The organism is Salicola sp. AFF1 (assembly GCF_056783195.1).
Map to the genome: position 1 here is coordinate 115,344 of NZ_JBXAYL010000008.1, position 57,455 is coordinate 172,798.

The 57,455-nt window shown below is 60.8% G+C and carries 53 protein-coding genes and 1 pseudogene (1 of these 54 only partly in view); 18 read left to right on the plus strand and 36 right to left on the minus strand.

The genetic code is table 11. The features are described 5' to 3' along the window. Positions 1–380, plus strand: the 3' portion of a protein-coding gene (locus AC1RQI_RS07445; protein WP_481904239.1) for a LysR family transcriptional regulator. 550 nt of this gene lie to the left of the window's left edge; only the last 380 of its 930 coding nucleotides appear in the window; the start codon falls outside the window, past its left edge; it ends in the stop codon at positions 378–380. Here the strand turns inward: AC1RQI_RS07445 and AC1RQI_RS07450 are convergent. The 3 genes from AC1RQI_RS07450 to AC1RQI_RS07460 are packed head-to-tail and all read right to left on the minus strand — an operon-like array spanning position 370 to position 2,527. Beyond that, positions 370–723, minus strand: a complete 354-nt coding sequence (locus AC1RQI_RS07450; RefSeq protein WP_481904240.1) for a hypothetical protein — start codon at positions 721–723, stop codon at positions 370–372. The genes AC1RQI_RS07445 and AC1RQI_RS07450 overlap by 11 nt on opposite strands. Further along, positions 723–1,487 carry an EAL domain-containing protein gene (locus AC1RQI_RS07455; protein ID WP_481904241.1) on the minus strand — a complete coding sequence of 255 codons (765 nt, stop codon included), beginning with the start codon at positions 1,485–1,487 and terminating at the stop codon, positions 723–725. Before AC1RQI_RS07455 ends, AC1RQI_RS07450 begins: the two co-directional genes overlap by 1 nt. Before the next feature lie 53 nt (positions 1,488–1,540). Next, positions 1,541–2,527, minus strand: coding sequence for a D-2-hydroxyacid dehydrogenase (locus tag AC1RQI_RS07460; RefSeq protein WP_481904242.1), 987 nt, complete (start codon positions 2,525–2,527; stop codon positions 1,541–1,543). Positions 2,528–2,715: 188 nt separating this feature from the next. On the opposite strand from AC1RQI_RS07460, the gene AC1RQI_RS07465 reads away from it, so the two are divergent. Next, complete coding sequence (locus AC1RQI_RS07465) at positions 2,716–3,945, plus strand: pyridoxal phosphate-dependent aminotransferase (RefSeq protein WP_416634088.1); 1,230 nt, start codon at positions 2,716–2,718, stop codon at positions 3,943–3,945. Between the two features lie 20 nt (positions 3,946–3,965). Then, entirely contained in the window at positions 3,966–4,550 is a 585-nt protein-coding gene (locus AC1RQI_RS07470; protein ID WP_481904243.1) for a YceB family lipoprotein, read from the plus strand. Between the two features lie 7 nt (positions 4,551–4,557). Here AC1RQI_RS07470 and AC1RQI_RS07475 read toward each other — a convergent pair whose 3' ends face one another. Then, positions 4,558–4,956 carry an acyl-CoA thioesterase gene (locus AC1RQI_RS07475; protein WP_416634086.1) on the minus strand — a complete coding sequence of 133 codons (399 nt, stop codon included), beginning with the start codon at positions 4,954–4,956 and terminating at the stop codon, positions 4,558–4,560. Between the two features lie 111 nt (positions 4,957–5,067). Here AC1RQI_RS07475 and AC1RQI_RS07480 point away from each other — a divergent pair, with 111 nt between their 5' ends. From AC1RQI_RS07480 to AC1RQI_RS07495, 4 genes are all read left to right on the plus strand, one after another. Further along, positions 5,068–5,565, plus strand: coding sequence for a TspO/MBR family protein (locus AC1RQI_RS07480; protein WP_481904244.1), 498 nt, complete (start codon positions 5,068–5,070; stop codon positions 5,563–5,565). 86 nt (positions 5,566–5,651) lie between these two features. Further along, positions 5,652–6,845 (plus strand): multidrug effflux MFS transporter, encoded by a 1,194-nt coding sequence (locus AC1RQI_RS07485; protein WP_481904245.1) that lies wholly within the window; start codon positions 5,652–5,654, stop codon positions 6,843–6,845. Further along, positions 6,842–7,291, plus strand: a complete 450-nt coding sequence (locus tag AC1RQI_RS07490) for a YaiI/YqxD family protein (protein ID WP_481904246.1) — start codon at positions 6,842–6,844, stop codon at positions 7,289–7,291. The genes AC1RQI_RS07485 and AC1RQI_RS07490 overlap by 4 nt, the downstream gene beginning before the upstream one ends. A 220-nt stretch (positions 7,292–7,511) precedes the next feature. Further along, the gene (locus tag AC1RQI_RS07495) at positions 7,512–8,927 is read left to right on the plus strand and encodes an aminotransferase-like domain-containing protein (protein WP_481904247.1); all 1,416 of its coding nucleotides are present in this window, start codon (positions 7,512–7,514) and stop codon (positions 8,925–8,927) included. 61 nt (positions 8,928–8,988) lie between these two features. Here AC1RQI_RS07495 and AC1RQI_RS07500 read toward each other — a convergent pair whose 3' ends face one another. After that, positions 8,989–10,527 (minus strand): fatty acyl-CoA reductase, encoded by a 1,539-nt coding sequence (locus AC1RQI_RS07500; RefSeq protein WP_481904248.1) that lies wholly within the window; start codon positions 10,525–10,527, stop codon positions 8,989–8,991. A gap of 115 nt (positions 10,528–10,642) precedes the next feature. Next, positions 10,643–11,887 (minus strand): AAA family ATPase, encoded by a 1,245-nt coding sequence (locus AC1RQI_RS07505; RefSeq protein ID WP_481904249.1) that lies wholly within the window; start codon positions 11,885–11,887, stop codon positions 10,643–10,645. 212 nt (positions 11,888–12,099) lie between these two features. On the opposite strand from AC1RQI_RS07505, the gene AC1RQI_RS07510 reads away from it, so the two are divergent. The 3 genes from AC1RQI_RS07510 to AC1RQI_RS07520 all read left to right on the plus strand — a co-directional run bounded on the left by AC1RQI_RS07510 (position 12,100) and on the right by AC1RQI_RS07520 (position 16,195). Beyond that, a complete protein-coding gene (locus tag AC1RQI_RS07510) occupies positions 12,100–14,250 on the plus strand; it encodes an EAL domain-containing response regulator (protein WP_481904250.1) in 2,151 nt (716 codons plus the stop codon). A 252-nt stretch (positions 14,251–14,502) separates the two neighbouring features. Continuing rightward, positions 14,503–15,156, plus strand: coding sequence for a class I SAM-dependent methyltransferase (locus tag AC1RQI_RS07515; RefSeq protein WP_416634077.1), 654 nt, complete (start codon positions 14,503–14,505; stop codon positions 15,154–15,156). Between the two features lie 31 nt (positions 15,157–15,187). Further along, entirely contained in the window at positions 15,188–16,195 is a 1,008-nt protein-coding gene (locus AC1RQI_RS07520) for a DUF2156 domain-containing protein (RefSeq protein ID WP_481904251.1), read from the plus strand. Here AC1RQI_RS07520 and murI read toward each other — a convergent pair. Together murI and nudC are read right to left on the minus strand one after the other, a co-directional pair. After that, positions 16,123–16,986: a glutamate racemase gene (murI, locus tag AC1RQI_RS07525; RefSeq protein ID WP_481904252.1), complete on the minus strand. Its 864-nt coding sequence runs from the start codon at positions 16,984–16,986 to the stop codon at positions 16,123–16,125. The two genes, AC1RQI_RS07520 and murI, sit on opposite strands and share 73 nt — an antisense overlap. Beyond that, on the minus strand, positions 16,986–17,777 hold the full coding sequence (gene nudC / locus AC1RQI_RS07530; RefSeq protein ID WP_481904253.1) for an NAD(+) diphosphatase: 792 nt from the start codon (positions 17,775–17,777) through the stop codon (positions 16,986–16,988). Before nudC ends, murI begins: the two co-directional genes overlap by 1 nt. Positions 17,778–17,892: 115 nt before the next feature. Between nudC and plsB the strand changes: the two genes are divergently transcribed. Next, a complete protein-coding gene (plsB, locus tag AC1RQI_RS07535) occupies positions 17,893–20,382 on the plus strand; it encodes a glycerol-3-phosphate 1-O-acyltransferase PlsB (protein WP_481904254.1) in 2,490 nt (829 codons plus the stop codon). On the opposite strand, the gene AC1RQI_RS07540 is transcribed toward plsB, so the two are convergent. The 6 genes from AC1RQI_RS07540 to ppc form a co-directional block, all read right to left on the minus strand. Further along, a complete protein-coding gene (locus AC1RQI_RS07540) occupies positions 20,379–21,164 on the minus strand; it encodes a class I SAM-dependent methyltransferase (protein WP_481904255.1) in 786 nt (261 codons plus the stop codon). The two genes, plsB and AC1RQI_RS07540, sit on opposite strands and share 4 nt — an antisense overlap. Then, positions 21,164–21,481 carry a hypothetical protein gene (locus AC1RQI_RS07545; RefSeq protein ID WP_416634071.1) on the minus strand — a complete coding sequence of 106 codons (318 nt, stop codon included), beginning with the start codon at positions 21,479–21,481 and terminating at the stop codon, positions 21,164–21,166. Before AC1RQI_RS07545 ends, AC1RQI_RS07540 begins: the two co-directional genes overlap by 1 nt. A 72-nt stretch (positions 21,482–21,553) precedes the next feature. Beyond that, positions 21,554–22,243, minus strand: a complete 690-nt coding sequence (gene tsaB / locus AC1RQI_RS07550; protein WP_481904256.1) for a tRNA (adenosine(37)-N6)-threonylcarbamoyltransferase complex dimerization subunit type 1 TsaB — start codon at positions 22,241–22,243, stop codon at positions 21,554–21,556. A 9-nt stretch (positions 22,244–22,252) separates the two neighbouring features. Next, positions 22,253–22,909 (minus strand): adenylate kinase, encoded by a 657-nt coding sequence (gene adk, locus AC1RQI_RS07555; RefSeq protein WP_481904257.1) that lies wholly within the window; start codon positions 22,907–22,909, stop codon positions 22,253–22,255. Positions 22,910–23,004: 95 nt separating this feature from the next. Beyond that, complete coding sequence (locus AC1RQI_RS07560; protein WP_481904258.1) at positions 23,005–23,919, minus strand: HDOD domain-containing protein; 915 nt, start codon at positions 23,917–23,919, stop codon at positions 23,005–23,007. 16 nt (positions 23,920–23,935) lie between these two features. Beyond that, on the minus strand, positions 23,936–26,572 hold the full coding sequence (gene ppc / locus AC1RQI_RS07565) for a phosphoenolpyruvate carboxylase (RefSeq protein ID WP_481904259.1): 2,637 nt from the start codon (positions 26,570–26,572) through the stop codon (positions 23,936–23,938). Between the two features lie 106 nt (positions 26,573–26,678). On the opposite strand from ppc, the gene AC1RQI_RS07570 reads away from it, so the two are divergent. Next, positions 26,679–26,891 carry a hypothetical protein gene (locus AC1RQI_RS07570; protein WP_481904260.1) on the plus strand — a complete coding sequence of 71 codons (213 nt, stop codon included), beginning with the start codon at positions 26,679–26,681 and terminating at the stop codon, positions 26,889–26,891. Positions 26,892–26,909: 18 nt separating this feature from the next. Here the strand turns inward: AC1RQI_RS07570 and AC1RQI_RS07575 are convergent, their stop codons facing one another. The 5 genes from AC1RQI_RS07575 to cysM form a co-directional block, all read right to left on the minus strand. After that, a complete protein-coding gene (locus AC1RQI_RS07575; RefSeq protein WP_416634064.1) occupies positions 26,910–27,251 on the minus strand; it encodes a type 1 pili tip component in 342 nt (113 codons plus the stop codon). A gap of 113 nt (positions 27,252–27,364) precedes the next feature. Next, complete coding sequence (gene mazG / locus AC1RQI_RS07580) at positions 27,365–28,213, minus strand: nucleoside triphosphate pyrophosphohydrolase (protein WP_481904261.1); 849 nt, start codon at positions 28,211–28,213, stop codon at positions 27,365–27,367. Positions 28,214–28,226: 13 nt separating this feature from the next. Further along, positions 28,227–30,467, minus strand: coding sequence for a GTP diphosphokinase (gene relA / locus AC1RQI_RS07585; protein ID WP_481904262.1), 2,241 nt, complete (start codon positions 30,465–30,467; stop codon positions 28,227–28,229). After that, positions 30,467–31,816 (minus strand): 23S rRNA (uracil(1939)-C(5))-methyltransferase RlmD, encoded by a 1,350-nt coding sequence (gene rlmD, locus AC1RQI_RS07590; protein ID WP_481904263.1) that lies wholly within the window; start codon positions 31,814–31,816, stop codon positions 30,467–30,469. Before rlmD ends, relA begins: the two co-directional genes overlap by 1 nt. A gap of 56 nt (positions 31,817–31,872) precedes the next feature. After that, positions 31,873–32,766 (minus strand): cysteine synthase CysM, encoded by an 894-nt coding sequence (gene cysM / locus AC1RQI_RS07595; RefSeq protein ID WP_481904264.1) that lies wholly within the window; start codon positions 32,764–32,766, stop codon positions 31,873–31,875. Positions 32,767–32,907: 141 nt separating this feature from the next. Between cysM and AC1RQI_RS07600 the strand changes: the two genes are divergently transcribed. Then, entirely contained in the window at positions 32,908–35,760 is a 2,853-nt protein-coding gene (locus AC1RQI_RS07600) for a response regulator (protein WP_481904265.1), read from the plus strand. Here the strand turns inward: AC1RQI_RS07600 and pdxJ are convergent. The 9 genes from pdxJ to AC1RQI_RS07645 form a co-directional block, all read right to left on the minus strand. Then, complete coding sequence (pdxJ, locus tag AC1RQI_RS07605) at positions 35,740–36,495, minus strand: pyridoxine 5'-phosphate synthase (protein ID WP_481904266.1); 756 nt, start codon at positions 36,493–36,495, stop codon at positions 35,740–35,742. The two genes, AC1RQI_RS07600 and pdxJ, sit on opposite strands and share 21 nt — an antisense overlap. Further along, positions 36,492–37,211 (minus strand): DNA repair protein RecO, encoded by a 720-nt coding sequence (gene recO / locus AC1RQI_RS07610; protein WP_481904267.1) that lies wholly within the window; start codon positions 37,209–37,211, stop codon positions 36,492–36,494. The genes pdxJ and recO overlap by 4 nt, the downstream gene beginning before the upstream one ends. A gap of 3 nt (positions 37,212–37,214) precedes the next feature. Beyond that, positions 37,215–38,123: a GTPase Era gene (gene era, locus AC1RQI_RS07615; RefSeq protein ID WP_416634056.1), complete on the minus strand. Its 909-nt coding sequence runs from the start codon at positions 38,121–38,123 to the stop codon at positions 37,215–37,217. Continuing rightward, the gene (gene rnc, locus AC1RQI_RS07620; RefSeq protein ID WP_481904268.1) at positions 38,113–38,814 is read right to left on the minus strand and encodes a ribonuclease III; all 702 of its coding nucleotides are present in this window, start codon (positions 38,812–38,814) and stop codon (positions 38,113–38,115) included. Before rnc ends, era begins: the two co-directional genes overlap by 11 nt. Next, positions 38,811–39,191 carry a DUF4845 domain-containing protein gene (locus tag AC1RQI_RS07625; protein WP_416634052.1) on the minus strand — a complete coding sequence of 127 codons (381 nt, stop codon included), beginning with the start codon at positions 39,189–39,191 and terminating at the stop codon, positions 38,811–38,813. Before AC1RQI_RS07625 ends, rnc begins: the two co-directional genes overlap by 4 nt. Positions 39,192–39,206: 15 nt before the next feature. Continuing rightward, positions 39,207–40,001: a signal peptidase I gene (lepB, locus tag AC1RQI_RS07630; RefSeq protein WP_481904282.1), complete on the minus strand. Its 795-nt coding sequence runs from the start codon at positions 39,999–40,001 to the stop codon at positions 39,207–39,209. A gap of 14 nt (positions 40,002–40,015) precedes the next feature. Then, the gene (gene lepA, locus AC1RQI_RS07635; protein ID WP_481904269.1) at positions 40,016–41,818 is read right to left on the minus strand and encodes a translation elongation factor 4; all 1,803 of its coding nucleotides are present in this window, start codon (positions 41,816–41,818) and stop codon (positions 40,016–40,018) included. A 149-nt stretch (positions 41,819–41,967) separates the two neighbouring features. Continuing rightward, entirely contained in the window at positions 41,968–43,380 is a 1,413-nt protein-coding gene (locus AC1RQI_RS07640; protein ID WP_481904270.1) for a DegQ family serine endoprotease, read from the minus strand. A gap of 96 nt (positions 43,381–43,476) precedes the next feature. Continuing rightward, entirely contained in the window at positions 43,477–43,974 is a 498-nt protein-coding gene (locus AC1RQI_RS07645; RefSeq protein WP_481904271.1) for a SoxR reducing system RseC family protein, read from the minus strand. 74 nt (positions 43,975–44,048) lie between these two features. Here AC1RQI_RS07645 and nadB point away from each other — a divergent pair, with 74 nt between their 5' ends. The 5 genes from nadB (at position 44,049) to AC1RQI_RS07670 (ending at position 48,268) form a co-directional block, all read left to right on the plus strand. Beyond that, the gene (gene nadB / locus AC1RQI_RS07650) at positions 44,049–45,653 is read left to right on the plus strand and encodes an L-aspartate oxidase (protein ID WP_481904272.1); all 1,605 of its coding nucleotides are present in this window, start codon (positions 44,049–44,051) and stop codon (positions 45,651–45,653) included. A 6-nt stretch (positions 45,654–45,659) separates the two neighbouring features. After that, on the plus strand, positions 45,660–45,932 hold the full coding sequence (locus AC1RQI_RS07655; protein ID WP_481904273.1) for an FAD assembly factor SdhE: 273 nt from the start codon (positions 45,660–45,662) through the stop codon (positions 45,930–45,932). Further along, positions 45,886–46,401, plus strand: a complete 516-nt coding sequence (locus tag AC1RQI_RS07660) for a hypothetical protein (protein WP_481904274.1) — start codon at positions 45,886–45,888, stop codon at positions 46,399–46,401. The genes AC1RQI_RS07655 and AC1RQI_RS07660 overlap by 47 nt, the downstream gene beginning before the upstream one ends. Next, positions 46,398–47,354 (plus strand): CAF17-like 4Fe-4S cluster assembly/insertion protein YgfZ, encoded by a 957-nt coding sequence (gene ygfZ, locus AC1RQI_RS07665; protein WP_481904275.1) that lies wholly within the window; start codon positions 46,398–46,400, stop codon positions 47,352–47,354. Before AC1RQI_RS07660 ends, ygfZ begins: the two co-directional genes overlap by 4 nt. A gap of 77 nt (positions 47,355–47,431) precedes the next feature. Then, complete coding sequence (locus AC1RQI_RS07670; protein WP_416634044.1) at positions 47,432–48,268, plus strand: HDOD domain-containing protein; 837 nt, start codon at positions 47,432–47,434, stop codon at positions 48,266–48,268. Position 48,269: 1 nt separating this feature from the next. Here the strand turns inward: AC1RQI_RS07670 and ung are convergent, their stop codons facing one another. The 8 genes and pseudogenes from ung to AC1RQI_RS07710 form a co-directional block, all read right to left on the minus strand. Continuing rightward, entirely contained in the window at positions 48,270–49,031 is a 762-nt protein-coding gene (gene ung, locus AC1RQI_RS07675; RefSeq protein ID WP_416634043.1) for a uracil-DNA glycosylase, read from the minus strand. A 2-nt stretch (positions 49,032–49,033) separates the two neighbouring features. Next, the gene (gene lysS / locus AC1RQI_RS07680) at positions 49,034–50,551 is read right to left on the minus strand and encodes a lysine--tRNA ligase (RefSeq protein WP_481904276.1); all 1,518 of its coding nucleotides are present in this window, start codon (positions 50,549–50,551) and stop codon (positions 49,034–49,036) included. Positions 50,552–50,950: 399 nt separating this feature from the next. Next, a pseudogene (locus AC1RQI_RS07685) lies at positions 50,951–51,256 on the minus strand (type II toxin-antitoxin system YafO family toxin); the annotation flags it as partial. 83 nt (positions 51,257–51,339) lie between these two features. Beyond that, complete coding sequence (yafN, locus tag AC1RQI_RS07690) at positions 51,340–51,645, minus strand: type I toxin-antitoxin system antitoxin YafN (RefSeq protein ID WP_481904277.1); 306 nt, start codon at positions 51,643–51,645, stop codon at positions 51,340–51,342. 127 nt (positions 51,646–51,772) lie between these two features. Next, the gene (locus AC1RQI_RS07695; RefSeq protein WP_481904278.1) at positions 51,773–52,489 is read right to left on the minus strand and encodes a M48 family metallopeptidase; all 717 of its coding nucleotides are present in this window, start codon (positions 52,487–52,489) and stop codon (positions 51,773–51,775) included. Then, positions 52,486–55,572, minus strand: a complete 3,087-nt coding sequence (locus AC1RQI_RS07700; protein ID WP_481904279.1) for a type I restriction endonuclease subunit R — start codon at positions 55,570–55,572, stop codon at positions 52,486–52,488. The genes AC1RQI_RS07695 and AC1RQI_RS07700 overlap by 4 nt, the downstream gene beginning before the upstream one ends. Positions 55,573–55,592: 20 nt before the next feature. Continuing rightward, positions 55,593–56,783, minus strand: coding sequence for a restriction endonuclease subunit S (locus AC1RQI_RS07705; RefSeq protein ID WP_481904280.1), 1,191 nt, complete (start codon positions 56,781–56,783; stop codon positions 55,593–55,595). Then, a complete protein-coding gene (locus AC1RQI_RS07710) occupies positions 56,776–57,378 on the minus strand; it encodes an N-6 DNA methylase (RefSeq protein ID WP_481904283.1) in 603 nt (200 codons plus the stop codon). Before AC1RQI_RS07710 ends, AC1RQI_RS07705 begins: the two co-directional genes overlap by 8 nt. Positions 57,379–57,455: the final 77 nt, after the last annotated feature.

Sequence of the window (57,455 nt, forward strand, 5' to 3'; positions counted from 1 at the left end):
AAACCATGACCCTGGAGCGCTACCTGGACGCCGGCCATGTCCTGGTGTCATCCCGGAGCGAGGGGCAGGGGCTTGAGGATTTCGCGCTGAGCGCGGGCGGGCACCGCCGGCGGATCGCGCTGCGCTGCCAGCATTATTTCGCCGCCTGCCGGGTGGCGGCCGAAACAGACCTTCTGGTAACCATGCCCGAGGCCTACGCGGGCATCATCAGCCAACACCTGGATGTTGTGCTGCTACCACCTCCCGAGGGCATGCCGGCAGTGGACGTACACCTTTACTGGCACCGTCAGTACGAACGCGAGCCAGCACTGGACTGGTTCCGGCAGCGTCTGCATGCCCTGCGGCACCAGCTTGACTCGGGAGCCACGTTTACTGGGTGACGAGCGCCAGGCCGCCGAACAGAATCCCCCCAGCCACGACCGTACTCAGAAGAACCACGGTGAACCCCCAGAGCAGGACCCGGGCTTCACTGACGGCCGGCACTGTCGCCCGGGCACTGCGATAGAAAGCCACCGTCCCCAGAATGGGACCTCCCAGGCCCATGAACAACAAACCGATCCCAAAACCAGCAAAAGTCCAGACGGCGATCAGACGCGCGCGCTCGAACACGCGTTCCTTCTCCCCCATGCGCTCCAGAAACAAACCCGCTCCGGCCCACATGAGTGCAAAGGTAAACCCCACCAGGGCCAGTCCGATAACGAAGATAATCACGCGATAGAACACTAGCTGTCACTCGGAATGTAGGGATCCGGCAAACGCTCGAAGCCCGGTTTGGCCAGCAGGAATCCCTGAAAATACCGGATCCCCACACTGCGGCACCAGTGATATTCGGCCTCCGTTTCAACACCTTCAGCGATGGTTTTGATGCCAAGGCGCTGGTTGGTAAGGATAATACCTTCAATTACAGCCTGCTTTCGAGGAGCCTGCTCTACATCCCGGATCAACGACATGTCCAGCTTCAGGTATTCGGGAGTGGTGTCGGTCAGCAGGTTCATCCGGGAATAGCCAGCCCCGTAATCATCCAGGCCGATGGCAAAGCCCATTTCCTCATAGGCATCAATGATACGGATCAGATGATCGGTGTCCGCCAGGCTCTCAACCTCTGTGAACTCGAAAACCAGCCGGCTTGTATCAAACTCATACTTCCGCGCCGCAGCCAGTGTGGTCTGGATGCAGGTTTCGGCCCGGTACACCGCGTTCGGCATGAAGTTGATGCACAGCCTGGACGCCATGCCAAGCCGCGAGGCAAGCGCCACCGCCTTGACCCGACAGGCCTGATCAAACCGGTACATGTTCTTGCGGGTAACGCGGGAAAGCACTTCGCCAGCGCCTTCGCCATTGATCCCCCGCACAAGCGCCTCGTTTGCCAGGATCATCCTGTTCCCGGCGTCCACAATAGGCTGGAATGCAAATGAGAAATCAAAGTCCAGACCCGCACCACAAGCGCAGTGATCGCAATGGGACTGATCAAAAAGTTCCTGTTCCATAAGCTGTCCAGATTCCGGGTTCGAAGCCTGCCATTAGCATGGCCCACGGATGACTACTGGTTGGGGACGTAGCCGCGTGCCTTATCCACCACATTAAAGAACGCACGCCCGGCCTGCCAGTTATCAAGGTTGTCAAAGAACTGGTCGGTCAGCGCTTTTTTCCATCCAATGAAGTCGCCCGCCATGTGCGCCGTCATAGTGACATTCTCCATGGCCCACAGAGGATGATCCGAAGGCAATGGCTCCTCCTCGAACACATCCAGCCCCGCGCCAGCAATTTCACCACCACGAAGCGCCTCCACCAGAGCCTCGGTATCCACGATGGGACCGCGCCCGATGTTGATCAAACGCGCTGTCGGTTTCATGGCCTGGAACGCCCGGGCATCAAAGAGCTTTTCCGTCGCCGGCGTCAACGGCGCCGCGATCACCACATAATCCGCCTGTCCCAGCTGCTCGGGCAGTGCCGCGTTGTCGTGAACCCGCTCAAAATCCGGGTCATCATCGCGGGCACGGCGTGCTACCCCGTGGGCCTCCATCCCCACGGCCGTCACCAACCGCGCGATCTGGCGCCCGATCGAGCCTGCCCCGACCACCAGAACGCGGGCGCCCTGGGCCCTTTCAGTATCCCGGTGCTGCCACTGATGAGCCATCTGCAAGCGGATTGAGCGCGGGAAGTCCTTGGCGAACATCAGGATGGTGCACAGCACGTATTCAGCAATACTGCGGTCAAAGATGCCTTGGGCATTCGTTACCGTCACCTCACTGTTCACCAGCTCCGGGAACATCAACGCATCAACACCGGCACTAGTGGCGTGGATCCATTCCAGGCTGTCCGCATGGGGCCAGGCCTCGCGTAACGCCTCGGTCCGGAAATCCGTCACCATCATGACGCGGGTACCAGGCAGGGTGTCGCGTAGCGTATCGGCATCCCAGGCAAAGCGCACTTCGGCCCGCTCGAACAACGGATCCAACCCGGGCGGACGCTGTTCATCCGGCGCTGTTAGGACAGTGATCACGGGACGTGTTTCGGTGCTGGCCATCATGCTCTCCTGCTTTTTGATGTCCTCTCAGGGTAGAGCCTGAGGCCGCGGAATGCCATGCTCAGGTGCGCCACAGAGGGATTTTTGCTAGGGATTTCCCCCTACCCAAGCTTGCTTTCCACCCCTATCTTGGCCATTGTGGACGATGACCGATTGTTTGAACTCATTGATGTATGGGAGAGCGGTTAATGGCTACGTCGGCAGGTAAAACTGTTCCCGCGAGCGCCCCCAAGCGTAAGCTGACCTATCGCAAGACCAAGGCTCGCTGGCATCCCTCAATGCAGGCGATCCCGGTGCCGGGGATCCGCCGCATGGTGAATATGGCCGCCGAGATGGACGATGTCATCCACCTGTCCATTGGCCAGCCGGACCTGCCAACGCCCAAGCACGTCACCGATGCCATGGTGGACTCACTCCACGCGGGCCAGACCGGCTATACCATGGATGCCGGGCTCCCGGAACTGCTGGTGGCCCTGCGCGATTATTACGGCAACCGTTACGGCCGCAAGCTTTCCACCGACAACATACTGGTAACCAGCGGCGCGACCGAGGCCATGTACCTGGCCCTTTCAGCAACAGCCGCGCCCGGACGCCAGTTCCTGGTTGTGGACCCGTCGTTCCTGCTGTACGCACCGCTGATCCGTATGAACGGGGGCGAGGTCAAGTTCATTCCCACGCGCCCGGAAAACGGCCACCAGCTGGATCCGGACGACATCATCAAGAACATCAGCATGCGCACCTTCGCGGTGGTACTGAACTCGCCCAACAACCCAACAGGGGCGGTGTATCCCAAGTCCACCATTGAGCGCATTGTGGAAGAATGTGCGTTCCGTGGCATCCAGGTGTTCAGCGACGAGGTCTACGACCACCTGATCCTGGACGACGAGGAATACTCCAGTGTACTCAGCTGTGGCACGGACCTGGACCACCTGATGTGCATATCCAGTTTCTCCAAGACCTACAGCATGGCCGGCTTGCGCGTGGGCTGGATCATTTCCAGTCAGGGCGCCATCAAGAAGCTGCGCCGCTACCACATGTTCACCACCTCGGTGGCGAGCACGCCTGCCCAGTTCGGTGGGGTAGCCGCTCTGGAGGGCGACCAGCAGAGTGTTCGCGACATGATTGAAATCTACCGCGAACGCCGTGACCTGATTACCGACCTGGTGAGCCAGACCCCCTACCTGACCGGTTACAAACCGGGTGGCGGCTTCTTCATTTTCCCGGATCTGCCAGACCACGTGGATGCCTCGGACCTGTGCCTGCGGATGCTCAAGGAAACCGGCGTCTGCACGGTCCCTGGTGACGCTTTTGGCGAACACTGCACCAATTCGATACGCTTCTCCTTTTCCGCTTCCAGTGAGCGTATTCAGGAAGCGTTCGAGCGCATCGTCCCGTGGATGAAGAAACAGAACCTCTAACCGATAACCGAAGGATTCCGATGAAACGGATTGCCAGAACCGCCCTTCTGGCACTGCTGCCGGTGTTCGCCGGCGGCTGTGCCAGCTTTACGCCGTACAGCGTGGATGAGTCCACCATCGAAAGCCACATCAGCGATCGGGTTGATACCTTTTCCCGGGACCTCAGTGATCGAGGGATCCCCGTGGTTCTGGAACTCACCAGCGCCGACGTCACCATTGGCCCCAAGAACCGGGATGTGGCGGTGGTGGATTTCGGGGCCCGTGCCGTGCTGCAGGCGCCACGCATCCCGATCAACCTGAATTTCAGTATTGAAGGAACACCGGTCTACGAGGCACAGGAAAAAGCGATCTATATCCGCGATCTGAAGGTGCTGTCCACCAATGTGGAAGCGGCCGGCAACGCGTTTGACCTGACCCCGGTCACCGGCACGCTTTCCGACATTGCTGCCCAGTTCCTCAATGAGCGGCCGGTGTACCAACTGGATGAGGAAGACTCGGGCGCCCGGCTGTTTGGCATGATGAACCTCAAGATTGAGGTCAAACCGGGCCGGCTTGCCCTCGTACCGGCGGGCTCAGGAAAAGGTGTTCAGCGCTCCATCCGGTAACCCAGGCTTAATCCCCTGCCACCAGGTTGGCCTCCAGTTGCGCCCTGATCGGGTCCGGTATCGGCGCTGACTGACCGGACGCATAATCGAAGTGAATCAGGACCGCTTCGCTACGGGCCACTTCCACCCCATCCTGGTGGGCCGTCTGGATGATCTGGACCGAAGACGTCCCGACGTGGCCGATACCGGTCTGGATCGCCACTGGCTCGCCCCAGTAACACTGGGCCTTGTAGTCGATCGCCACGCGGGCCACGATCAGGGGCCAGGACGCCAGCTCAAGGCTGGGATGAAAGATCCGGAAAATGGGCATACGCGCATGCTCGAACCAGGTGGGAAACGCGGTGTTGCTGATGTGACCGAGGCCATCGGTGTCACTGAAACGGGGCTCAATCTGATGGTGAAACATGCGGTACGCTCCTGACTGCATCTGTGACTGTGAGACCGGGTGAACTGATAGGCACGACGCTGCGTATCAGCACCAGCAATGCTGTGTAGCGACGACCCAGCCCGGAGAACCATGTCGAATCCATCCCTGACGCGCCAGTGCATCGGCCTTGTTGGCTGGTGCCTCCTGTTGCTTCTGGTCGCCGTCCTCGGGGCGGTCGCCTCGATCAATGCCGGCGCATTCTACCAGTCTCTGGCACAACCTGCTTGGGCGCCGCCGGCCGCCTTGTTCGGGCCCGCCTGGAGCACGCTCTATACCCTTATGGCGATGGCGGCCTGGCTGGTCTGGCGCCGCTGCGGCTTTGGCGGTGCCCCCATGGCGCTGGGACTGTTTATCATTCAACTACTGCCGAATGCCCTCTGGAGCTGGCTGTTCTTCGTCTGGCAGCTAGGCGCCCTGGCCTTTGCCACCATCCTCGTTCTCTGGACTCTGATCCTGGCGACCCTGATGCATTTCTGGCGGGTACACCGGGGCGCAGGCCTGCTGCTCCTGCCCTACCTGTTGTGGGTCAGCTTCGCCGTGGCGCTTAACCTCAGCGTCTGGCAGCTGAATCCTGAACTGCTCGGGTAAACTCCGTATTTTCACGTAATGAGCGTGCTAATCATCGCGCAGGCAACGATGGTAGTATAGGTACTTTTACGTTGGAGACGCCCTGCATGCCGCACCTGCAACTGGCCATTCTGTTGGGCATGACAGTTGCCCTGGGTCCCCTTGCGCTTGACGCCTATCTGCCCGCCTTTCCCCGGATTGCTGGCGACCTTGGCATTGCTAATGCGGACGTGGGACTGACCCTGAGTGCCTATGTGGCAACACTCGGTCTGGCCCAGTTGGTTGGCGGCCCGCTCTCCGACCGGTACGGGCGACAGCGGATCCTTTTTGCCGGACTCGCGGTGTTTGCCGGCTCCGCCCTGATGGTGGCCCAGGCCGGCTCCCTGGCGGAAATGCTTGCCTGGCGTGCCAGTCAGGGGATCGGGGGCGCGCTGTGCGCCGTCTCCGTGCCGGCGCTTGTCCGCGATCAGGCTCAGGGCAAGGACTCAGCGCGGCTGTTCGGCATGATCGGGCTGGTGATGTTCGTGGCACCGGCAGCGGCGCCCACCATCGGAACGCTCTTGCTGACCGTGAATGGCTGGCCCACCATCTTCATCATGCTGGCCTGCTATGCCGTGCTGCTGGCGCTGCTGCTGCACTTCGGGCTCTTCCGGCGGCTCACCCCACGGGAGCGGGATACCACGCCAGTGCGCACGCTGGCGACCAACTACCTGCTGGTTCTCAGACACCCCGCCACCATGCGTTTCATCGCACTGCAGGCACTGGCGTTCAGCGCCATGCTGGTGTTCATCACCAATGCCTCCTTCATCTACCAGGAATGGTTCGGACTCTCCAGCGGCCTGTTCTCGGCCCTGTTTGCGGCCAACATCGGCGCCATGGCCACATTCAACCTGGCCAACCGCTCTCTTCTGGGCCACTATGAGGCGGTGGTTCTGCTGAGGCTTTACGTCTTTATCCAGGCAGCCGCCATCACAGCCCTGGTGGCTTGCGCCCTTGCTGGCGCCCCCTACTGGGCAGTTGCGGCCTGCATCATACTGGCCACGGGTTGCATGGGAGGATTGATCCCCAACAACATGGCCAACGCACTGGAATTCTTCCCCAAACTGGGCGGCACCGCCTCGGCGCTGCTGGGCGCCTCCCAATTCACCATCGCTGGGCTGATCAGCGCTGGATCCGCAGCCTTGGCTGGTGGCTCACTGGTGGCGATTGTGCTGATCATGGCGGCCTGTTCAGCGGGTTCCGTGATGCTGGCCGCGGGCGCACCGTCAGCCGTGAAACACGCCAAGGAGGTAAGCGCATGACAATCTGGGTGGATGCCGATGCCTGCCCCGGCCCGATCCGGGACATTCTCTATCGGGCCGCAAGACGTACCGGCGTACGGGTGGTGCTCGTCGCCAACCGGCCAGTAGCCGCCCCGTCGCTGCCCAGCATCGAGCACATGCAGGTGCGCTCAGGGTTTGACGAAGCCGACAACGAGATTGTCCGCCAGATCGAGACCGGCGACCTGGTGATCACCGCAGATATCCCCCTGGCCGCCGAAGCCATGGAGAAAGGCGCGGAGGCGCTCAACCCCCGGGGCGAACGCTACACCAACGACAGCATCCGCAGTCGCCTGAACATGCGCGATTTCATGGATACGATGCGTGCCAGCGGCATCCAGAGTGGCGGCCCACCCCCGCTCGGGCAGAGGGAAAAACAGGCCTTTGGCAACCAGCTGGATCGATGGCTGCAACGCGCCCGAGGATGAGCGCCCGAGCTCGCGGACCGTTAGAATAAACCGCTACAGCGCCTGGCGACTAAGCCTTTTGCGCTCATGTCGCATTACAGCCCTCTCCCCATCACGAACCTATACGTCAGGAGCAACGGTACGCTCCCCTGAAAATCAGCACAGTTTCAGAATTAGCGACCTATATCGGCACAGTTTGAGTTTTGGTTAGACTGTACCTATCCAAAGGGGAGGTACTGTGATGACTCGTGATGGAACGCTCTACCAGCAGTTGGCCAACAAACTGGTTAGCCGCATTGAGCAAGCCATCTATGCACCGGGTGATCGCCTGCCGGGTGTGAGGGCATTAAGTGACCAGGAAGGCGTCAGCGTATCCACTGTTGTCTCCGCCTACCACTGGCTTGAAGACCAGGGTTATGCCGAAGCGCGGCCCCGTTCCGGCTACTACATTCGGGAGCGGCATGAGGAAAGGCTGCCGGAGCCCGGCCCCTCCCGACCGCAAAGCGCGCCCACCCCCATAACGGGGCAGGAAATGGTACTGCAACTGATGAAGGCCTCGCGTAACCCGGGCATTGTCCAGCTGGGAACCGCCGTTCCCGACACCAGCTTCCTGCCCCTGGCCGCCGTGGAACGGGCTGTTTCCCGGGTGGCACACCAACAACGGGCCGATGCTTTTGCCTATGAGGCGCCCCAGGGCGTGCCGGCACTGCGCCGTCAGATAGCGCGCCACATGGCCGGCTATGGCCACATGGCCAACCCGGACGACCTGATCGTGACCAACGGCTGTCAGGAAGCCGTCAGCATCGCCTTACGGGCGGTGACCAACCCAGGGGATACGGTCGCCATCGAATCGCCGACCTTTTACGGGCTGCTGCAGGTCCTGAACGGGCTGGGCCTTGAGGCGCTTGAAATCCCCACCGATCCCAAAGCCGGGATCTCCGTGGAAGCCCTTGAGCTCGCCCTGGAGCAATGGTCGGTCAAGGCCTGTGTGGTCGTCCCCAATTACAGTAATCCGTTGGGCTACTGCATGCCCGAAGCGCGACGCCGCAACCTGCTCACGCTCTTGCGCCACCACAACGTGCCGCTTATCGAGGACGACGTCTACGGTGATCTCGGCTTTACCCATTCAAGGCCCGGGCATTGTCGTTCACTCGCCCCGGAGGATGATGTCTTCGTGTGCTCGTCGTTCTCCAAAACCCTGTCACCCGGGCTTCGGATTGGCTGGGTCCTGCCTCCAAAGCCAAGATTCGAGACCGTTGAGTACATCAAGTATGTGAGCAACCTCAGCTCGCCAACCTCCCTCCAGCTGGCTGTGGCGGACCTTCTGGAGTCCGGCCGTTACCAGCGCCATCTAAGGGCCAACCGAGGCCAGTACGAAGCCGCTGTCACGCGCATGATGAACGCCGTAACACGCCTGTTTCCATCGGGAACCCGTGTCACACGCCCAGAGGGGGGCTTCGTGATCTGGGTGGAATTACCAGGGGACATCGACACCCTTGAACTGGCTGGCCGGGCACTGGAGCAAGGGGTCAGTTTTTCACCCGGCCCCATCTTCTCGGCCAACCGCAAATACCGGAACTGCCTGAGGCTTTCCTGTGCCTGCCGCTGGGACGGGCGCGTTGAGAAAGCGCTGGCCACCCTGGCCCGGATGCTCTAGCAACACGCTGGTTTGGGCCAGGCCGCCAGGCCGATGCCTGCCAGGCGGCAAAACCTCATGCTCAGGCAACCCGTTGGCGGTTCCCGCGCCGCTTCATACGATAGAGCTTACGCTCTTTCAGCGCGTACTGGTTCAAACCGGCCAGGTGAACGCCGCGGATATACTGGCGCCAGTTGATCCGGCGCGCATCCACGGGGAAAAGCCGGCGATCCTCATCGCCCATTCGTTGGGCCATTTCCAGAAGCCGGTCATTGTGGAACGTGTAGTCCGGACAGGAATAGAAGCCAAATGTGGTGGCCAGCTTCATCGTGGTCTGGAAATGCTCGACTGTCTTGAGCTCGGCATCACGGCCCAGCCACTGCAATCCGCGGCGTACCGCGTTAACCGGAATGCCGACACCGCGGCTGACCGTATCAAACAGGCGCCGGTTTACCGCCACAAAGGGCAGTTTGGGCTTGTGGTAGAACAGATGATCGTAAGCCTGATGGTTCTCCTGAGCCTCGGTCATCACATGATCAATGAACTCATCAAGACGCAGGGGGTTGGTGGAACCACTGCAGCACTGGTAAATGCGCAGGCGACCGGGCGCCTGCAACTGTTCCGCCAGCGACATAATGATGCCATTGGCCACCAGATCCGCCGGAATCACATCAATGACCCCCTTGCGCCGGCCCGGGAAGAACATGACATTCCCCCGGGCATAGGCCATGATAACGGCATCCGCCACCTTCACACCCTCTACCCAGCCGGGTACGGGCTCTTCATGCGTGCTCTCCACGATCGAAGGCCGCAGAATCGTCACGGAGCCACCACGCAGGTTGCGCGCCAGGATCTGCTCGCCGATCCACTTGGTCAGGGTATAGGTGTCATTCCAGCCCAGGCGGTTGGCCTCACGGATTCCCAGGTTGACCAGCTCCTCTTCCAGCTTCTGGCCACTGTAGAGACTGCGCAGATCCGCGATCCGGTCCTGCAGGGTGACGATCAGGTCCTCGACACGACAGGTTCCGTCCGGGTCCCGGGCAATGCCCCGCCCCGCTGGCGTCACCAGTTCTTCATGACGGTGGCCACGGTTGAAGCCATTGACGTAGCAGGTGGAAACCTGCACCAGCGGTATGTCCCCGGCTTCCTGCACCAGTTCGGTAATGTTGCGCAGACTCAGCGCGTTGATCGCCAGCGCCCGATCCAGCGGCTCGCGGAAGTCAACGCTGGCCGCCACATTGATAACAGCGTCCGTCTCCGCGGCCAGTTCCCGGAAGCGCGCTTCGGTCATCCCAAAGAAGGGTTCAGTGATCTCGCCGGTAACGCACTGGACCCGGCCGTCAAGGAAGTTCTCCAAGCGCTCTGGATCATCCACACGCAGCCTGTCGAAGACCGATGCAGTCGCCACGTCGCTGGCAAAACGCTCAGCGGCCGTACCATGGCGCCGGTTGCCCCGGATCAGCAGGGTCACCGCCCCGATATCCGGCACCTGCCGGATAAGTTTCTCCAGCACCACCTTGCCCACAAACCCGGTCACGCCGGTGATCAACACCCGCTTGCCCGGCAGTTCCCTGAGGACATTGGACTCATTGGTCTCTGCGTTCCGCTGTTGCGACTCCATGATCACCTCCTTGAAAGCGGGCCTCGGGTTCGTTGTCTGTGACTGAGTGTAACATTGAACAGGATCTGATCACTTGCCGGAACGTGATCATTTTCCCGAAATCAGCAAAGGAGTCTCAGTCCGTGTCCGGTGTTGAGACTGTCCCTTCCGGAGCTGTCTCTCCAGGCGCGTCACCCCCTTCCCCCAAGGCCCTGCCAGCTTCGGACTGAACGCCCTGTGGCGGCGTCACCACCCGGGCAAGCTGCTGGAAATGATCCGCCGCCGCCCGCCTGACGGCTACGGGCGCCTCTTCCCAGTTCATGGCAGCCAGGCCCGTCTGCAGGGCTTCCAGCGTATCCGAATCCACCGCTTCGCCCAGCACCTCCAGTACCCCCGTAATCAAGCGATACCGGGCCAGCGGCTCATCCTGGGTATGGCGCAGGTGCTCGGCCAGGGACGCAAGCCACTGCCGTTCGTCTCCAGACGTCTCCTCCGGTGCCTTGGATGGATCGTTCTGCTTCTTGACGCGACGCTGGACCAGTCGGGCCCAATACGCTGCGAACCCATTGGCCGGGGCGATCCCCTGGGAACAGCGCACGGCCAGCATATCCGCCAGTGTCCAGAACTGTCGGCAGGACGGGTCGTCGTGATCCATCATCGCAACAGGTCGCTGTGTGGTGATGGACTGGGCGATGGTCTCATCACGCCAGATGGCGCCCAGATAATGCAGCTGCACACCGATGTAGCGGGAAACGGCGGTGGCGAACCGTCGAAAGATCGTCTGTGCCTCGGTCGCTCCGCGTGCCATGTTGACGATGACACTGGGCGTGCGCCGGTAGCCCTTACGGTGAAGCACCTTAACCAGGGAAAACGCATCGGTGAGGGAGGTAGGATCAGGGGTGATGACAAGGGCCGCCAGATGGGAAGCCGCCACCATATGCAGTGCCGACGAACTCAGGCCGGCCGCGGTGTCGATAATAACCCGGTCGTAGCCCTTCTCAAGGGCACTCAACTGCGTCAGGAAATCCTCGCGCCGGCCAGGGTCAAGATCCAGGCAACCAGGCACGCCGGAAGCCCCCGGGAGAAGATCCAGGTTGTCGGAAACCGGCACCGCGACCTCCTCCAGCGTACGTTCTCCCAGCACCACGTTTTCAAGTGTCATACCGGGATACAACCCAAGCATCACATTGACGTTGGCGAGTTCGACGTCCCCGTCGAGAAGCAACGTTCGGTGGCCCTGGCGTGCCAGCACCAGGGCCAGATTCAGTGCCACCTGGGTCTTGCCGACGCCGCCCTTGCCTCCGGTAATCGCCATGGTGAGCGGCACCCGGGACGCGGCTCCCGGGCCCTCAACTGCGCTGGAGCTGTTGTTATCATTCATTCCGGCACCGCCGATACTCCCAACCGCATCGGCTCATTGTACGCCGGCTGACCAGGCCGGGACAGTCCCGCCCCGCCCTGAAGCCGAGCAGCAACCACAAGATTTGACGTTCTTTTTTGCAGCGTTTAGTGAAGATGCGCTTACAACTATTTCATTAAAAAATACATTCGATTACGATCTGAGCCCTGAAACCGATCACACCGGCTTCCGTCATGGGTCCACAAAATAACGATAACGGGAATAAAGCGGGCGCAACGCCTCTGCTCATTGTCGACGATGACCCAGAGGTCTGCCGCAGCATCCAGAAACTGCTGGCAAGCCAGGGATACCGGACCGAAACTGCGTTCAGCGGCAATGACGCCTGCACAAAACTGGCCCACCACCACTACGAGCTCGTCCTTCTGGATCTCCGTCTTCCGGACATCAGTGGGCACGAGGTCATGGCCTTTATGGACCGCAACAGCATCCAAGCCGCCATTGTGGTCATCAGCGGCGATACGGCCTTCCACACCATCAGCCGGGCCCTGCGCCGCGGTGCCTACGATTACCTCCGCAAGCCCTATGATGCTGAGGAACTGACCGCGACCATCGAAAGTGTCCTGGAAACACGACAGCTGGAACAGTGCCACGAAGAAGCACAGACCCGTCTGCGCAGGTCGGAGCAGCTCCACCGCTGCATCGTCAACAGTTCCCCGGATATCGTGTTCATGCTTGACCGCCAGGGGCATTTCCGCTTTCTCAACAGCAAGGTGGAGTCGCTGCTTGGGTACCAGGCCGAGGACCTTGAAGGCCGCCATATCCGCCACCTTATTGCGGAAGAGGATGTTGGCCGGGTGGAGTGGGCTTTTCAGGATCCAGCCATCAGCGCCGATAATCCAAGAACCATTGAAGTCAGGCTCAAGTCCCGGGGCAGTCCCCGTGGCAACCGGCACTTCGAGGTTACGGCCTTTCCCATGGAAGAGGACGTCGCCAGCAACGGCGACCCCGTTCGCCAGATCTACGGAACCGCCCGCGACATCACCGAACGCAAGGAAGCAGAAGCGTTCATCAATTTCCAGGCGTATCACGACCTGCTCACACGGCTGCCTAACCGGGCCCTGTTCAAGGACCGCCTGGGGCTGAGCATTTCCCAGGCGGAGCGCAACAACCAGAAACTCGCGGTCATGTTCATCGACCTGGATCGCTTCAAGGTGGTGAACGACAGCCTGGGGCACGCCATGGGGGACCGGCTGCTGCAGGCCGTCACCCAACGGCTCGAGGGCTGTCTGCGCCAGGGCGACACCCTGTCGCGCTTCGGCGGCGACGAATTCACCCTGCTTCTGCCCGAGATCCGGAATGCCGATGACGCCCGCACCATTGCCCGCAAGTTGATGGAAGCGCTCAGAAGCCCGTTCAAGCTGGGTGAACACGAGGTGTATGTGGGCGTCAGCATCGGTATCGCCCTGTATCCGGACTCCGGCCACAAGCTCGAAGAGCTGATCCAGCAGGCCGATGTGGCCATGTACCACGTTAAGGGTCGTGGCAAGGACGGCTACCAGTTCTACTCCGCCTCCATGAACGTGAATACCACCCACCGCCTGGGCATGGAGCGGGATCTGCGCCGCGCCCTTCAGGCGGGAGAGCTCAGGGTGTTCTATCAGCCCCAGATCTGCCTGCGGACGGGGCTTTGCCGTGGCCTTGAAGCCCTGGTCCGCTGGCAGCACCCTACCCGTGGACTACTGCATCCAGGTGCCTTCCTGCCCCTGGCCGAAGAAACCCGCCTGATCGGCGACGTCAGTGAATGGGTTCTGGCGAACGCTTGCCGGGAGATGGGCCCGTGGCTGAACGAAACGGATGAAGCCATCCGTCTGTCCATCAACTTCTCACCCGTGCAGGTGGAACATCCGCGTTTTGTGGAGCTGCTGCTCCAGAAACTCAAACACTACAGCCTGCCCCCGCAGTGCCTGGAAATCGAGATCACTGAAAACATGATCATCAGTGACCTGGAACAGATCAGCCACAAATTGAACCAGCTCTCCAGCTACGGCATCCGCATCGCCATTGATGACTTCGGAACCGGCTACTCATCCCTCAATTACCTCCACCGCCTGCCTATTCACACGCTGAAAGTCGACCAGAGCTTCGTGCGCAACATCCGCCATGGTGAGGAAGGCGCCTGCATCGTCAATGCGATCACCGCCATGGCCCGTGGCCTCCGGCTCGATATCGTGGCCGAAGGCGTGGAAACCCATGACCAGCTCACCTATCTGCGTGAACTTGGATGTGACAGCGTCCAGGGCCACTACTTCAGCGAACCACAGCCCCGGGATCAGCTCGCCCTCTCCGGGGCGCTATCCACGCCCTTTTGTTACACCGTCGGCTGACCGGCCAATACCATCCCGGCTGCCCAAGCACCGCAATAACCATCAACATCGGCCCAAAAATCCATTATTGATTGTCTAACGATCTTACTAAATACCTGATTCATACTGCCTTTTTCGTATTTTCGTTAACTTGTGCAACCTGAAACTGCGGTCTGTTCCACAGAGACGCCATCCGCATGTCTATAGCATGGAGCCTGAATCCGGTGGCCAGAGCGGCCCCCCAAACCCGTTTCAGGAGTGGCAGTACGGACCATGCAGGACAAATACAAAATCGTTGGCCCCGTTTATGATTTCCTGAGCAACCTGTACAGCGGCAAGAGCATTCAGGACTGCAAGACGGCCATGCTCCATTCCGGGAATGTCAGCCCTGGAGACCGCGTACTGATTGCCGGCGTCGGCCATGGCCGTGATGCTCTGAGGGCGGCCGAACTGGGGGCCGATGTCACCGTGGTCGATGTCTCGGAGACCATGCTCGCCAAGTTCCGGGAACTGCTGGCCAATGAAGCTCCCCACTTGGCGGTGCACACGGTCCACGATGACATCATGGCGATCACCGACCACGAACAGTACGACATGGTGGTGGCGAATTTCTTCCTCAATGTGTTTGACCGGCCTACGATGGTTGAGGTCCTCCGGCACCTGGTCAGCCTCGGCAAACCCAGAGCCCAGCTGGTGGTGGGCGACTTCATCTACCCCACCGGTAACCCTCTGGCTCGGCTGTTCAAGAAGGGCTACTGGTACATTGCCGCCTGTTTCTTCTGGCTGTTCACCGACAATGCCTTTCACGGCATCTACAACTACCCGGCCTATCTCGAAAGCCTGGGCCTGGAAATCCGTGACAAGAAACGCTTCTCGCTGCTGAACATTCACTGCTACTGGTCAATTCTGGCCGAGAAGCGCGGCTGAGCCTGCGCACACAACAATAAGGAGTCCAGCCATGACGCAGCAGACCCTGGTCCTCGACAGACTCCGGGACATCCCGGAAGGCCCCATCACCTTCTCCGAAAGGGTGGCATTGCTCAAGCAGTACGGCTCCCACTCACAGTCGTTTTCCACGCTGCAGCCGGGTATGCAGTATTTCGATGTACCCGGTGTTGGCTACATCAGCTACATGAAGAAGTGGGGCCTCAACTTCGTACTGTCGGACCCGGTCTGCGCCCCGGAACATCGGGAACTGATGCTGTCGCGCTTCGAACAGCGGGTATCCAACGTGAGTTATGTCCAGGTTTCACGGCCGGTGATGGAAATCCTCTCGCAGCGTTTTGGCTACTATGGCACCCAGTTTGGGGCCGAATCCCGCGTGGACCTGGCGCAGTGGTCACTCAAGGGCAAAAAGAAACAGGTCATACGGACGGCCCTGAATCAGGCCCGTGAGGCTGGGATTACTGTCCAGGAACGCTTCAGCGATGACCACACCCGTGAGATATCGGATGCCTGGATCCGCACCCGCCAGTGCAAGAGCCAGGAGATCCGTTTCCTGATCCGGCCCATGGACATGGAATACCGGGAGAATGAGCGCCATTTCTATGCCTACCAGGACGGCAAGGCGGTGGGCTTCATCTACTTTGATCCGGTCTACGAGCGCAACGAGATCGTCAGCTACGTACCCAACATTTCCCGGGCCAACGCCAATTTCCGGCAGGGAATCTTCTACACCATCATGGCGCATGCCATGGAAACCTTCCAGGCAGAGGGAGTGCCCCGGCTCGACCTTGGCCTGATCCCGCTGCACCTGTCTCCGGAAACGGAGCCCCAGGAAAGCCGCATCCTCAAGAGTGTGTGCCGCAAGCTCTATGAACATGGCAACCGCTTCTACAACTTCAAGGGACTGGATTTCACCAAATCCCGGTTCCGTGGCGAGATCGAGAAAACCTACTGTTGCCACAAGCCGGCGTTGCCAATGCTCGAATTTCTGGCCGTGTTCAAGCTGACACGGCTGATCTGAGGACTATGTGAACCGAGGGGGGGATTGTTTGCCGCCAGCCATCGGCCCAGGCCACTGGGTGGCTCGGCGGTAAACAGAAAGTTGCTGGCGCCCGTGCCGGTGCCTCCCCCTTCAACGCCACCCTCTTCCAGAAGCTGGCCCACCCGGCGCGCGATGGCATCCCCGGAATCAACCCAGTAGGTAACGCCGGGCAGGGCCCGCACCAGCGATTCACGGATCAGCGGAAAATGGGTGCACCCGAGAACCATGGTGTCCACCTCGGCGCCCATCAACGGCGCCAATACCGACCGCACCCGTTGCTCATCCGCCTGACCCTGCGCCAGCCCCGCCTCGGCCAGGCGGACCAGTTCCGAGCTCCCCAGCCGCAGCACTGTACAATCCGACGCGTATTCGTCGATCAATGACGCCAGGTAGGGCCGGTCAACAGTCCCCGGTGTGGCGAGTACGCCCAGTCGACGGTTGCGGGTGAGTGCTGCCGCCGGCTTGATGGCCGGGACCACACCCACAACCGGTAGAGTCAGACGCGAGCGCAGGGCCGGGAGCACCACCGTACTGGCCGTATTACAGGCAACCACCACCAGATCACAACGCCAACGGGCCAGGGCCGTCTCCACCAGAGCGACACAGCGCGCCACCACCTCGTGCTCGGGCAGGTCCCCGTAGGGGAAGCCGGCGTTATCCCCGGCATAGACCAGATCCGCATGGGGCAGCCGGCTCCGGATGGCACCCGCGATACTGAGTCCGCCGATGCCGCTGTCAAACAAAAGCACCCGTGGACAGGCCTGCCGCATCAGACACGCCCTTCAGTGAACGCCTGGATCAGCCGCCCGGCGATGGTCCAGTCTCCGGGCACCCGTGGCAGGGAGTCCCGATGAAACCACTCCAATGCCACCAGTTCATCCTCAGCCCTCTGTACCGGCCCACCCGCGAACCGGGCACTGAAGCCAAGCATGAGCTGGTGGGGAAAAGGCCAGCTTTCCGAGCCCTGATACCGGAGCCCCGCCAACTGGACGCCGGTTTCCTCGAAAACCTCGCGTACGACAGCGGATTCCGCCGACTCCCCCGGTTCGATGAAACCGGCGATCAGCGTCCACAGATCCGGCGGATGGCGAGGGCTGCGCCCAAGCAACAACCAGTCCCCGTCATGGACGGCCACGATCACACAGGGTGACACCCTGGCGTAATGACGATGATCGCAATGGGGGCAGTAAAGCGTGTATTCGTGTTCATACCATTGGGTGGGGCGACCGCAACGGCCACAGAACGCATGGTCCCAAACCCACTGCAGCCGCTGACGAGCCGCCCCCAGGGCTGCGCGTTCGGCAGGTGACGCGTGGGGATAGATGGAACGCAGACTCTGGCCTTCAACACCGCGGACATGCACCGCGTAAAGCCTGTCCCGGCCCAGACAGCCAACTGGCAGCAGTTCCCCGGCGGCAGAGGGCAGTTCACGGGGGCTGTGAAACAGCGCCCCACTGACTGCGGGGAGAAGGTCCAGCGCATCACTGAAAACCGCCACCCGTTCACGTTCGGGAGTGGCAACAGCCCAAGGGTCGGCAACAAAATCGGTCAGGTTATCCATGTCAGGCACTATAATCAGCCCTTGCCACAGCGGCAAGCAACGGGACTTTGCCGACCGTTGCGCGACGCGTAAACTTGGCGCACACCTGAGACAACGGATCCAAAACGGAGTAGGCATGGCGTCCCTGAAAGGCCCTGGCAACCTGATCCTGACCCTTCTGCGCAAACTCATGTACCTTTGGGTCCGCAGCCGCGTTCTGGATGCCGACCGGGACAAGCTCGGCCTCGACCCGGAAAAACCGGTGTGTTACGTGCTCCAGTACAGCTCCCTGTCGAGCCGGCTGGTTCTGGAAGAAGAGCTCAAGCAGGCCAACCTGCCCCGGGCCGAAAAGCGCTCCCCCCTTGGCGAAGGCCTCAAGCATTCCTTCTTCTTTCTCTACAAGCGACGCGGCGGCCTCCGCCGGCTCCGCCAGACGCCGGTCCCCACGGAACGGTTTGAGGCCCTGGTGGCGCAGGGGTGGCGCACCGGTGCGGACGTGCAGATCGTACCGGTTTCCCTTTTCTGGGGCCGGTCTCCCGACAAGGAAAAATCACTGCTCAAGATCATGCTCTCGGACAGCTGGTCCGTTACGGGTCCGCTACAGAAGTTCTTCACCATCCTGATCCATGGCCGCAACCTCTTTGTTCAGTTCAACCGGCCGCTGTCACTGCAGGAAGCGATCACCGACGCGCGCAGCGAATCCGTCGCCCAGCGCAAGCTGGCGCGCATCCTGCGGGTGCATTTCCGGCGCGTACGCAAGGCCGTTATCGGCCCTGACCTGTCCCATCGTCGAACCCTGGTCAACTCACTGGTGCGCAGTCAGCCGGTCAAGGACGCCATACGTCAAACCGCTGAACACGAGTCCATCCCGGAGGCCCGGGCACGGGAACGCGCCCTCAAATACGCGCACGAGATCGCCTCGAACTTTTCCATAGCCACCATCCGTTTTCTGGAAGTGGTCCTGGGCTGGCTCTGGAACCGACTCTATGACGGCATCCGCGTCAACAACATTGAAACCGCCCAGCAGGCAGCACGCGACAACGCGGTCGTCTACGTACCCAGCCACCGTTCACACATTGACTACCTCCTGTTGTCGTTCGTGCTCTACAAGAACGGCTTGATGCCGCCGCACATCGCGGCGGGCATCAACCTGAACATGCCGGTGGTGGGCCCATTGCTGCGCCGTGGCGGGGCTTTCTTCATGCGCCGCAGCTTCCGGGACAACCCACTGTATTCGGCGGTTTTCAACGAGTACATGCACGTCATGTTCACCCGCGGCTTTTCCGTTGAGTACTTCATCGAAGGCGGACGCAGCCGCACAGGCCGCACCCTTCAGCCCAGGCCCGGCATGCTGTCAATGACAGTGCGCAGCTTCCTGCGCGACTCGCGCAAGCCCATTGTGTTCGTCCCGGTGTATTTCGGTTATGAAAAAGTCCTCGAGGGCCGATCCTACCTGGGCGAACTCCAGGGCACCCAGAAAAAGAAAGAAGGACTGATCGGGCTGATTGGTTCCGTCCGCAACCTCTGGCGTTCTTTCGGTCAGGTGTCCGTCAACTTTGGCACCCCCATCAAGCTGGCCAGTGTCCTGGACGAACAACAGCCCCAGTGGCGGGAACAGACCTACAACAAGGACTTCCGGCCCGACTGGCTACCGGAGGTGGTCAATACCCTGGCCCGGCGCACAGTAACGCACATCAACGAGGCCGCCGCCCTGAACCCGGTCAACCTTCTGGCCACCGTCATGCTGGCAACCGATCGCCTGGCCATGGACGAACAGCTTCTGGCCCGGCTGATGGAAGATCTGTGCAACCTGTTGCGCCAGCAGCCGTACAGTGACCGCATCACCTTTCCGGAAGGTTCCGGGGAGGACTGGATCGCGTATAACGAAGCCATGGGCCAGATCGTGCGCCGCAAGCAGAAGCTCGGCGACATCATTCTCCTGGAAGGCCGCCACGCGGTGCTGATGACCTACTACCGCAACAACGTCCAGCACCTGTTCGCCATTCCGGGCCTGCTGGCCAGCCTGTTCCAGAACAACAACTCGCTGCAGCGCGAGCGGCTGGTTTTCCTGGCACGGGCCATCTACCCCTATATCCAGTCCGAACTCTTCCTTCGCTGGTCCACGGAAGCGATCGACAGCGTCCTGGAGGCCTGGATCGACCGGATGGTGGCGGAAGGCCTGCTCATCAGCGAGGGCACCCTGCTGCACCGTCCAGAGCCCGGAACGGCGGACGCCGTGCGGCTGGGAGTGCTGTCCAACGGCATGATCCAGACGCTGCAGCGCTACTACCTCAGCATCGCGATTCTGAAGCGCTTCGGACCCAATGCCCTGACGCCCGAAGAACTGGAAGAACAATCCACACTGCTGGCCGAGCGAGTGGCCGTTCTGTTCGGTCTGAGCGCACCGGAGTTCTTCGATAAGACCCTGTTCCGGAATTTCATCGCCAACCTGCAGGCGAACGGCATCCTGACCACCGATGAGGACGGGCGGCTGGCGTGGCGTTCAGGTCTTGAGGAAGTGGCCGAGGAGGCCCGGCTGGTCCTCAGCTCGGAACTGCGCCAGTCGATCCTGCAGGTGACCAACGTCAGCGTCCCGGCCCCGGAAAACGAACGTAACCAGTCCTAGGGCAAAGCCTTGAGACTGTAGACGTCGAAGCGACTGCTGCGTCCCTCAACAGCAGTGGCAGGCGCGGGGCCCGGCAGCGGCACCGCGCGGCGCGGGCGCTTGACCACGACACGATGGCGGGCCGCGACCAGGGCCGCCTCCAGCAGTACGGCGGCATCCTCATCATCGCCTACTACGGACCGTGCAAGCTGCATTTCCTTGCGCACGGCAGCGCTGTTGCGCTTCTCCGGAAACATGGGATCCAGGTAGACCACATCCAGCGCATCCGGGTGATGGTGGAACCAGCGAGTGGCGTCCCCACGTTCGAGCTGCATACGGCCCAGGCGCTCCAATAATGCCGGTTCCTGTTGAGCCCGGGCCATACCATCCGCAAGCAGTTCCGCCATTACAGGGGAACGCTCGAACAGCGTCAGCTCACACTCATAACCGGCCAGAACCAGCGCATCCTCCCCCAGCCCCGCCGTGGCGTCGGCGAGCTGCAGCGGCCGCGAGGCCCTGGCCACGCCAACCGCCTTCACCAGAAGCTCCGCGCCGCCCTGGCGGCGACGGTGGCCACTGCGACCTGTCACCCAGTCAACCCGCACCGGTCCCGGCGCTTTCTTGCCAGTGGCTTGCAGCTGGATCCCCTCATCACTCACCCAGAGAACGACGGCGGGGCTCGCCAGCCTCGCGGGCCGCGCCACGGGCTCGGACAGGCAGCTGAGTCCGAGCCGCTGCGCCAGGGCAGCAGCACTGGGAAGCCATTCTGCTGCAGCAGCAGCCACCTGGAGTTCGGAATCCATCAAATGCGCACATCCACGCCGACCAGCTCCACCTCGTCACCAGCAGTGCTACTGTCGATGCGGTCATAGGCACTGAGAGCTTCCTGGTTGCGGAGCGGCAGATGGTTGGTCTCAAGGGTACGACGGGGGCGCACGACCTCCGGCTCACCAGGCGCCTCGGCGCGCCTGGGGCTCGCCTCAGCCGTTGACTGGCGGGACGCATCGCGGGCATTGGCAACGGCGTCGTCCTGCGGCAGTTGCCTCGCCTGTTGATCAGGCCGCCTCGCTGGATCCGGAGCTGGCGGTAGGGGTGTGTTTCCGGATAGACCACCGACCATGGAACTCACCGCCCGTCATTATCGAGTACGGAACAACCAGTACACAGTATAGACACTGAACAGCCTACCTGCTCACCCGCCGGTCTGCCACGCTACATCGTCCCGCAGGTAAACAGGCTGGACAGCTTCCGCCTCAACCCATTCGCCCTGTTGGAGGAGAACGGCTCCCAGACGGGCGATCGCGGTCGCTTCCGGCACCACCTCAGTCCTGACGGCCTCCAGGCGGGCGAGGACGGCTTCCGGGATCGCATCCCGCAACAGCCAGCCATCTCCAATGCCCACGTACGCCTCAGCCCCCACGGGTAACGCCACCCCGGAAGGCGCGACGAGCGAATCCGGCACCACGGCGTTCATCGCGCCATCCGGAGCCCCCTCGTAGATCGCCCAATAGAGTTCCCCCATACGGGCATCCCTGGCCACGGCTACCCGGCTCGCTCCCTCAGTACCGCCAGAGACCGCATGGGCCATGGCCCGCAGCGATGACACCGGCACAACCGGCACCCGGAGCCCGAAGGCCAGCCCCTGAACCAGCCCGGCCGTCACCCTCAGACCCGTGAACGACCCCGGCCCTGCCCCGAAAGCAAGCGCATCCAGATCGCCCAGGCCCAACCCGGCCTGCGCCAGGAGTCCGTGGATCATGGGTTCAAGCCGGCGGGTATGAGCGCGGGGCTCGTCACTGTAATCCGCAAGCACGTTGCCCCCATCCAGAAGGGCAACGGAGCCCCGGCCGGCACTGGTATCGACAGCGATCAGCCGGGTCATGGCAGGTCCTCAGCCCTTAAGGGCGGCAAGAATCCGGTCGCGAATGGCCTCGGTGGAACCGACACCCTCAATCCGGACGTAATGGGGCGAATTCTCGGGATCCTGTGTTTCCAGATCCTGATAGAACTTCACCAGCGGCTCGGTTTCATCACGATAAACCTGGAGGCGCTTGCGTACTGTCTCTTCCTTGTCATCTTCGCGCTGGACCAGGGTTTCCCCGGTCTCGTCGTCTTTCCCCTGCTCCTTCGGCGGCATGTGCTTAACATGGTACACACGGCCACTGGGCTCATGGATACGACGCCCGGAAAGACGCTCGACAATCTCTTCATCATCCACGGCAATCTCGACGACATAGTCGAGCTTGATGCCTTCATCCCGCAGGGATTGCGCCTGCGGAATCGTACGCGGCACCCCGTCCAGCAGATAGCCATTGCTGCAGTCATCCTCAGCGATGCGCTCCTTGAGCATCCCGATGATCAGGTCATCGGACACCAGTTGACCAGCGGCCATAACCTCTTCCGCTTTCTTGCCCAAGGGGGTACCGGCCTTGACGTGGGCGCGGAGCATGTCCCCCGTGGAGATCTGGGGGATACCGAAAGCTTCGGTAAGGTACGCAGCCTGGGTTCCTTTTCCGGCTCCCGGCGGGCCGAGCAGAATGATACGCATACTGGTTGCTCCCATTGGCTTTCAGCCCCCTGAACAGGGGACGGACGCTTGAAAAATTGAAAGGTCATTATACGTGGTAGACCGTATGTGGCAAATCAGGCCGCAAGCCCGCGGGCGAGATCCTCGATCTCGGCGCTGACCTCATCAACGGTACCCAGCAACTGCTCCAGCTCCTCCTGGCTCAGACCCAGTGCCCGGGCTGGAGCCTCCGGATCCGCCGGGGTCTGTTCGTCGCCGATACCACGCTGTTTCAGCAGTTCATTGGCAAGCTGGACGCAGTGCACATAGGACTCGTGCCGGCCCTGATAGTGGTGGGTCTCATGCATCCCGGCAACGGTCACCACAGGATCGGGCATCTCCCACAGATGCAACAGAAGCCCCCCGGCACTGGCATGCCCTACCCGCAGAGGGGTGCCGTCGTCCTCCGCTTTCGCATTGAAGACCCTCGCTTCGAGCTCCGCCAGAGCCACATCCGGTTCCGCTTCACAGGCTTCCCGGAGCTGGCGGTAGTCCTCGGGGAACAGGTGCCCAATCAGCAGCAGCCCCAGGTTGTGCAGCAGACCACACAGATAGGCCAGTTCCGGATCCGGGCGTTGCGCAGTATGGCGCGGAATACTGCGAACGATGGAAAGAGACAGGCGGGCACAGTGCAGTGAATGGTGCCAAAACGCCTCCAGCCCCAGGCGCCCGGAACGCGGCAGATCAAAACTGCGGGAGGCGGCAATGCCCACGGCCAGGTGGCTGACCCGGTCAAACCCAAGCACACGGGTTACCGCCTCCTGGACGCTGTGCAGCTCCCCCCGGTAATTGAAGAGCGCGGAACGCGCATAACGCAACACCTGGGCAGCCAGGCTCGGGTCCCGTTCAATCACCCCGGCCAACTCCGCGGCGGTGGTCTCAGGCCTGGCTGTCATCTGCATCACCCGTAAGGCAATGGCGGGCATGGGCGGCAAGCGGTAAAGCTGCTGCACCCGCGCCGCCAATGCGTCCATATCCGGCTGTTCCGTCATCCATTCTCCCCTGATTTCAGCCGGTATTGCGCATACCAGCCGCGATCCCGGCCATGGTTACTTTCATGGCCTCCTCGACGTTTTCCGGAACCTGCCCAGCCGCATCGCGATCACGCTGCAACAGTTCCGCCTGAAGGTAATGAAGCGGATCCGTATAGGTGTTGCGAACCCTCATTGAATGGGCAAAATCCGGCTGCTCAGTCAACAGCTCCTGTTGCCCCTTGAGGCGGTTCACATAGTCGATGCACCCTCTCAGGCGTTCCCGCAGGGTCTCTCCCAGGCCACGAAGATCCGGCTCCACCAGCTTTTGCTCATAATAACTCACGATCCTCAGATCCGCCTTAGCCAGCACCATTTCCAGCATATCAATATGCGTCCGGAAGAAGGGCCAATCCCGGATCATCTCTTTCAGAACCGGCTCATCGCCATTCGCAAGCGCTTTCTCCAGAGCCGCATCACTGCCCAGCCAGGCGGGCAGCATCAGCCGCATCTGGGTCCAGGCGAAGATCCAGGGGATGGCCCTGAGGCTCTCGACGCCGCCGGTGGGCCTGCGCCGCGCCGGGCGACTGCCCAACGCCAGCTTGCCCAGCTCCTGTTCCGGCGTGGCCTGGCGGAAATAGGTCACGAACTGGTCCGTCTCGCGCACGAGCCCACGATAGGAGCTCACCGCCTCCTCACTCAGCGAATGCATCATCTGGCGCCATTGTGGCTTCGGCTCCGGCGCCGGCGCCACGGTCGCCTCAAGCACGGCGCTGATATAGAGGTTGAAACTGCGACGGGCCACGCGCGGGAGACCGAACTTGAAGCGGATCATTTCGCCCTGTTCGGTGACCCTGAGACTGCCATTCACCGAGCCCGGGGGCTGGGAGAGGATCGCCCGATTGGCGGGGCCACCGCCACGACCAACAGTCCCACCACGACCATGGAAAAGCGTCAGATGCACCCCGTAATCCGAAGCTACCTGGGTCAGCGCCTCCTGGGCCTGATACTGGGCCCAGGCCGCCTTCATCTGGCCCGCATCCTTGGCCGAATCCGAATAGCCGATCATAACCTCCTGCCGGCCCCCGGTATAGTCGCGATACCAGTCCAACTCAAGGAGCGCCCTCAGGGCCTCCGGCGCATGATCCAGATCCGCCAGGGTTTCGAACAGCGGCACGATGCGCATGGGGTGGTCCATGCCGGCTTCACGCAACAACAGGATCACAGCCAGGACATCCGAGGGCTGAGCGGCCATGGAAATCACGTAGGAGCCCAGCGCGGCCGGCGGGTGCTCGGCGATCACGCGGCACGTATCCAGAACCTCACGGGTCTCTTCGGATGGGTCCCAGTTGCGCGGGACCAATGGGCGCCGGCTTTCCAGCTCCCGGATCAGGAACGTCTGACGCTCAGCCTCACTCCACTGCTCATAATCCCCCAACCCAAGCCAATCCACGATCTCGCCAATGGCAGAGGCATGCCGGGATGCCTCCTGGCGCACATCAAGACGCACCAGCTCCAGCCCGAAGCAATGGGCGCGCCGCAGCGTATCCAGTAGGGGACCCCGCGCGACCGATTCCATGCCACAGGCCACGAGCGAGTCGTAGCACAGCTGAAGGGGTTCGATCAGTTCCGAGGAATCCAGCATCACCTCGGGCGAGGGCTCGGCATTGCCCTGTACGGCCTCCTCGGCCCAGTCCCGGGTGGCCCGCAGGCGATCGCGCAGCTCGGAGAGCAGGGCCCGATAGGGTTCACGATGACCGCCCACCCGCTGCTGAAGCTCGGAAGAGGCCTCCCACATGGAAAGCTCCGCCCGCAGGTCCTGGAGGTCACGCAGGAACAGATCCGCTGCCATCCAGCGACTGAGCAGCAGGACTTCCCGGGTTACCGAGGCGGTCACGTTGGGGTTCCCGTCCCGGTCCCCTCCCATCCAGGACGCGATGCGTATGGGGCTGGCCTCGATCGGCAGCCCCTCGCCCGTATGCGCCTCGAGCGCGCCATCCAATTCACGCAGAAAATCGGGCAGTGCCTGCCACAGGCTGTTCTCCACCACCGCGAACCCCCAGCGCGCCTCGTCCACGGCCGTGGGCCGCTCATGCCGGATCTCGTCGGTGTTCCAGGCCTGAGTGATCAACTGGCGCAGACGCCCCACCTCCTGTTCCCGTTCTTCCGGGAGCAGGTCTTCGGTATCCAGGCGCTGGAGGCAGGCGGACATCTCGTCATATTTCATGATGAGGGTTCGCCGCGCTACTTCAGTCGGGTGGGCCGTCAGCACAAACTCCATGCGCATGTCGCGCACGCATTCGTGCAGCCGTGACGGCGCCACTCCCTGTTCGGCCAGGCGTGCCAGGGTCCCGTGTACGGATTCATCCGGCCCCTGCTCAGAGGGCTCGCGATGGCGCCGGATCCCGTGGTACTGCTCCGCCAGGTTGGCGAGGTTCAGGAACTGGTTGAACGCCCGGGTCACAGGCACCAGCTGATCATCGCTCAAGCTGGCCAACAGTTCGGCCAGGCGCTGGCCGGAACCACTTTCCTGCATCCGGTCAGCCTTGGCCGCCTGGCGCACGGCTTCAACCCGTTCATACCATTCCGGGCCCGGCTTTTCCCGGATGCAATCACCCAGGATCTCACCAAGAAGACGGATGTTTTCCCTGAGAGCGGGATGCAGTTCGGTCATGACAACGTGTCCCCTTCGCTGCGGGCAATACCAGCGGCTCCATGCTACGATAAAGCCGTATGAATGCCCTTAGTATGACCCATCATAACCGGAGCGACGCAATACCATGAAAATCGCAGACCTGCCTAAGCACTGGGAAGCTGGCAAAGAGACAGCGGATGACGGTCAGCACGAGTACGAGGTGAACGTCACACTGGAAGACGCGGCACGGCTGCGCGCGCTGGCGGAACTCTATCCGGACTACTCGGAGGAGGAACTGTTACGGGATCTTCTTAACGCAGCGCTGGCCGACCTACCGGACCCCGGGCGCCAGAAGTAGTAGACGGGGGCGCCGTCATCACGCTACGCGTGAGGCGCCACCCTTGAGCTCGCGCATGTACTTGCGGGAGAGGTTGAGAAAACGGGGCGTCATGCCGGCGTCCTCGTAGATCTCAAACCCATCCTCGTCCCGGGCCACAACGCGACTGCCTTCACGGTAGGGAAAGCAGACCTCAAGATCGGTCAATGCGGCATTGATCAGGTCGCGCAACAACTCTTCGCGCGATTTGAGGGGATACTGCTGGGCTAATGCTTCAAGCCGCTGCTCGCTTTCCTCCGGAAGCCGTACCGTCACCTGCTCATCGGCCAGCCGGCCGCGCGCATGCTGCTCCCAGTGATTGACGAGTTGTCCAAGCCGCATAGATTACTTCTCCGTTACTGTCGCCCTATATCCGAACAGTATAGTCCATCCAGGCCCGGACTGAGAGGCAATCACGGTCATGGATTGTACTTATTCTGACCAGCCCAGTGGCCTCAGGTCTCCGCGTCCGACGCTTTTTTGGCCTGGCGCCAGGCGGCTTCCAGGGCTTCGATATCGCGACCTTCAAGGCCTTCGCCTTCGGCCTGCAACTGCTTTTCCATACACCGGAAGCGGCGCTCGAACTTGTGGTTCGCCCGGCGCAGCGCCTGCTCAGCGTCCACTCCCAGAAAGCGGCTGAGGTTCACCGCCGCGAACAGGAGGTCGCCCAGTTCGTCCTCCGCCTGGTCCCGATCCTCCGGGCCGGACTGATTCCGCCAGGCAGCCTTCAGTTCATCCGCTTCCTCGTGAAGCTTATCGAACACCATGCCGGTCTCCGGCCAATCGAACCCCACCTTCGACGCGCGCTTCTGGAGCTTGGCCGCTCTCTGGAAAGCGGGCAGTCCCGGCGTTACATCATCCAGGGCACTGCCCGGCTTCTCCGGTGCCCCCTGCTCTTGCTTTTCTTCCGCCTTAATGCGTTCCCAGTTCACGCGCACATCCGCCTCGGTCATGCCATTGGCATCACCAGGGTGGCTGTCGAGTGTGCCATCAGGAAAGATATGCGGGTGACGCCGGATCATCTTCCGGGTCACGCCATCGACCAGATCACTGAAGCTGAAACGCCCTTCCTCCCGGGCCAGCTGGGCATAGAACACCACCTGGAACAACAGATCACCCAGCTCATCGGGCAGGTGATCAAAGGCGCCACGCTCGATGGCGTCCGCTACTTCATAGGTTTCCTCAATGGTGTGGGGCACGATAGTGCGGAAATCCTGCTCAAGATCCCAGGGACATCCCTGCTCCGGGTCCCGGAGACGCGCCATCAGGGTCAGAAGGTCATCCATGGAATAGGTTCTGCTCATGGGCTCACTCCGGTCAGGCTTCACGATGCCGGTAGACATCGATGACGTTGGGCAACTGGCGGATGGACGCCAGCAGGCGCGACAGCTGATCGATGTCACTGATCTCCACGGTCAGCGTCGTGCTGGCTGTCAGGCTCTCGCTGTACGTTTCGGTCTGCATGGACAGCACATTGAGCTTACGGTTGGCCAATACCGAGGTGATGTCGTTCAGCAGCCCGGCCCGGTCATAAGCCTCAACCTCAACGGTCACCGGGTAACGCGCCTCGGGTTCCGCTCCCCAGTCCACATCAATGATGCGACTGGCTTCTTTCTGGCGCAACTGAACAAGGTTTGTGCAATCGTCCCGGTGTACGGTCACCCCTCGCCCAACCGAAATATAGCCAACGATGGCGTCGCCGGGAACGGGCGTGCAGCACTGGGCAATGACGGTTTTCAGGTTGCCAACGCCTTCAATATGAATATCGGGATCTTTCTTGTCCTTCTCGCTGCGCCGCCGCGTCAACCGCAGGTCGAGCTGACGATCAGACGGTTCCAGGATCCGTTGGGCCGCTTTCACTACCTGGGCGGGTTTGAGATCGCCGGCCCCGATGGCCGCGTACATATCAGTGGCCGAGCTGTAATTGACCTTTTGCGCCACCACGTCGGGGTCAAGATCCCGCAGCGACAGTCGGCCCAGCTCATCCTCCAGGACCGCCTTGCCATCGGCAATGTTCTGCTCCCGGTCCTGCATCTTGAACCAGCGGGTTACCTTGGCGCGGGCCCGGGAAGTCTGGATATAGCCCAGACCGGGGTTGAGCCAGTTCCGGCTCGGAGCGGCCTCGCTGCCGCGCAGGACGGTCACCTGGTCCCCCGTGCGCAATGTGTGCGTCAGAGGCACGATGCGGCCATTGACCTTGGCGCCGCGGCACGCATGGCCCACCTCGGTATGCACTTTATAGGCGAAATCCAGTGGTGTGGCACCGCTGGGCATATCCACCACATGGCCTTCGGGGGTCAACACATAGATGCGTTCACTGCTCACGTCGCGGCGCAGCTGCTCCACCAGGCTCTCGTTATCGCCCAGATCCTCCTGCCATTCAATGACCTGGCGGAGCCAGTTGATCTTGGCCTCGTAGGCGGCCTCGGAGCCCCCTTTCTCGGTCCCCTTGTAACGCCAGTGGGCGCACACCCCCAGCTCCGCATCCTCATGCATGGCATGGGTCCGGATCTGCACTTCCATGGTCTTGCCCTCGGGCCCGACCACGGCGGTGTGCAGGGATTGATAGCCGTTCTGCTTGGGATTGGCGATGTAGTCGTCAAATTCGTGGGGAATATGGCGCCACAGGCCGTGCACCACACCGATGGCGGCATAGCAGTCGCGCACTTCCGGTACAAGCACACGCAGGGCGCGAGTGTCGTAGACTTCCGAAAAGTCGATGCCCTTGCGCCGCATCTTGCGCCAGATGCTGTAAATGTGCTTGGCACGCCCGGCCACCTCGGCCTCGATGCCCGCATCACCCAGGGCCCCTTTCAGGATTTCCGCCACCCGCTGCACATAGGCATCCCGGTCAACGCGCTTCTCGTCCAGTAGCTTTGCAACCTTCTTGTAGGCCGACTCATGCAGGTAGCGGAAGGACAGATCCTCCAGTTCCCACTTGATATGACCGATGCCCAACCGGTGCGCCAGGGGCGCGTAGATGTCGAACACCTCGCGAGCCACACGGAGCCGCTTCTCCGGAGGCGCGTCCTTGACCGCGCGAATGGCACAGGTGCGCTCAGCCAGCTTGATCAGGGCAACGCGTACATCATCCACCATGGTCACCAGCATGCGGCGGACATTGTCCTGCTGGCCCTGGGCCTGCCCCAGCACATTGCCCTTGAGCGGCGTATGCAGGGTTGAAATCACGGCCATCTGGAGCACGCCATCGATCAGCTGAGCAATGGTCTCACCAAACTCGTTGTGCACCGCTTCCAGTGTCATGCGCTCTTCGCGCACCGCCCGATACAGGACCGCTGCCACCAGCGTCTCCTGGTCCAGACGCAGCTCCGTCAGGATCTGGGCCATCTCAAGACCGGTAAGAAAACTGCTTGCGCCAGGCGCCCAGAGGCGATCCTCACGCACGGCCTTGCGGTCGATGGCCAGGCTGCGCCGACAGGCACGGATCAGGGTCTCACGGTCCTCCAGGGGATGCTGGGCATCAATATGATCGACCCACGCCCCAATATCCACGCCGCCATCCGCGGTACTGGCGTAGTTTGTCCGGACCTTCACCATCAGTGCGACTCCCGCTCGAACAGGGCCATGGACTCAACATGGGCGGTGTGCGGGAACATGTCCATGATCCCGGCGCGTACCAGCCGGTAGCCATTGGCCACAAGAATGCCGGCGTCCCGGGCCAGGGTCGACGGATTGCATGAGACATAGACTATGCGTTCAACACCGGCCCTCGAGAGATGGCGAACCACATCTTCGGCCCCCGAGCGCGGCGGGTCGATCAATACCCGGTCAAAGCCTTCCGCTGCCCAGGGCTCGGCGGTAAAATCCTGCTGCAGGTCGGTTGCCCTGAAAGTTGCATTGGCCAAACCATTGCGCTCGGCATTCTCGCGACCACGCTGGACGAGCGCTTCCTCGCCCTCAACACCGACCACCTCGCCAGCCTGGCGCGCCAGTGGCAACGAGAAATTACCCAGGCCACAGAACAGGTCCAGCACCCTGTGATGGGGTTCCGGCGCCAGCCATGACAGAGCCTGGTTGATCATGCGCTCGTTGATGGCCGCATTGACCTGGGTGAAGTCCATGGGATGGAATCCCAGCGTCAGATCCCAGTCCGGCAGCCGGTAGAACAGGCGATCCGGGCCGTCACCCGGATGCGGCCAGAGGCGATGGACCGTATCCGGTCCCTTGGGCTGGAGATAGATCTGCAGGCCATGACTCTGGCCAAACTCACACAGCCGGTTTTCATCCTCCGACGTCAGAGGCTCCAGGTGACGCAGCACCAGGGCCGCCTCCTCATCGCCGCAAGCCACTTCGATCTGGGCCAACCGATTGTAGACGGAAAGATCGGCAATCAATGACTTAAGGGCTTCGATGCGCTGCCCCACGCGCGGATCCAGTACCGCACAATCGTTGATGGCGGTAATGAAACTGCTGCCCTTTTCCCGGAAGCCAACCAATACCTCGCCGCGCTTGGTCACATACCGCACGCCCAGACGGGCCTTGCGACGGTAACCGAGCGTTTCGCCCGTCAGCGGTTCAGCCCACTGCTCCGGCTCAATGCCACCAAAGTGGGCGAACTGTTCAGCAAGCGTTGCCGCCTTAAGCCGGACCTGCGCCTGCGGAGCCAGATGCTGCAGACTGCAGCCACCGCAGAGTCCTGAATGCGGACAAGGCGGTGTAACCCTCTCAGCGGAGGGATTGGCCTCCACCTCCAGCGTCCGCAGCGTGTCAAAGCGACGGCGCCGATCCAGGAAGCGTGCCTGGACCTGCTCGCCGGGCAACGCGCCATCCACGAACGCGGCCTTGCCCTCAATACGGGCCACGCCACGCCCGTCATGGCTGAGGCTCTCAATCTCGATACTCACGGGTTCTGCGGGGATGCGCGGACCACGCCGGCGTCGGCTCATGCTGGACTACCCTGTAGAAAAATAACATTGCTGGTTGGACGCCGCGGCCCGGCAGCTTACTGGCTGGAGAACACCCCAGTGGACAGATAGCGGTCGCCCCGGTCGCAAATAATGGCGACGATGGTGGCGTTTTCAACCTCCCGGGACAGACGCAGCGCACCCGCGACACAGCCCCCCGAGGATACGCCACAGAAAATGCCTTCCTGCGCGGCCAGTGAGCGCATGGTATTTTCCGCCTCCTGCTGCCCCATTTCCATGACCCGGTCCACGGCGCTGGCATTGAAGATGCCCGGCAGGTACTCCGGCGGCCAGCGGCGGATGCCGGGAATCGCAGCGTCCTCGCCCGGCTGAAGCCCGATCAGCTCAACCCCTGTGTTGTGCTCACGGAAGTAACGGGAGCACCCCATAATGGTGCCAGTGGTCCCCATGGAGGAGATGAAATGGGTGACAGTACCGCCGGTGTCCCGCCAGATCTCGGGCGCTGTCCCCTTATAGTGCGCCAGCGGGTTATCCGGATTGGCAAACTGATCCAGGATCATACCATCGCCGTTAGCCGCCATCTGCTGCGCCAGGTCCCGCGCCCCCTCCATGCTGGCCTCCCGTGACACGCTGATGATTTCAGCGCCGTAAGCCCGCATTGAAGCACGCCTTTCCTCACTGGCACTTTCCGGCATGATGAGGATCATGCGGTATCCCTTGATGGCCGCAGCCATCGCCAGTGCAATCCCCGTATTACCGCTGGTGGCCTCGATCAGGGTATCCCCTGGCTGGATATCACCGCGCTTTTCCGCCTCGCTGATCATGCTCAGCGCCGGCCTGTCCTTAACGGAGCCCGCGGGGTTATTTCCCTCAAGCTTTACCAGGATGGTATTGCTGGTGTTTCCAGGCAGGCGCTGGAGTCGCACCAGCGGCGTGTTGCCCACGTAGTCCTCAATGGTTGGATAGGCCATCGCAGCAGAGACTCCTCAAGGCTTGTGACACCGGCAGCGTGCGCCAGCGCACGCATGTGTTAGATTGGCGCCCATGATACGCTGATCCGGGGCAGCGCCCAACCACTCCGGAACCACCCACACCACGGAACAGGATTGCTGATGCGCCGTTGGGGCGTCCAGAAAAAGATCTTCTTTCTCTCATGGGTTCCCACAATGGTACTCATTGTGATCGTGGGCATTTACTTCACCCACAGCTGGGTCAGCAACCTGTCGCGCATGCTCGAAGAGCGCGGTCTGTCCCTTAGCCACCAGCTGGCATCGGCTTCGGAGTACGGCACCTTTACAGGGAACCGAAACCTGCTGTTCGGCATCGCCAATTCCATGCTCAAGGAAGACGATGTCCGCTCCATCACCATCTACGACAGCGACGGACGGAAACTGGTCCAGACGGGCCCCCGCGAACGGGTCAAGGGTCCGAAACGACTTCAGAAACTAACCAGGACGCGGGTCAAAACGGGCGAAGACGCCTCCCTCTTTATAGCCCCCATTTACCCCCAGGACCTGATGATCAATGGCTTCCTGGGGCGGGACAGAGACCGCCCCCGCGGCAACGCGAACACCAGCGAGAAGCCGCTGGGCTGGGCCAGCGTTGAACTCTCTCACGCCGCTACAGAGAAGGAACAGTATGAGGCGCTGTTGGTCAGCCTGCTGCTGGTCGGCAGCGGCATCTTCCTGAACACCCTGATCGCCATCCACCTGAGCCGATCCATCACCGATCCCATCCATGAGCTCACCCGTGCCATCAGCCGATTGCGGGAAGGCAAGCTCGACACACGCGTTCAGATGACGGCAAGCCCGGAACTGGAAGAGCTGGCCTCCGGGCTTAATGCCATGGCCGGCAGCCTGCAACAGGCCCAGGATGAAATGCAGCAGAACGTGGATCAGGCCACCGAGGACCTGCGCGAGACGCTGGAAACCATCGAGGTCCAGAACATTGAGCTTGATCTGGCCCGCAAGCAGGCACTGGAAGCCAGCCGCATCAAGTCGGAATTCCTGGCCAACATGAGCCATGAGATCCGGACGCCGCTCAACGGCATCATCGGTTTCACCGATCTACTGCTGAAGGCACCAGCCTCGGCCCAGCAGCGGGACCACCTCAATACCATCCGCAAGTCCTCGGAAATCCTGCTCACCATCATCAACGACATTCTGGACTTTTCCAAGATCGAAGCGGGCAAACTGGTTCTCGACCGCACGCCTTTCCGGTTGCGTGAGACTGTGGAGGAAGTGCTGATCATGCTCGCGCCCGCCGCCCACGAAAAAAACCTGGACCTGGCGCCTCTGATCTACACAGACGTTCCTGATGCCTTCATGGGTGACCCTTTGCGCATCAAACAGGTCCTGACCAACCTGGTGAACAATGCGATCAAGTTCACCCAGCATGGCGAGGTCGTGGTACGGGTAATGCTCGACGAGGATGATGCGGAGGAAGAACGCATCCGGATCAGCATCACCGACACGGGCGTGGGTCTATCCGACTCCCAGCAGAAGAGCCTGTTCAACGCCTTCAACCAGGCGGATGCCTCCACCGCGCGTGAATACGGCGGCACAGGGCTGGGGCTGGTCATCTCTCGGCGCCTGGTTGAGGAGATGGGTGGCGACATCGGCGTGGAAAGCGAGCTGGGCAGGGGATCCTGCTTCTGGTTCAGCCTGCCACTGGAAGCCTCCGGGGCCCCTGAGGAAACACCGGGAGCGCCACTCAGTGGTGAATCCGTACTCTACCTGGAATACGAGTCAACATCAGGGTTGGCCATAACCAACCTGATGCGCGAAACCGGCTTGAGCGTGAGCCACGCTTCCAACCCTCAGGATCTCATTGAACAGGTCCAATCAAGCCAGGCCGATGGCCATGGCTTCGCACTGGTGGTGCTGGGCGTGGCACGCCATCTGCTGCATTCCAGCCAGCACCAGGAATTGATCCGGACCCTCGAATACGAGTGTGACTGCCGCGTCCTGCTTCTGACCCCCACCCTCCATGAAGATACAAGCCCGCTGGTGGCCATGGCCTCAGCGCATATGAGCAAACCGGTGCGCCGGAGCCTGCTCCAACAGCGTCTCAGACATCTCATCCATGGCGCCAGGGATCCCTCGGAACCCCAGCAGGCACCAGCGCCGGCGCCCCTGCCCTCACGGGATGCCTCTGGAGTGAATGCCCGGGTCCTGGCTGTGGATGACAATGAGGCCAACCTCAAGCTGGTCACCACACTGCTCCGTGAGTTCGACCTCCAGGTGGAGGATGTCAGCAGTGGCTACCAAGCCGTTCAACGCCTTCAGCAAGGTACCTTCGACCTGGTACTGATGGACGTCCAGATGCCCGGCATGGATGGCACCGAGGCCACTGCCCGCATCCGCCGGCTCGACAACGCCAATAGTCACCTGCCAGTGATCGCGCTCACTGCCCATGCACAAGTGGAGGAACGGGAGCAGCTGCTGGCGTCCGGTTTCGACGGCTACCTGACCAAGCCCATCAATCCCTCCCTGATCGCCCATACCCTGCAACGCCATCTGGGGCTCAATGTGCGGGCGGAAGAGGGGCAGCAGACCACCCCCCTTGAACACGAAGCGGTACGACCCTCATCCCGTGGCCGCCGCCACCCCGTGGTGGATCCCGATGCCTGCCTGCGACTGGCCAACGGCAAGGCCGACCTGGCAGAGGAGATGCTGAGCATGCTACTGGACTATGTGGAGGAGGACCGCGCCGCTATCCAGAACCTGCACCAGCAGGGCGACCAGGCATCCCTGCTTGAACGGGTTCACAGGCTTCACGGCGCCACCCGCTACACTGGCGTACCAGAGCTGGGTGACTGTGCGGCGGATCTTGAAACCCGCCTCAAGAACGGTTCAGAAGGAATTGACGCAGCCGTGGAACGCTTGGTGGCAGCCATGGATCGGCTGATGCACTGGTGTGAACAAACCGACTGGCATGAGCTCTTACAGGAGGCCAACGCCTGAGGCCTGATCCATCAACGCCCGCATATCCCGGACCGCTTCCTTCATGCCCGTCATCAGGGCCCGTGCCATGATGGCATGGCCAATGTTCAGTTCATTGATGCCCGCCATCGCCGCGATTGCCGCCGTGTTGTGGTAGTGCAGACCATGGCCACCATTAACCACCAGTCCCTGCTGCCGGGCCAAATCCACGCATTCCCGCAACCGAACCAGTTCCCGCTCGCCAGCTTCAGGTGTGGTCGCCAGGGCATATTCCCCGGTATGCAGTTCCACTGCCGGTGCGCCACAGTCCGCTGCGGCCCGGATCTGATCCGCGTCGGCATCAATGAACAGCGAAACCTCGGTCCCCATTGCCGCCATGCGTTCACAGGCCGCCTTAACGCGCCCCGTCTGGCCTGCCACGTCCAGCCCTCCCTCGGTCGTCAGCTCCTCACGCTTCTCAGGCACGAAACAGCAGTGCTCGGGCTGGATCCCCTCGGCAAAATCCAGCATGGCGTCGGTAACGGCCATCTCCAGATTCATCCGGGTGGTCAGGGTCTCTTTCAGGATGCGTACATCCCGATCCTGGATATGGCGCCGGTCCTCCCGAGGATGAACCGTAATGCCATCGGCTCCGGCCTCTTCCGCCAGCAGTGCCGCCTGGACGGGATCCGGATAGCGTGTCCCGCGGGCTTCCCGGAGGGTTGCGACGTGGTCAACGTTGACACCGAGCAGGACACGGTGCGGCTGGTGATTCATTCTGACCTCCCCTGACGTTCGAAAAGACGACGGCTGTGCAATGGCCGCCCCTGTAACAGATGATCCATCAGGCTGCGCATCAGCCGCTTGGCCAGTCGCAGCACCGCCTGATTGTCCAGCTCATCAGCGGCCAGCGCCAACAGGTGCTCGCCCGCGATACCCCCTATGGGGCCCAGGCGCTCCGACAGAACGCCCTGGGCCGGATGGAACGCATAGGTCCCACCGGTCTGGACAGGCTCGCCGGTATCCCCGGTCCTGTCCCAACTGATGCCATAGCCCAATTCGCTTGCAAGCCGGTACTCAAACCGCCGTAGTACAGGCTCCACTGCCGGGGGAGCACTGGCAAGTCGCTCCAGAGTATCCAGGTAGGCCCCAAAAAGATCGGGTGCCGGATCCGCCTCTGTCAGCAGGCGCAGCAGCAGTTCGTTCACGTAGAAGCCACAATAGAGATGATTGCCGCCCAACGCCAGTGCAGGGGCCGTGGCTTCGGCATGCCGCAGGGTCTTGAGCGAGTGGCGGCCGGACCAGGAGACCCTGAGGGGCCGAAAGGGCTGGAGTTCCGCCTGCCACTGGCTCCGTGGGCGGGCCGCGCCGCGCGCGACAACGCTGAAATGACCATGACCAAGGGTGAACAGGTTGACGATCAGGCTCGTCTCCCCGTAAGGCCGGCGATGCAGCACAAAGGCCGGATCCAGCTGCTGGCCGCGAGCCGTCACGGCTCAGCGCCTCTGATCCCCATAGCCCAGGGAGCGCAGGGCACGCTCGTCATCGGCCCAGCCTTTTCGGACCTTAACCCATAGGTTCAGCATCACCTTGGATTCAAAGAGGCTTTCCATATCCAGCCGCGCCTCCTGGCCAATCTGGCGCAGCCGGCTGCCCTTATCACCGATGACGATCTTTTTCTGGCCCTGGCGTTCCACCAGGATGAGACCATTGATATGGAGGACGCCGCCTTCCTGCTCAAAGGTTTCAATCTCGACCGCCATGGTATAGGGCAGCTCAGCACCAAGCTGGCGCGTGATCTTTTCGCGGATCATTTCCGCCACCAGGAAGCGTGAGCTCCGGTTGGTCAGGTCGTCCTCATCAAAAGGATGGGGTCCTTCAGGAAGGTGGCTCCGGATGGTGCTTTCAAGGCGATCCAGGTTACGCGAGCGCAACGCCGACACAGGCACGATCTCGGTGAACGGGTACTGTTGGCTGAGCCAGTCAATATGCGGCAGTAACTGATCCGGATCCGCCATCTGATCCACTTTGTTGATCACCGCCAGAACCGGGCACTCGAGATGCGAGAAACGCGCCAGCACATTGGCATCGCCCTCGTTCCACAGATCCTGATCAACCACGAAAACCACCATGTCCACGTCCCTAAGGGCGGTGGTTGCCTCACGGTTCATGTACCGGTTCAGGACCCTGGGCTCCTCGGTATGCAGGCCCGGCGTGTCCACAAACACCATCTGATCCTGTTCCACCGTATGGATACCCAGGAGCTGGTAGCGGGTGGTCTGGGGCTTGCGCGACGTAATGCTGAGTTTCTGACCCAACAGGTGATTCATCAGTGTGGACTTGCCCACATTGGGGCGCCCCAGAAGCCCGATGAAACCACTGCGACTGACCGGCTCATCCGCCATGGGGCTCCCCCTCCTGCTCAAGCTGTTCCAGGGCCAGTCGCGCCGCATCCTGTTCCGCGGCCCGCCGGCTGCCGCCCTGCCCACGCGTGGCTGTCTGCAGCACGGGCACATTGCAGTTCACATAGAACGTCTGCTGGTGCGCTTCACCCCGCACTGTTTCCACCTCGTAGTTGGGAAGCGCCTGACGCCGGGACTGGAGGAATTCCTGCAGGCGGGTCTTGGGATCCTTCTGGGTATCCTGCAGGCTGAGCCGGTCCAGCCGGGGACCAAACCAGGCCAGAAGGCGTTCACGGGCCTGTTCCAGGCCCGAATCCAGATAGATGGCGCCCACAATGGACTCGACGGCGTCCGCCAGTATCGACTCACGCCGGAACCCCCCACTCTTGAGTTCACCAGAGCCCAGCCGGAGGCAGTCCCCCAGCTCGAACTCAAGGGCGATCTCGGCCAGGGTTGCTCCGCGCACCAGCCGAGCCCGCAGCCGACTGAGCTGGCCTTCCCGGGCTTCCGGGAAGCGATGGAACAGGTACTGCGCCATCACCATGTTCAGAATCGAGTCGCCCAGGAATTCAAGGCGCTCATTGTTGTTGCCGCCATAGCTGCGGTGGGTGAGCGCCAGCCGGAGATGTTCCACGTCACTGAAGCGGTAGCCCAGGCGCTTCTGGAGCTGGTCGAGACGTTCCTGCTCGGTCACGGCATCCTCAGTTCATGCTGATGGTCGAATTGGACGACGGTATCAATGTTACCAATGAACCCGGAGCGCACCTCATAGGAGAATTCCAGGTACAGCCGACCATCGTCGAGCTCCATCTTCATGTCACTCACACTGACCGCCTCAATGTTTTCCATCTGGAGACGTTTACGCAGATACTCGCGCACGTCACGTAGGTCCTCCATATCGCGATGGGACTCGGTCTCTTCCAGGGATCCAATGATCCGACCGAGCATGTAATCGTCAATGTACGCCGGTACCACGCGAAAGAGCACGTTAAGAAGGAAGGCACCGATCAGGATGAACAGCGCCATCGAGAGCATTGAAAAACCATTCTGACGTCTGAGTACGTGTTGCATCAGTAATCTCCGCTGTTAGTGAACCCAGCCGACACGGTTGAAAGTAGGCAGGCTCGTCAGCGACTCCCAGTGCATCCAGATCGCAAACGCCTTACCCACCACATAGCGATCGGGCACCATGCCCCAATACCGGCTGTCGCGACTGTTGTCCCGGTTGTCGCCCATCACAAAATAGTGCCCCTCGGGCACTGTCCATTCACCTTCCGCCTTTGGATCGGTCGGGCGCTGGGCGTACAGGGTACGGAATTGGTGCCTGCCCAGCTGTTCACGGTGGAGTTCCTGTTCGCGCAGGCCTGCCACAAAAGTGGAGGATACCGGCTCGCCATTCACATAGAGCTGCTTCCCTTCATAGGCGATGCGGTCCCCGGGCAGGCCAACAACCCGCTTGATGTAGTTCACCGAGGGCTCCTCTGGGTAATGAAAAACCATGATGTCGCCCCGCTTTGGATCACCAAGGTCCAGCAGCTCCCAGTGCGCCACCGGCACCCTCAGCCCATAGGTGAACTTGTTCACCAGGATGAAATCCCCCACTTCCAGCGTTGGCAGCATGGAACCGGACGGAATCTGGAACGGCTCCACCAGAAATGAGCGCAGCACCAGCACCACCAGCAGGATCGGGAAGAAGGACCGACTGACCTCGGCGAGCCAGGGCTGGTCCGGATCCGCCGCATCAGCCGCCCCCTCGGCGCTTTTCCGGGCCCCTTTCTGGGTGTAGCGCGCCTGCCTGCGGGGCCGGAAAAGATAGGCATCAATCAGCCAGATAACGCCTGTCGCGGAGGTCAGTACGACCAGTACCAGCGGGAAGTTGATGTTCATGGGCATGGCTACTCGTCATCCACCCTGAGAACGGCCAGGAAGGCCTCCTGGGGGACCTCCACACTTCCAACCTGTTTCATGCGCTTCTTGCCTTCCTTCTGCTTCTGCAGCAGCTTCTTCTTACGACTGGCATCGCCGCCGTAGCACTTGGCAGTCACATTCTTGCGCAACGCCTTCACGGTCTGGCGCGCCACGATGTGATTGCCAATGGCAGCCTGAACGGCGATATCGAACATCTGCCGCGGAATCAGTTCCTTCATCTTTTCGGCGAGAGCCCGGCCCTTGCTGTGTGCCTGATCCCGGTGCACCACGATGGCCAGCGAGTCCACCCGGTCGCCATTGATGATCATGTCCAACCGCGCCAGGTTGGCCGCCTGAAAGCGCTGGAACTGGTAGTCCAGGGACGCATAGCCCCGGGTGGCACTCTTGAGACGGTCGAAGAAATCCAGAACCACCTCGCTCATGGGCAGCTCATAAACAACCTGAACCTGGGTGGCCAGGAAGTTCATGTTCGTCTGGTGCCCACGGCGCTCCTCGCACAGCGCAATCACGTTCCCCAGAAACTCCTGCGGCACCAGGATATTGGCCTCCACAATGGGCTCACGGATTTCTTCCATCTCGCCGGCATCCGGCAGACGCGAAGGATTCTCGATGTACTCAATGCTTCCATCGAGCATAACCACCTCATAGACCACAGTGGGCGCCGTGGTAATCAGGTCGATGCCGTATTCGCGCTCCACCCGTTCCTGGATGATCTCCATGTGAAGCATGCCCAGGAAACCGCAACGGAAGCCAAAGCCAAGCGCGTCGGAGCTCTCCGGCTCGAAAAACAGCGACGCATCGTTGAGGGTCAGCTTCTCCAGGGCATCCCGGAAGGCATTGTAGTCGTCCGAGGAAACCGGGAAGATGCCCGCGTACACCTGCGGCTTGACGTTCTGGAACCCTTCCAGCTGGGCCACATCAGGGGTGCTGGCGTGGGTCATGGTGTCACCCACGGGCGCGCCCTTGATGTCCTTGATGCCGGAAATGATGAAGCCCACCTCCCCGGCCTTGAGTTCGGGGACCGTGGTCGGCTTGGGGTTGAAATAGCCCACCTTGTCCACCGCATGGGCCTTGCCGGTGGATTTGACATGAATCTTGTCGCCCTTGCGCACACTGCCGTGCATGACCCGCACCAGCGAAACCACGCCCTGGTAGTTATCAAACCAGGAGTCGATGATCAGCGCCTGCAGTGCCTCATCCACCTCGCCTTCGGGGGGCGGGACACGATGGATCAATGCCTCCAGAACGTCCTCGACGCCAGTGCCGTTCTTCGCGCTGCATGGCACCGCATCACTGGCATCAATCCCGATCACGTCCTCGATCTCGGACATGACCTTCTCGGGATCCGCCTGCGGCAGGTCGATCTTGTTCAGGATCGGGATGACTTCAAGATCCTGATCCATGGCGGTATAACAGTTGGCGACTGACTGGGCCTCCACGCCCTGCCCGGCATCCACCACCAGCAGCGCGCCTTCACAGGCCTTCAGAGACCGGGACACCTCATAGGAGAAATCCACATGCCCCGGGGTGTCGATAAAGTTGAGTTCATAGACGTTACCATCCTGAGCCCGGTATTTGAGCGTCACGCTCTGGGCCTTGATGGTGATCCCCCGCTCACGCTCCAGGTCCATGGAATCCAGGACCTGCTCCGCCATTTCCCGGTCGGTGAGCCCTTCACAGACCTGAATGAAGCGGTCCGCGAGCGTGGACTTCCCGTGGTCGATATGGGCAATGATCGAAAAGTTGCGTATGTGGCTGAGATCGCTCACTGACACTCCAGAATCCGGTTTCCCGTAACCGCCATTGCGGCGACGGCCTTGACCGGGCGGATTTTACCGGACACGTGAGGGAAAGGCTATGGCTGACCCGGCGCGAGGCGGACTTACCGCCGCGAGCCGGGCCGCCCCGGAAGGACGGATCATTCGGGCAGGCGCAGCGCCACGATCCGAGGATTACCCTGGCGGATCAGGGTAACCGCAACCGGCTCACCCGCCGGCAGTGACGCAACCGCCTCCCGGAACTCGTCAACACTGGTCACGCCCTGGTTACCGACCTTGCGGATCACGTCATTGCGACGGATGCCAGCCTGGCGCGCCGGCCCCCGGCCGACTTCGGCCACCAGAACGCCACCATCGAGTTCCCACTTCTGTGCCAGCTGCTCCGGCAACGGCTCAACGCGCAGCCCCAGACGGGTGCCGCTATCCGGCGTCGCGGCCGACTGCCGTGCCTGTTTACTGTCTTCAGGCAGCTTGCCCACCGTAAAGGTGACCGTCATGCGCTCGCCATTACGCAGCACCGTCAGATCGGCCTCGCTACCGACATCCGTCCGTCCCACCTTGGGCGGCAGATCCGAGGAACGGGTAATTTCCTCACCATTGAATTCAAGGATGACGTCCCCCTGCTGAAGGCCCGCTTCCGCGGCCGGGGAATCCGGGACCACATCCGCCACCAGGGCGCCATAGGGGCGATCAAGACCGAAAGTCTCCGCCAGATCCCGATTCACCTCCTGGATCATGACACCCAGCCAACCCCGGGTTACATGACCCTTGTCGCGCAGCTGATCAAAGACATCCATGGCGACATCCATGGGAATCGCAAAGGAAACGCCCATGAAGCCACCGGAACGGGTGTAGATCTGGGAGTTCACGCCAATGACCTCCCCCTTCATGTTGAACAAGGGCCCACCCGAATTACCGGGATTGATGGCCACATCACTCTGGATGAAGGGAATGTAGTTATCACGCGGCAGGGAACGGCCCTTGGCGCTCACGATCCCGGAGGTGACGGTGTAATCGAAGCCGAACGGCGAGCCGATGGCAAAGACCCACTCCCCCACGGAAAGATCCGAGGAGCTGCCGATCTTGGCCGTGGGCAACCCTTCGGCATCCACCTTGAGCACGGCAATATCGGAGCGGGCATCGGCACCCACTACTTCCGCTTCCATTTCGCTCCGGTCATTCATTCGAACGATGATTTCATCGGCGTCTTTAACCACATGGTTATTCGTCAGAATGTAGCCATCAGACGACACAATGAAGCCAGACCCCATCGATTGATGCTCGCGCTGGCGCGGCGGCATCTGGCCATGGAACCGTTTCTCAAAGAATTTCTGGAAGAACTCCGGGAGCTGCTCCATCCGGCCCCCGAAAGGTGTGGCCCCCCGGGACGAGGTAGACGTAGTGCTGATGTTGACCACGACATTCGCATTATCCTCAACCACGCCGGTGAAATCCGGCAGCTTCCCGCCGCTCTGCTGCGCGGGCACACAGGTACTCACAAGCAGAAAAAGCAGCGCAAACAGAGGCGTGAATCGCTGTGACATCCTCAACATTGGGATCTCCCGTTCGGTTTGAATACACAGGCGCCCGCAACGCCACGCGGGCCCTTGCCTAACCCCTTCATGATATTGACCTCAGCGGCGGGGTTTTCAAGTGAACGGTACGTCAGAAAAACGAACCCTTCTCACAAAGACCGGCTCGAACCGCTTACCGTAATGCCTATGCCGGAGCCAGTACCGCGCCGCCATCAACCCACCAGCAAGGCCGGCAACTCCAACGGCCGTGGTCGCGCCCTCACCGGCACCAGTCAGGGCTTCCCCCACAAACGCACCCAGAACCAGCCCCAAAAGCGGTACCAAGTATACCAGCGACGCCCCCGCCACCAGCGCGGAAGACGTCAAACGGAGCATGACCCGGTCCCCCGGCGATACCTGCTCATCGTCCGGAACAGTCACCCAGAACGTCACCGGACGGGGATCGCTGCGCATCGCCTCCAGCAACCCCTGGCCACACCCTTCACCGGCAGCACAGCGCGGACACCCGGTCACCGGCGCCACACGAACTCTGGCCCGGGACCCGTTGCACTGCACCACCTCCCCTTCGCGCTCCTCATGCGATGCCATCACTGATTCCTCGTTCAGCGTCATGAGCTTGATCATCTCCCGGCAGGTGGCGCACGTAAAGAGTGACACCGGAAGCAAACTTTAGTTCAATATTCCCTATGCATGCATTCCACCAATACGACGTTGTCATTGTGGGCAGTGGCGCCGCCGGCCTGACCACGGCCCTGACCCTGGATTCCCACTTGAACGTTGCGGTCCTGAGCAAGACGCGGCTCGATAGTGGCTCCACCCAGTGGGCCCAGGGTGGCATCGCCGCGGTTCTTGATGACAGCGACAGCGAAGAGGCGCACACCGCCGATACGCTGACGGCGGGCGCGGGCCTGTGCCACGAAGATACGGTCCGGCAAACCGTCTCCCAGGCCCGCGAAAGCATCGACTGGCTGATTGAGCAGGGCGTTCAGTTCACCCGCGCCGACGGCAGCCACTTCCACCTGACCCGTGAAGGCGGCCACAGCCACCGTCGCATCATCCATGCCGCGGATGCCACTGGACAGGCCGTTTCCCAGGCCCTGTGTGAGCGCGCCCGCCAGAAGGACAACATCACGATCTTCGAGAACCGGGTGGCAGTTGACCTGGTAACCCATCGCAAGCTCTTTCTGCCCGGAAACCGTTGCGTAGGCGCCTACGTCTTCAATCACGACACCCAGGAGGTGGAGCTGTTCCGGGCGCGCTTCCTGGTTCTGGCCACGGGTGGCGCCAGCAAGGCCTACCTTTACACCAGCAACCCGGACGGCGCCACCGGCGACGGCATTGCCATCGCCTGGCGCGCGGGCTGCCGGGTCGCCAACATGGAGTTCAACCAATTCCATCCCACCTGCCTGTATCACCCACAAGCGAAGTCCTTCCTGATCAGCGAGGCCGTACGTGGGGAAGGGGGCAAGCTCCTGTTGCCGGACGGCAGCCGCTTCATGGAACGCTTTGATGAACGCGCGGAGCTGGCACCACGGGATATTGTTGCTCGGGCCATCGACCATGAAATGAAACGCCTGGGCGCGGACTGCCTCTATCTCGACATCAGTCACCGGCCAGCGGAATTCATTGAAGAACACTTTCCAACCATCGCCGCCAGCTGCCGCGACTTCGGAATCGACATTACCCGGGACCCGATTCCAATCGTGCCCGCGGCCCACTATACCTGTGGCGGCATCATGGTGGATGAACGTGCCCGTTCCGACGTAAACCAACTCTACGCGGTCGGCGAAACGTCCTTCACAGGCCTGCACGGTGCCAACCGCATGGCCAGCAATTCCCTGCTGGAATGCCTGGTTTACGGTCGGGAGGCAGCCCGGGACATCAACCAGCAGAGCCCGCACGTTCCAGAGCCCCCCGAAGTCCCCGAGTGGGACGAATCCCGGGTAAGGGATTCGGACGAGGATGTGGTCATTGCCCACAACTGGGATGAACTGCGCCACTTCATGTGGGACTATGTGGGCATTGTGCGCACCACCAAACGCCTGCAGCGGGCCAAGCACCGTGTTGACATGCTCCACAGCGAGATCCGCGAGTTCTACAGCAATTACCGGGTCAGCAATGACCTGCTGGAATTGCGTAACCTGGTGACAGTGGCCGACCTGATCATCTGCTCGGCGCTGCAGCGCCGTGAAAGCCGGGGTCTTCATTACAACCTGGATTACCCAACCACCGCCGCGGACCCCAAAGATACGATACTGGTGCCAACCAGCTACATGCGATCTGATGCCTGAACCCTGATGGAAACCACTGACCCCATGACCGATGACCGCGAATACAAGCGCCTTATCTGGCACAGCCGCAGGGGCATGCTGGAACTTGACCTGCTGCTGGTCCCCTTCGTGAAGGAGGCCTACCCCTCACTCTCCGAAGCCGACCGGGCCCGTTACCGGAGCCTGATCGACTGCGAGGACAACGACCTCTTTGCATGGTTCATGCAGCGCAACCGGCCGGAGGACCCCGATCTTGCCCGCATCGTCGACCTCATCCTCCAGCGGGTTCAGCCGGATTGAGATTCCCCTGAAGCCTTCGCCCGGGTTGGGCCTTCTGGCCGCGACCCCATGGCTCCTGCCCGCCGCTGTTGTGCTGCAGCTTGAGGCACTGCCTTTCGCGGTTCCAGCGAGCATTGTGCTGGTGTGCACGGCGGGCGGCGTTACAGCCTTCCGGCGCCAGTTGCTGCGTGCCCGCAACAGCCCGGTCCAGCTCCTCGCCAGTCCGGAGGGACTACAGGCCATCCTGCGTAACGGCCACCAACACCGGCTCCACATCAGCCCGGGATCGCGCATCGCCCACCGTTTCCTGTGGCTGCATCTTAAAGGCCATGGTTACGGCTCCGCCCAGCCCTTGCTGTTGAGCACGATCCCGGGTATCCGTAATACTGATCCGCAACAACTACGTAGGCTGACGGGCTGGCTCCGGCTGGGGCCCGCCCGCACGGACGATACGTGCCCCATGAACCGGTTTCACGGAGACACAGAATGACCCAGACGAACACAACGGCCCCCGCCATGCTGCCCGATGCCATGACCGCGCCGGTCAATGCCCATCGGCTGATGCTCCTCGAAGGGCCGGATGTGGATCGCTTCCTCCAGGGCCAGGTAACCTGCGACATTGAAGAGCTGACCCTGGAACACAGCCTGCCTGGCGCGGCCTGTACCCCAAAGGGCCGCGCTTATGCCCTGTTCCGGCTGGTTCGCCTGTCGCCCGAACGGGTCCTCGTCCGTTTCCCGGAAACCCTCAGCGACCGCATCAATCAACAGCTGAGCAAATACCTGGCGTTCTTCAAGGCCGAGCTGAAAACGGCGGATGAGTGGCAGCTGTTCGGTCTCATCGGGGAAGAGCGCGCCGGCGCGATGGCGCCATCATTGCCGGAAGAGGTCAACGACGCGGTCGCTGCCGGCAATAGTATCCTGGTCCGGACCGTCCCTCTGCCCGACGGGCGCCCGCGTTTCGAACTCTGGTGGAACGCTGCCACGGAACCGGCCCCGCAACCGGACCAAGACAGTGCAACCTGGCAACTCTCCGAGATCACGAGTGGCCTGACCCTGCTGAACGACACCACCTCCGAAGCCTATGTGCCGCTGAACCTCAATCTTCAGGCCTATGACGGCGTGAGCTTTACCAAAGGCTGCTATACCGGCCAGGAGATCATCGCCCGGATGCACCACCTGGGACAGCTCAAGAAAAGCCTGTTCCGCCTGGAAGCCCGTTTCACCGATACACTGCCCCAGCCCGGAGACCGGCTGGTGGATGCCGACGGCAATGGTCTGGGCGAGGTTACCGACAGCATTGCAACCGACGACGGCAACGTCCAACTACTCGGGGTTCTCAAACACAGCGCCCTGGACGCCACCGTTTCCCTCGCCGACCAGCCCGGCGCTCGGCTGGCCCTGCAGCCACTGGGCTACAGCATGCCGGAGCACCAGAAGCAGTGACAAAATATAACGGCATGCTGTGTCAGGTCTGCTATAAATAGGGCAGTATTACGAACGACTTGGAGACCTTCAAGGTTATGACGGAACTGGGCAACCGCATCCGCGACCAACTGCTCACAGCCATCGATCAGGACCAGCTGACGCTGCCAACCCTGCCCGAGGTGGCGCTGAAGGTCCGTGACATCGCGGAGTCCGAAGACTCCGCCATTCCAGACATGGTTAAGACGATCAGCGACGATGCGGCCATGTCCGCGCGCATCATCAAGGTGGTGAACAGCCCCCTTTTCCGTGGCTCACGCGAAATCACCACCCTGAACATGGCGGTCAGCCGGCTCGGTATGGACTATACCAGCAGCCTTGCCATGGGCCTGGCCATGGAGCAGATGTTCCAGGCCACATCGGATATGATCGACCGGCGTCTGCGCACCATCTGGCAGCGCAGCACCGAGATTGCCGGTATTGCCCAGGTTCTGGCCCAGCACTACACCAGGCTCAAGCCCGAACAGGCGACGCTGGCGGGGCTGGTCTGCCAGATCGGGGCCCTGCCCGTTCTGAAATTCGTTGAAGACCATGATATCCAGATCAACAACGCCATGCTGGATAACCTGCTCGACGAACTGCATCCAGTCATCGGCGACCGCATTCTCAAAGCCTGGGATTTTCCCCTGGAGCTGCACCATGTGCCTTCTGAACATGTCAACTTCAGCAGGCAGGTACCGGAAGCGGATTACGCGGATGTGGTGATGGTGGCAAGTCTGCAGGCCCTGTCAGGGTCGGGTCACCCCCACACCGAAATGGACTGGAGCGAAGTGACCGCCTTCCAGCGGCTGGGCCTGGATCCAGAATCCAGCATGGAAGACGACGAGGACCTGGGCGAACAGATGGAAGCCGCCATGGCCCTGCTCCAGAGCTGACTCAGGCGCCCGCCTTCTGGGTATCTCCCGAACCGCGATAGCGCGCTTCCAGTGTTGCGCGGTCGGGCAGCCCCCAATCCACTTCCGGCAATCCCTGCTGCACCAGCCATTCATTGGTACGCGAGAACCAGTGCTGCCCGAAAAAGCCACGGTGAGCGGATAGCGGCGAGGGATGGGGCCCTTCGAGAACCAGGTGCCGATTGCGGTCGATAAAGCCTCCCTTCTTCTGGGCATAACTGCCCCACAACAGAAAGACCACCCCTTCGCGCTCTTCGTTGAGGTGGCCGATGACGCGGTCCGTGAAGGTCTCCCACCCCTGGCCGCGATGGGCACCCGCATTACCCTGCGCCACGGTCAGTACACTGTTCAGAAGCAGCACGCCCTGTTCCGCCCAGGGCTGCAGGCAGCCATGATCCGGAATGGGCAGGCCCAGATCCTGATTCAGCTCCTTGAAAATATTGACCAGGGAGGGCGGCACTGCAACACCAGGCCGCACACTGAAGCACAGACCATGGGCCTGACCGGGGCCGTGATAGGGATCCTGCCCAAGGATGACTACCGAGGTACGATCAAAGGGCGTGGTGTTCAACGCATTGAAGCAGAGGTTGGCCCGCGGGAACAGCGTCTTCCCGGCCTCCTCCTCACTGGCCAGAAAGGCGCCGAGTTGCTCCATGTAGGGCTGGCTAAATTCCCCCTCGAGGCGTTCCCGCCAGCCGGTACCCGGTTTCAGGTGCGACAGCAGCGCTTCCGTGGCCGGATGCATCCTTACCCCCTTTCGGGTCGCATAGCCGGGAACAGGATCACATCCCGGATCGAAGGAGAATCCGTCAACAGCATCAGCAGCCGGTCAATCCCGATGCCCTCCCCTGCCGTAGGCGGCAGGCCGTACTCCAGCGCAGTAATGAAGTCCTCGTCATAGAACATGGCCTCATCATCGCCTTCGGCCTTCTCCTGTGCCTGCTCCCGGAAGCGTTCCGCCTGGTCCTCGGCATCGTTGAGCTCGGAGAAGCCGTTAGCAATCTCCCGACCGCCCACGAACAGCTCAAAACGCTCGGTCACGCTCGGATCATCGTCGCAGCGCCGTGCCAGTGGCGACACCTCGGTGGGATACCGCGTAATGAAAGTGGGCTGGGTCAGCCGGTGCTCGGCGGTTTCCTCGAAGATCTCGGCCTGGATACGGCCCAGCCCCCAGCCCTCTTTCACATTGATGCCGAGCTCGGCGGCCGCCTTCGCCGCCTGCTCGCGATCCGACAGCTGCGCTTCGGTCAGCTCCGGATTATGTTCCAGGATGGCCTCCATCACGCTCAGGCGCCGGAACGGGCCCGAGAAGTCATAGGTGACGTGGTCCACGACCTCACCATTGCCATCCCGCACGCCGTTGCTGAAGCGTGCCTCACCGAACACAGTCTCGGCCACCTCGCGCAGCAGGTTCTCGGTGAGCTCCATCAGGTGGTTGTAGTCCGCGTAGGCCTGGTAGAACTCGAGCATGGTGAACTCGGGGTTGTGCCGGGTTGACAATCCTTCATTACGGAAGTTGCGGTTGATCTCGAACACCTTCTCGAAACCACCTACCACCAGGCGCTTGAGATAGAGCTCCGGCGCCACGCGCAGGTACATGTCAATATCCAGCGCATTGTGGTGGGTAATGAAAGGCCGGGCCGTGGCACCACCGGGGATCACCTGCAACATGGGCGTTTCCGCCTCGATGAAGTCGCGGCTGGTGAGGTAGTGGCGCATCTGGTTGATGACCTTTGAGCGTACCTTAAAGGTGTTGCGCGTGTCCTCGTTCATGATGAGGTCCACGTAACGCCGGCGGTAACGCTGCTCCGGATCCACCAGCCCCTTGTGCTTCTCGGGCAGGGGCCGCAGCGACTTGGTCAGCAGCTGGTACTCCTCCATGACCACGTACAGGTCACCCTTGCCGGATTTTGAGAGCGTCCCCCTCACACCCACAATGTCACCCACGTCCCAGTCCTTGATCTCCTTCTGCACCGCCTTGGTGCTGTAGATCTGGATATGGCCACTCATGTCCTGGATCACGGAAAATGGCTTGCGATCCAGCATCAGGCGCCCGGCCACCGCCACTTTCATGTTCAGCTCAGCCAGTTCTTCCTTGCTGTAATCGCCGTAACGCGCCTGCAGCTCCGCGGCAGTGCTGTCACGCTCAAAGTCATTGGGAAAGGGGTTGTCACTGGCATCGCGCCGGCTCTGCAGCTTCTCGCGGCGCTCGGCGATCAACCGGTTCTCGTCCTGGGATGGTGTTGCGTCGGTGTTGTCCGTCATGGGCGAAAGATTCTCCGGTTACAGGCCCTGCTTGTACCTCTTACTCGAAATACAAATCAGGTGCTTATATTGCTTTTGGGCAGCCGAAATACACGCTGGTATACACGGATATAGCTGCTGGAATTTTAATCAGGCGCTGGTCTGAGCAGGTACAGCATGTTCAATGAGGGTGTCACTGTACTGGTGCAGATCGAACAGGCGAAAGTATAACCTTGCCATTCTATTTGAACCAGACTTGAAGCCTGTAGGACACGCAGGACCAGGCTTTCTCAGCCGGTCGGTAATCCCACCATTTTTTGAGGGCTTCAAAAGTAGAGCTCAGGCTACCAGGTCATCAACCTGCCTCGCCCAAGCCTGACCAAGGCGATCGGGTACACCCCATACAAGTAAATGGTGCATCTAAAACTGGTCCCTGAACCGGCCGGCTTCGGTGGCGATCATGTGCATCACGTTGTTATTGCGTGCCTTGTTATGGGCGTCGGGTCTTAGAACCTGGATCAGCAAGTAGCAGTTCTCGTCGCGGATCCCCTGGCAGTAAACCAAGTGCTCATCGCTGGTGCGCCGGAATTGAAGCGCGCAAACCGGCCAGTACGAGGAATCAGCCAGGTGAATATGCTGGATTTCTTCCTGTCTGGCCAGAGGGTAAGTATGGGGATGGTCGTATAACGCATCACGCCCGAACGTCTTGGGAATCCAATTGCCGGACTTGTAGTCTTTGAAATCGTCCTTGAGGTCTTGAAGTTACTGCTCGCTCAAGGCTTGCCGGATCAGTTTGGAGGTGAAGACCCTTACGGGCACTCAACGAAATCCCCCAGATCGTCCTCAGTCGCGTTTTCGGTGACCCGCGTTCCACGCTCACCGATCTCACGAAGCCGCTCGGCGGTGGGCCGGAAACGCCCTTCAACGGCGTGCTCTTTTTCGTATTGCTGGATCACGTTCACCATTGCCTCGTAGGTCTCCGCACCAATGACATACCCGGCTGGTTTATTGTGCGATAACACTGCTACCGGCTCAGCCGTGAAATAGTCTGCCGGCTTGTTGCGCAGCTCACTGATGCTAACCGTCTTTTCAGCCAGAATGGCGTGAGTTGTCATTGCAGCGACCTCCCAAGGCCCATATGTAACCAAAATTTCGAACAAAATTATGCGCATAATTCTGTGCAAAAAGATAGGCTTTGTTGGCGAAAGTGTCAACAGGAAACCTAGCTGCCATTTTCAGTTCCTAAATCTCCAGCTTATGCGACATATCTCGCAGCCAATCCCGCCACTGCGCGTAATCCGGCATCACCCTGGCCACTTCCCGCCAATAGGCTGAGGAGTGGTCATGCCAAATGAGATGGCACAGCTCATGGACGACCACGTAATCCACCACCCGGTTTGGCGCCATCATGATCCGCCAGTTGAACGCCACATCACCCTTGGGCGTGCAGCTGCCCCAGCGTGAGCGGAACGCCTTGATCTCAACCTTCCCGGGGCTCACGCCCACACTTGGAGCAAGCCGGCCCACCTTCGCCGGGAGTTTTTCCGCTGCACGACGCCGATACCAGCGAATAACGGCATTACGCACCATCTCAGGTGTATCGGATCCACCTGGCACAGACACCACCAGCTTGCCCTTGTCGAGCTTCGGTGCCTTGAAGGGGCCGTCGATCACCTTGAGCCGGTAGTTGCGCCCCAGGTAGGGAATGGCCTCCCCAGAGACAAACCGACGTGTGCTGGCGGGTCGTGCTTCGCGGTGGACCAGCATCTTCTCTTTGATCCAGCTGCGCTTGTCGGCAAGCAGCCGGTCGATGCGCTCGTCGGACAGCTCCTGAGGGACGATGACGGACACAACACCCTGCTCTACCCGAATGTCGGCCGTCTTACGTCGGTTGGAACGGATGACCTCGGCAATGAAGCCACCCGCATCCCGGTATTCGCCATTGTCGGTCGTGGTCATTTCCCGAATTTCGTCTCGGCTAATTCCATGAACCGATCCTGGACGGTGTTCACGATCGCCTTGTCGGCAAAGGAACACTCCAGGACCGTGCGCTTGATCTGTTTCTTCATGCGTTTGACTTCCTCGGGCTTGCTGAAGAAGTCGATGATCTGTGTAGCTTCCTCGAACATGGCCACCAGCTCCCGCGTGGCCTGGCGGATCTCATCATGGACCGCCTCATCAACCATGGCCTCACCCGCATGCTGGGTCACTTCGGCCATCAGGATGTTGTAGAAGGCGAACTCAGTCTCACTCAGACCCAGTGACTCGGCTTGCGCGTGGCGGTCGGATTCGATGGAGCCCACCAGCTGGTGAAGCAATTCGAGCTGCTGCTCCCACTTGCCATGAGACTGCTGGATGATCTCCTCCAGGCGCTGGCTCAGGGATTTGTAGTATTCCGGGTCTTCATCCAGGTTCACGGTGATATGATGGCGGATCGCGCTCTCGATCTTGGAGGCGCGTGATTCATCCGACTTCAACTCATTCACCGATTCCTGGAACTCGGCATCCATCAGATCCACGGGTGGAATCCGCGGATCCACGCCGGTGCTGATGATGTGTTCCTCCACCAACTCCCGTACCTTTTCACCCGCATCGCTGATGTTGAGCGCCTGATCGTGATACAGGTTCCGCGCTGCATTCTGGACTTTGCCCCAGAACTTGAGCGACGGGACATACGGTTTGGCTGCTGGATCCGGCAGCACCACGTTCAACTGCTTGGCAAAGCGCTTGTACTGGAGCTCAAACTGCTGGCGCAGGTCTTCATCCTTGAGCGCATGAACGTAGTCATCCACCTCATCACCGGCGACGTCCGAGAACAGTTGAGCCAACCGGGTATGCGCCGCCTCCAACTTTGGAATCTCATCCTTGAGCGTGTAATAGGCCCCTTCCACGTCCTCACTACTGAACTGATCCAGCGCCGCCGTGAGATGATCAGACAGACCATAGTAATCCACGATGTAACCAGCGGACTTGCCCTTGTAGGTCCGGTTCACCCGAGCGATGGCCTGCATCAGCGTGTGATCCTTCAGCATCCGATCCAGATACATCACCTGAAGGATGGGCGCGTCAAAGCCGGTCAGCAGCATGTCCTTCACGATCAGGAAGGTGGTCGGGTCTTCGTCCAGTGGTTTCTTGAAGTTCTCAATTGCCCGCCTCTGGTACTCCTTGTCCGCATACTTCGCCAGATGTGGCGGATCATTACGGTCACCGGAGATGATCACCTCCGAGGGAGGCGCCTCCATCTCATCCAGCGTGTCCTTGAAGAGGGTCGCAGCATGACGGCTGCCCACCACGATCATGGCCTTGAAGCCATCCGGCTGGATCCGTTCGCGGTAATGCTTGAGCAGATCCAGGCAGACCCAGCGGATGCGAGCCGGTGCCTCTCGTACGGCCCGCTCCACACCGTATTTCTTGCGAATCTCGACCTTTTCTTCCTCGGTCCGGTCGCCGAAGTACTCCTCGAACAGCGCATCCAGCGACCGGCCCACCACATCTGTCCGCACTTCCCGGCCTTCATAGATGATGCGCACCGTGGCGCCGTCCTCGACCGCCTCATCGATCTTGTAGCGGTCGATGTAGCCGCCGAAGGCATCGCTCATCTTTTGGGACTTCATCAACGGCGTGCCGGTGAAACCGATCTTGGGCGCGTTCGGCAGGGCCGCATTGATAGTTGCAGCCAGATTGCCAAACTGGGTCCGGTGCGCCTCGTCGGCGAGCACCACCACCTTCTCACTGGGGTTGAGATTGGTGAAATCCGCCTCGGATTCGGCCTCCTGAAACTTCTGGACGGTGGCCGTCACGATGTCGGAGGCATCACTGGCCAACAGGCCCTTGAGGCGGTCAATGGAATCCGCGTTGTGGACGGTCTCGTCCTGGGCCTCCCGGAAGGTATCGGAAAGCTGACGATCCAGCTGGGACCGATCCGTGACGAACACCATCTTGTACTGCTGCAGCTCTGGATCCCGGCGCATCTTCATCGCCAGCATCACCATCGTCAGCGACTTGCCCGAACCCTGGGTGTGCCAGACCACACCGGACTTCCCCTTGCGGTCCTTGCCATTCCTCAGGCGGTCGATCACCCGATTCACTGCCCGGTACTGCTGGTAGCGGGCCACCTTCTTGATCAGCCGGCCCTCAATAGGCTCATAGACGATGAAGTTCTGGATGAGATCCAGGAAGCTGCCCCGGTTGAACATGCCCGCCAGAAGGCGCTCCTGAGGGGAGACAGCGCCCTCCAACGCAGCCTGCCCTGCAATCTCACGCGCATTTGCCAGATACGCCGGTGACGGGGCCTCCTGGGCGTCTTTGCGCTCCCAAGGCTGCGGCGCCTGGCGCAGTGTCTGGATGTCGGCATCCGTGTAGGGGTAGGCGTCTTTCCATTCGGCGTAGTGCGAGGCCAGGGCGCTGATGGTGCCAACTCGGGCGTGATCCCGACTTAGCGCCACCATGAACTGGTTGTACCAGAACAGCCGTGGCGCCCCTTCCTCAGATTCCGGATAGCGCAGATTGGCGTAGCGGCGAAGCTGATCCACGCCTTCGGCCATGGGATCGGTAATGTAGGGCGATTTGCACTCCAGCACCGCCAGCGGCAGGCCATTCACAAAGCACACGATGTCCGGAATGATGTTCTGGACAGGACCAGTCACCTTGAACTGGCTGGTGCAGACGAAGTCGTTATTTTCAGGCTTCTCAAAGTCGATGACGCGAACGGTCTGGCCTTTGCGCCCTTTCCCTAGATCCTGATCCACCGACAGGTAGTTCACCAGCAGGCTGTAGAGCGAGTGGTTGTACTCCATCAATCCGGCATGGTTCGGATGGGTGAACTCCCGCATGACCTTGCGCAGATTCTCGTCGCTCAGCCAGGGATTGAGGCGGCGCAGGGCTGATTCCAGTGAACCAGACAGAACAACATCACGGTAAAACCCGCGCTCACCAGTGCTTCCCTCCGGCGACAACTCAACGCCGGGGACATACCGCCAACCCAACTTCTGAAGTTGCTCTATGGCGGGTTTCTCTACCTTGTCGACTTCATCCTGAAACATGGCGATGGGATTGCCTTCAGTCAGGCAACCTCAGACTCCTTTTGGTCGACGTTGACTCTGACTTTGCCTGTGAGAAGGTCTTGCATCAGGGCCTTTTTAAATGAACTCTCTGCTTGTAGCTTTTCCCGTTTCTCTACAATCAGCTGGGATATAGAAGACACTACTTCTCTGATTTTTATTTGCTCAGTAACTGTGGGGATCGGGACAGGTATACTCCTGATATCTTCGATATTGATCCGAGTAACGGTTGTTCCAACTGAAAGCTTATATATGTACTGCTTCCCGGAATCAGAGCTCAGAAACAAGGAAAGGAATTCAGGATCAGCTAGTTCCTGATCAGGCTTCAACAGTACCATTCGCTGCCCCATGCAGATATTCAAGCCTTCCGGAACCATGCAGGATTCACCAGCAGGCGCTTCACGTGTAAATAGAATATCGCCAGGAACAGGGGCCCCACGTCTTGTCCATTCCGTGAAGGCTTCCCGTGTTGTGCACTTTATGTCACTCAAGTGCAGCTCACCTCCGGAAACATTTGTGGTTCTCACTACCAAATAATTAGACCTATCTACATAAGGCGCCGTCTTATGCTCACAATCAACAACATCCTTGAGCACTTCACCTAAATCACAAACCGCCCAGCCTTCTGGAACTCTCCCCACCGGCGAATCCTTGAACTCCGTATGCCCAATCCCCTGGGTCAGCAACTCCTGCATCATCCCGGTTTTCAGGTCTTTCAGCTTGTCGATCTGAACGCGCGTCTTTTCGATGGCGTCATCGACAGACGAGAGGATGGTGGCGATCTTCTGTTGTTCTGGAATTGGCGGGGTCAGCACTGGAATCGCGTAGAGAGTATCTCGACCAAGGCTGGGAACTCCGCTCGCCTCATTATGCTTGGTCAGATCTTTCTCACTGATGCTGTAATAAAACCACTTTGGATCTGCACCTTTATATTCAGAACCATAGTAGGTCGTATCAATAGCCCAGAACCTGCCCCCAACATAAGATGGTTTATCGATCGTGCCCTTTCGGCCAATAACCGTGGTATTGCCTTCATGAAGAAAATGATCCGTGTAACCGGCGACACCGCCGGTGCCGATAATTGGGTATCGCCCATCGGAGGCGCTGATTTCCTTCGGTGATTTACCGTACTGTAAAGTCACCAAGTCGCAGAGGCGTTTTATCTCCCATCCTTCTGGAACTGCTTCACTCATACCCCAGCTCCTTCAGATGGCCCTTCATCACGCTTTCCGCCTCAGCCACCTGATCATCCAGCTCATTCAGTGATACACGGTATTTGTCCCACCAGCGCTCAAGCTGGGCGATGATCGGGCTGTCAGCGTCACCTACCGCTTCCCGGATGGCTTCCTTGGTTTCGATCTCTGGCCGGAAGTCGTAGTAATCCGCGTCACGCTCTACGAAAACCCGGGAAACATCGAAATCCCCCAGGATCTCCTCCCGGATGTACTCGCTCTCCACTTCCCGCTTGGGAATGCCTCCGTGCAGGATGGCCCGCACGTCGAAGATCTCTGGGGGCGGTGACGTGTCGGCGTAACGACGGATGTTGAGGTTGTAGTCGTTCTCAGCAATCTCCTCCAGAGTGGCCACCTTGGCGTAGCGCTTGACCTCAGTATACTCATCGAAGGTGGCGACGATCTTCTCGATGTCCTGCTGGCGCAGCTTGTTCTGGTTCTTGCCTTCCTCGCAGTCCAGCTCACCGTTGATGAACAGCACCTTGCCCCGGCGCTCGGCGGGTTTGGCCTTGTTGATGATGAGCAGGCAGGCCGGGATGCCAGTGCCGTAGAACAGTGACCTGAATCCGTTACTTCAATCGACCAGAAATGCGCCCAAAGCCTGCAATAACAAGGCTTTGAGCGATATAATAG

Coding starts and splice junctions, on each gene's coding strand:
- AC1RQI_RS07455 (WP_481904241.1), bottom strand. CDS start 1,487: ATGGAACAGGAACTTTTTGATCAGTCCCATTGCGATCACTGCGCTTGT.
- AC1RQI_RS07460 (WP_481904242.1), bottom strand. CDS start 2,527: ATGGCCAGCACCGAAACACGTCCCGTGATCACTGTCCTAACAGCGCCG.
- AC1RQI_RS07465 (WP_416634088.1), top strand. CDS start 2,716: ATGGCTACGTCGGCAGGTAAAACTGTTCCCGCGAGCGCCCCCAAGCGT.
- AC1RQI_RS07470 (WP_481904243.1), top strand. CDS start 3,966: ATGAAACGGATTGCCAGAACCGCCCTTCTGGCACTGCTGCCGGTGTTC.
- AC1RQI_RS07475 (WP_416634086.1), bottom strand. CDS start 4,956: ATGTTTCACCATCAGATTGAGCCCCGTTTCAGTGACACCGATGGCCTC.
- AC1RQI_RS07480 (WP_481904244.1), top strand. CDS start 5,068: ATGTCGAATCCATCCCTGACGCGCCAGTGCATCGGCCTTGTTGGCTGG.
- AC1RQI_RS07485 (WP_481904245.1), top strand. CDS start 5,652: ATGCCGCACCTGCAACTGGCCATTCTGTTGGGCATGACAGTTGCCCTG.
- AC1RQI_RS07490 (WP_481904246.1), top strand. CDS start 6,842: ATGACAATCTGGGTGGATGCCGATGCCTGCCCCGGCCCGATCCGGGAC.
- AC1RQI_RS07495 (WP_481904247.1), top strand. CDS start 7,512: ATGACTCGTGATGGAACGCTCTACCAGCAGTTGGCCAACAAACTGGTT.
- AC1RQI_RS07500 (WP_481904248.1), bottom strand. CDS start 10,527: ATGGAGTCGCAACAGCGGAACGCAGAGACCAATGAGTCCAATGTCCTC.
- AC1RQI_RS07505 (WP_481904249.1), bottom strand. CDS start 11,887: ATGAATGATAACAACAGCTCCAGCGCAGTTGAGGGCCCGGGAGCCGCG.
- AC1RQI_RS07510 (WP_481904250.1), top strand. CDS start 12,100: ATGGGTCCACAAAATAACGATAACGGGAATAAAGCGGGCGCAACGCCT.
- AC1RQI_RS07515 (WP_416634077.1), top strand. CDS start 14,503: ATGCAGGACAAATACAAAATCGTTGGCCCCGTTTATGATTTCCTGAGC.
- AC1RQI_RS07520 (WP_481904251.1), top strand. CDS start 15,188: ATGACGCAGCAGACCCTGGTCCTCGACAGACTCCGGGACATCCCGGAA.
- murI (WP_481904252.1), bottom strand. CDS start 16,986: ATGCGGCAGGCCTGTCCACGGGTGCTTTTGTTTGACAGCGGCATCGGC.
- nudC (WP_481904253.1), bottom strand. CDS start 17,777: ATGGATAACCTGACCGATTTTGTTGCCGACCCTTGGGCTGTTGCCACT.
- plsB (WP_481904254.1), top strand. CDS start 17,893: ATGGCGTCCCTGAAAGGCCCTGGCAACCTGATCCTGACCCTTCTGCGC.
- AC1RQI_RS07540 (WP_481904255.1), bottom strand. CDS start 21,164: ATGGATTCCGAACTCCAGGTGGCTGCTGCTGCAGCAGAATGGCTTCCC.
- AC1RQI_RS07545 (WP_416634071.1), bottom strand. CDS start 21,481: ATGGTCGGTGGTCTATCCGGAAACACACCCCTACCGCCAGCTCCGGAT.
- tsaB (WP_481904256.1), bottom strand. CDS start 22,243: ATGACCCGGCTGATCGCTGTCGATACCAGTGCCGGCCGGGGCTCCGTT.
- adk (WP_481904257.1), bottom strand. CDS start 22,909: ATGCGTATCATTCTGCTCGGCCCGCCGGGAGCCGGAAAAGGAACCCAG.
- AC1RQI_RS07560 (WP_481904258.1), bottom strand. CDS start 23,919: ATGACGGAACAGCCGGATATGGACGCATTGGCGGCGCGGGTGCAGCAG.
- ppc (WP_481904259.1), bottom strand. CDS start 26,572: ATGACCGAACTGCATCCCGCTCTCAGGGAAAACATCCGTCTTCTTGGT.
- AC1RQI_RS07570 (WP_481904260.1), top strand. CDS start 26,679: ATGAAAATCGCAGACCTGCCTAAGCACTGGGAAGCTGGCAAAGAGACA.
- AC1RQI_RS07575 (WP_416634064.1), bottom strand. CDS start 27,251: ATGCGGCTTGGACAACTCGTCAATCACTGGGAGCAGCATGCGCGCGGC.
- mazG (WP_481904261.1), bottom strand. CDS start 28,213: ATGAGCAGAACCTATTCCATGGATGACCTTCTGACCCTGATGGCGCGT.
- relA (WP_481904262.1), bottom strand. CDS start 30,467: ATGGTGAAGGTCCGGACAAACTACGCCAGTACCGCGGATGGCGGCGTG.
- rlmD (WP_481904263.1), bottom strand. CDS start 31,816: ATGAGCCGACGCCGGCGTGGTCCGCGCATCCCCGCAGAACCCGTGAGT.
- cysM (WP_481904264.1), bottom strand. CDS start 32,766: ATGGCCTATCCAACCATTGAGGACTACGTGGGCAACACGCCGCTGGTG.
- AC1RQI_RS07600 (WP_481904265.1), top strand. CDS start 32,908: ATGCGCCGTTGGGGCGTCCAGAAAAAGATCTTCTTTCTCTCATGGGTT.
- pdxJ (WP_481904266.1), bottom strand. CDS start 36,495: ATGAATCACCAGCCGCACCGTGTCCTGCTCGGTGTCAACGTTGACCAC.
- era (WP_416634056.1), bottom strand. CDS start 38,123: ATGGCGGATGAGCCGGTCAGTCGCAGTGGTTTCATCGGGCTTCTGGGG.
- AC1RQI_RS07625 (WP_416634052.1), bottom strand. CDS start 39,191: ATGCAACACGTACTCAGACGTCAGAATGGTTTTTCAATGCTCTCGATG.
- AC1RQI_RS07640 (WP_481904270.1), bottom strand. CDS start 43,380: ATGTTGAGGATGTCACAGCGATTCACGCCTCTGTTTGCGCTGCTTTTT.
- AC1RQI_RS07645 (WP_481904271.1), bottom strand. CDS start 43,974: ATGACGCTGAACGAGGAATCAGTGATGGCATCGCATGAGGAGCGCGAA.
- nadB (WP_481904272.1), top strand. CDS start 44,049: ATGCATGCATTCCACCAATACGACGTTGTCATTGTGGGCAGTGGCGCC.
- AC1RQI_RS07655 (WP_481904273.1), top strand. CDS start 45,660: ATGGAAACCACTGACCCCATGACCGATGACCGCGAATACAAGCGCCTT.
- ygfZ (WP_481904275.1), top strand. CDS start 46,398: ATGACCCAGACGAACACAACGGCCCCCGCCATGCTGCCCGATGCCATG.
- AC1RQI_RS07670 (WP_416634044.1), top strand. CDS start 47,432: ATGACGGAACTGGGCAACCGCATCCGCGACCAACTGCTCACAGCCATC.
- ung (WP_416634043.1), bottom strand. CDS start 49,031: ATGCATCCGGCCACGGAAGCGCTGCTGTCGCACCTGAAACCGGGTACC.
- lysS (WP_481904276.1), bottom strand. CDS start 50,551: ATGACGGACAACACCGACGCAACACCATCCCAGGACGAGAACCGGTTG.
- yafN (WP_481904277.1), bottom strand. CDS start 51,645: ATGACAACTCACGCCATTCTGGCTGAAAAGACGGTTAGCATCAGTGAG.
- AC1RQI_RS07695 (WP_481904278.1), bottom strand. CDS start 52,489: ATGACCACGACCGACAATGGCGAATACCGGGATGCGGGTGGCTTCATT.
- AC1RQI_RS07700 (WP_481904279.1), bottom strand. CDS start 55,572: ATGTTTCAGGATGAAGTCGACAAGGTAGAGAAACCCGCCATAGAGCAA.
- AC1RQI_RS07705 (WP_481904280.1), bottom strand. CDS start 56,783: ATGAGTGAAGCAGTTCCAGAAGGATGGGAGATAAAACGCCTCTGCGAC.